45 protein-coding genes, 4 tRNA genes and 1 pseudogene (1 of these 50 cut by a window edge) are annotated in these 41,615 nt (G+C 65.7%); 27 read left to right on the top strand and 23 right to left on the bottom strand.

Annotation, left to right across the window (positions count from 1 at the left end):
* Positions 1-405 (bottom strand): annotated as a pseudogene (locus BH95_RS29550) (hypothetical protein); the annotation flags it as partial.
* Between the two features lie 115 nt (positions 406-520).
* Here BH95_RS29550 and BH95_RS14000 point away from each other — a divergent pair.
* The gene (locus tag BH95_RS14000; RefSeq protein WP_037182767.1) at positions 521-1,297 is read left to right on the top strand and encodes a class I SAM-dependent DNA methyltransferase; all 777 of its coding nucleotides are present in this window, start codon (positions 521-523) and stop codon (positions 1,295-1,297) included.
* Here BH95_RS14000 and pepN read toward each other — a convergent pair.
* Entirely contained in the window at positions 1,287-3,737 is a 2,451-nt protein-coding gene (pepN, locus tag BH95_RS13995) for an aminopeptidase N (protein WP_037182764.1), read from the bottom strand. The genes BH95_RS14000 and pepN overlap by 11 nt on opposite strands.
* Before the next feature lie 75 nt (positions 3,738-3,812).
* Between pepN and BH95_RS13990 the strand changes: the two genes are divergently transcribed.
* Genes BH95_RS13990 through BH95_RS13980 form a run of 3 tightly spaced genes read left to right on the top strand, consistent with a single transcriptional unit; the run spans position 3,813 to position 5,008 of the window.
* Entirely contained in the window at positions 3,813-4,022 is a 210-nt protein-coding gene (locus BH95_RS13990; RefSeq protein WP_019666470.1) for a hypothetical protein, read from the top strand.
* Positions 4,023-4,047: 25 nt separating this feature from the next.
* Positions 4,048-4,578, top strand: coding sequence for a Clp protease N-terminal domain-containing protein (locus BH95_RS13985; protein ID WP_037182761.1), 531 nt, complete (start codon positions 4,048-4,050; stop codon positions 4,576-4,578).
* Between the two features lie 49 nt (positions 4,579-4,627).
* Positions 4,628-5,008: a phage holin family protein gene (locus BH95_RS13980; protein ID WP_037185144.1), complete on the top strand. Its 381-nt coding sequence runs from the start codon at positions 4,628-4,630 to the stop codon at positions 5,006-5,008.
* Positions 5,009-5,047: 39 nt separating this feature from the next.
* Here BH95_RS13980 and BH95_RS13975 read toward each other — a convergent pair whose 3' ends face one another.
* Together BH95_RS13975 and BH95_RS13970 are read right to left on the bottom strand one after the other, a co-directional pair.
* Positions 5,048-5,917, bottom strand: a complete 870-nt coding sequence (locus tag BH95_RS13975) for a 1,4-dihydroxy-2-naphthoate polyprenyltransferase (RefSeq protein WP_020112502.1) — start codon at positions 5,915-5,917, stop codon at positions 5,048-5,050.
* A 58-nt stretch (positions 5,918-5,975) separates the two neighbouring features.
* Complete coding sequence (locus BH95_RS13970; RefSeq protein ID WP_037144873.1) at positions 5,976-7,313, bottom strand: hypothetical protein; 1,338 nt, start codon at positions 7,311-7,313, stop codon at positions 5,976-5,978.
* A 142-nt stretch (positions 7,314-7,455) separates the two neighbouring features.
* Between BH95_RS13970 and BH95_RS13965 the strand changes: the two genes are divergently transcribed.
* A complete protein-coding gene (locus BH95_RS13965) occupies positions 7,456-10,716 on the top strand; it encodes an ATP-binding protein (protein WP_033188730.1) in 3,261 nt (1,086 codons plus the stop codon).
* A gap of 3 nt (positions 10,717-10,719) precedes the next feature.
* Here the strand turns inward: BH95_RS13965 and BH95_RS13960 are convergent, their stop codons facing one another.
* From BH95_RS13960 to BH95_RS13925, 8 genes are all read right to left on the bottom strand, one after another.
* Entirely contained in the window at positions 10,720-11,544 is an 825-nt protein-coding gene (locus BH95_RS13960) for an ABC transporter permease (RefSeq protein ID WP_019666464.1), read from the bottom strand.
* A complete protein-coding gene (locus BH95_RS13955) occupies positions 11,541-12,488 on the bottom strand; it encodes a daunorubicin resistance protein DrrA family ABC transporter ATP-binding protein (RefSeq protein WP_019666463.1) in 948 nt (315 codons plus the stop codon). Before BH95_RS13955 ends, BH95_RS13960 begins: the two co-directional genes overlap by 4 nt.
* A gap of 63 nt (positions 12,489-12,551) precedes the next feature.
* On the bottom strand, positions 12,552-13,325 hold the full coding sequence (locus tag BH95_RS13950; protein WP_037182758.1) for a PIG-L family deacetylase: 774 nt from the start codon (positions 13,323-13,325) through the stop codon (positions 12,552-12,554).
* A 40-nt stretch (positions 13,326-13,365) separates the two neighbouring features.
* A complete protein-coding gene (menE, locus tag BH95_RS13945; RefSeq protein WP_037182756.1) occupies positions 13,366-14,517 on the bottom strand; it encodes an o-succinylbenzoate--CoA ligase in 1,152 nt (383 codons plus the stop codon).
* Between the two features lie 10 nt (positions 14,518-14,527).
* Entirely contained in the window at positions 14,528-14,830 is a 303-nt protein-coding gene (locus tag BH95_RS13940) for a DUF3349 domain-containing protein (protein ID WP_019666460.1), read from the bottom strand.
* Positions 14,831-14,846: 16 nt separating this feature from the next.
* Positions 14,847-15,179 carry a DUF3349 domain-containing protein gene (locus tag BH95_RS13935; protein WP_026348033.1) on the bottom strand — a complete coding sequence of 111 codons (333 nt, stop codon included), beginning with the start codon at positions 15,177-15,179 and terminating at the stop codon, positions 14,847-14,849.
* Positions 15,180-15,190: 11 nt separating this feature from the next.
* The gene (locus tag BH95_RS13930; RefSeq protein ID WP_019666458.1) at positions 15,191-15,463 is read right to left on the bottom strand and encodes a hypothetical protein; all 273 of its coding nucleotides are present in this window, start codon (positions 15,461-15,463) and stop codon (positions 15,191-15,193) included.
* A 7-nt stretch (positions 15,464-15,470) separates the two neighbouring features.
* The gene (locus tag BH95_RS13925; RefSeq protein WP_019666457.1) at positions 15,471-16,637 is read right to left on the bottom strand and encodes an inorganic phosphate transporter; all 1,167 of its coding nucleotides are present in this window, start codon (positions 16,635-16,637) and stop codon (positions 15,471-15,473) included.
* 191 nt (positions 16,638-16,828) lie between these two features.
* On the opposite strand from BH95_RS13925, the gene BH95_RS13920 reads away from it, so the two are divergent.
* Together BH95_RS13920 and BH95_RS13915 are read left to right on the top strand one after the other, a co-directional pair.
* Positions 16,829-18,118 (top strand): hypothetical protein, encoded by a 1,290-nt coding sequence (locus BH95_RS13920; protein ID WP_244164963.1) that lies wholly within the window; start codon positions 16,829-16,831, stop codon positions 18,116-18,118.
* A 108-nt stretch (positions 18,119-18,226) separates the two neighbouring features.
* On the top strand, positions 18,227-19,507 hold the full coding sequence (locus BH95_RS13915) for a sensor domain-containing phosphodiesterase (RefSeq protein WP_019666455.1): 1,281 nt from the start codon (positions 18,227-18,229) through the stop codon (positions 19,505-19,507).
* A 21-nt stretch (positions 19,508-19,528) separates the two neighbouring features.
* Here BH95_RS13915 and BH95_RS13910 read toward each other — a convergent pair whose 3' ends face one another.
* From BH95_RS13910 to BH95_RS13895, 4 genes are all read right to left on the bottom strand, one after another.
* On the bottom strand, positions 19,529-19,912 hold the full coding sequence (locus BH95_RS13910) for a VOC family protein (RefSeq protein WP_019666454.1): 384 nt from the start codon (positions 19,910-19,912) through the stop codon (positions 19,529-19,531).
* A gap of 56 nt (positions 19,913-19,968) precedes the next feature.
* A complete protein-coding gene (locus BH95_RS13905) occupies positions 19,969-20,406 on the bottom strand; it encodes a hypothetical protein (RefSeq protein ID WP_019666453.1) in 438 nt (145 codons plus the stop codon).
* 75 nt (positions 20,407-20,481) lie between these two features.
* Entirely contained in the window at positions 20,482-21,618 is a 1,137-nt protein-coding gene (locus BH95_RS13900) for a GGDEF domain-containing protein (protein WP_244164961.1), read from the bottom strand.
* Positions 21,619-21,625: 7 nt separating this feature from the next.
* Positions 21,626-22,519 (bottom strand): 1,4-dihydroxy-2-naphthoyl-CoA synthase, encoded by an 894-nt coding sequence (locus tag BH95_RS13895; protein WP_027498938.1) that lies wholly within the window; start codon positions 22,517-22,519, stop codon positions 21,626-21,628.
* A gap of 49 nt (positions 22,520-22,568) precedes the next feature.
* On the opposite strand from BH95_RS13895, the gene BH95_RS13890 reads away from it, so the two are divergent.
* Genes BH95_RS13890 through BH95_RS13880 form a run of 3 tightly spaced genes read left to right on the top strand, consistent with a single transcriptional unit; the run spans position 22,569 to position 24,676 of the window.
* Positions 22,569-23,198 carry a PaaI family thioesterase gene (locus BH95_RS13890; protein ID WP_037185140.1) on the top strand — a complete coding sequence of 210 codons (630 nt, stop codon included), beginning with the start codon at positions 22,569-22,571 and terminating at the stop codon, positions 23,196-23,198.
* Positions 23,195-24,181 carry an o-succinylbenzoate synthase gene (locus tag BH95_RS13885; RefSeq protein WP_037182748.1) on the top strand — a complete coding sequence of 329 codons (987 nt, stop codon included), beginning with the start codon at positions 23,195-23,197 and terminating at the stop codon, positions 24,179-24,181. The genes BH95_RS13890 and BH95_RS13885 overlap by 4 nt, the downstream gene beginning before the upstream one ends.
* Before the next feature lie 48 nt (positions 24,182-24,229).
* A complete protein-coding gene (locus BH95_RS13880; protein WP_019666448.1) occupies positions 24,230-24,676 on the top strand; it encodes a DUF6918 family protein in 447 nt (148 codons plus the stop codon).
* 107 nt (positions 24,677-24,783) lie between these two features.
* On the opposite strand, the gene BH95_RS13875 is transcribed toward BH95_RS13880, so the two are convergent.
* A complete protein-coding gene (locus BH95_RS13875; protein ID WP_051104947.1) occupies positions 24,784-26,199 on the bottom strand; it encodes a DUF2252 domain-containing protein in 1,416 nt (471 codons plus the stop codon).
* 24 nt (positions 26,200-26,223) lie between these two features.
* Entirely contained in the window at positions 26,224-26,829 is a 606-nt protein-coding gene (locus BH95_RS13870) for a flavin reductase family protein (protein ID WP_020112493.1), read from the bottom strand.
* Positions 26,830-26,902: 73 nt separating this feature from the next.
* Between BH95_RS13870 and menD the strand changes: the two genes are divergently transcribed.
* Positions 26,903-28,546 carry a 2-succinyl-5-enolpyruvyl-6-hydroxy-3-cyclohexene-1-carboxylic-acid synthase gene (menD, locus tag BH95_RS13865; protein WP_037185137.1) on the top strand — a complete coding sequence of 548 codons (1,644 nt, stop codon included), beginning with the start codon at positions 26,903-26,905 and terminating at the stop codon, positions 28,544-28,546.
* Positions 28,547-28,554: 8 nt separating this feature from the next.
* Here the strand turns inward: menD and BH95_RS13860 are convergent, their stop codons facing one another.
* Positions 28,555-29,061 (bottom strand): DUF2505 domain-containing protein, encoded by a 507-nt coding sequence (locus tag BH95_RS13860; protein WP_019666444.1) that lies wholly within the window; start codon positions 29,059-29,061, stop codon positions 28,555-28,557.
* Positions 29,062-29,118: 57 nt separating this feature from the next.
* Here BH95_RS13860 and BH95_RS13855 point away from each other — a divergent pair, with 57 nt between their 5' ends.
* From BH95_RS13855 to BH95_RS13845, 3 genes are all read left to right on the top strand, one after another.
* Entirely contained in the window at positions 29,119-29,541 is a 423-nt protein-coding gene (locus tag BH95_RS13855; RefSeq protein WP_019666443.1) for a DUF3592 domain-containing protein, read from the top strand.
* 247 nt (positions 29,542-29,788) lie between these two features.
* The gene (locus BH95_RS13850; protein WP_026348029.1) at positions 29,789-30,925 is read left to right on the top strand and encodes a glycosyltransferase family 4 protein; all 1,137 of its coding nucleotides are present in this window, start codon (positions 29,789-29,791) and stop codon (positions 30,923-30,925) included.
* 26 nt (positions 30,926-30,951) lie between these two features.
* Positions 30,952-31,644 carry a demethylmenaquinone methyltransferase gene (locus BH95_RS13845; protein WP_026348028.1) on the top strand — a complete coding sequence of 231 codons (693 nt, stop codon included), beginning with the start codon at positions 30,952-30,954 and terminating at the stop codon, positions 31,642-31,644.
* A gap of 3 nt (positions 31,645-31,647) precedes the next feature.
* Here BH95_RS13845 and BH95_RS13840 read toward each other — a convergent pair whose 3' ends face one another.
* Positions 31,648-32,946 carry a geranylgeranyl reductase family protein gene (locus BH95_RS13840; RefSeq protein WP_141215427.1) on the bottom strand — a complete coding sequence of 433 codons (1,299 nt, stop codon included), beginning with the start codon at positions 32,944-32,946 and terminating at the stop codon, positions 31,648-31,650.
* Between the two features lie 77 nt (positions 32,947-33,023).
* Between BH95_RS13840 and BH95_RS13835 the strand changes: the two genes are divergently transcribed.
* Together BH95_RS13835 and htpX are read left to right on the top strand one after the other, a co-directional pair.
* Positions 33,024-34,043 carry a polyprenyl synthetase family protein gene (locus tag BH95_RS13835; protein ID WP_019666439.1) on the top strand — a complete coding sequence of 340 codons (1,020 nt, stop codon included), beginning with the start codon at positions 33,024-33,026 and terminating at the stop codon, positions 34,041-34,043.
* Positions 34,044-34,143: 100 nt separating this feature from the next.
* Positions 34,144-35,004 (top strand): zinc metalloprotease HtpX, encoded by an 861-nt coding sequence (gene htpX / locus BH95_RS13830; RefSeq protein ID WP_019666438.1) that lies wholly within the window; start codon positions 34,144-34,146, stop codon positions 35,002-35,004.
* Between the two features lie 2 nt (positions 35,005-35,006).
* Here the strand turns inward: htpX and BH95_RS13825 are convergent, their stop codons facing one another.
* Entirely contained in the window at positions 35,007-35,507 is a 501-nt protein-coding gene (locus BH95_RS13825; RefSeq protein WP_019666437.1) for a YajQ family cyclic di-GMP-binding protein, read from the bottom strand.
* Positions 35,508-35,685: 178 nt separating this feature from the next.
* Here BH95_RS13825 and BH95_RS13820 point away from each other — a divergent pair.
* The 11 genes from BH95_RS13820 to rplA all read left to right on the top strand — a co-directional run bounded on the left by BH95_RS13820 (position 35,686) and on the right by rplA (position 40,393).
* Positions 35,686-35,768 (top strand) — tRNA-Tyr (locus BH95_RS13820).
* Positions 35,769-35,921: 153 nt separating this feature from the next.
* Positions 35,922-35,994, top strand: a tRNA-Thr gene (locus BH95_RS13815).
* 64 nt (positions 35,995-36,058) lie between these two features.
* A tRNA-Met gene (locus BH95_RS13810) sits at positions 36,059-36,131 on the top strand.
* A 60-nt stretch (positions 36,132-36,191) separates the two neighbouring features.
* A complete protein-coding gene (gene rpmG / locus BH95_RS13805) occupies positions 36,192-36,359 on the top strand; it encodes a 50S ribosomal protein L33 (protein WP_019666436.1) in 168 nt (55 codons plus the stop codon).
* Positions 36,360-36,529: 170 nt separating this feature from the next.
* The gene (gene hadA / locus BH95_RS13800; protein ID WP_196248810.1) at positions 36,530-37,015 is read left to right on the top strand and encodes a (3R)-hydroxyacyl-ACP dehydratase subunit HadA; all 486 of its coding nucleotides are present in this window, start codon (positions 36,530-36,532) and stop codon (positions 37,013-37,015) included.
* A complete protein-coding gene (hadB, locus tag BH95_RS13795; protein WP_026348024.1) occupies positions 37,002-37,427 on the top strand; it encodes a (3R)-hydroxyacyl-ACP dehydratase subunit HadB in 426 nt (141 codons plus the stop codon). The genes hadA and hadB overlap by 14 nt, the downstream gene beginning before the upstream one ends.
* A gap of 157 nt (positions 37,428-37,584) precedes the next feature.
* A tRNA-Trp gene (locus BH95_RS13790) sits at positions 37,585-37,657 on the top strand.
* A gap of 69 nt (positions 37,658-37,726) precedes the next feature.
* Entirely contained in the window at positions 37,727-38,188 is a 462-nt protein-coding gene (gene secE, locus BH95_RS13785) for a preprotein translocase subunit SecE (RefSeq protein ID WP_019666433.1), read from the top strand.
* A gap of 67 nt (positions 38,189-38,255) precedes the next feature.
* Positions 38,256-39,074, top strand: a complete 819-nt coding sequence (gene nusG / locus BH95_RS13780; RefSeq protein ID WP_037144885.1) for a transcription termination/antitermination protein NusG — start codon at positions 38,256-38,258, stop codon at positions 39,072-39,074.
* A 78-nt stretch (positions 39,075-39,152) separates the two neighbouring features.
* Positions 39,153-39,587 carry a 50S ribosomal protein L11 gene (gene rplK, locus BH95_RS13775; protein ID WP_019666431.1) on the top strand — a complete coding sequence of 145 codons (435 nt, stop codon included), beginning with the start codon at positions 39,153-39,155 and terminating at the stop codon, positions 39,585-39,587.
* Between the two features lie 86 nt (positions 39,588-39,673).
* Positions 39,674-40,393 (top strand): 50S ribosomal protein L1, encoded by a 720-nt coding sequence (rplA, locus tag BH95_RS13770; RefSeq protein WP_019666430.1) that lies wholly within the window; start codon positions 39,674-39,676, stop codon positions 40,391-40,393.
* A gap of 76 nt (positions 40,394-40,469) precedes the next feature.
* Here the strand turns inward: rplA and BH95_RS13765 are convergent, their stop codons facing one another.
* Positions 40,470-41,372, bottom strand: coding sequence for an alpha/beta fold hydrolase (locus BH95_RS13765; RefSeq protein WP_037163708.1), 903 nt, complete (start codon positions 41,370-41,372; stop codon positions 40,470-40,472).
* A gap of 10 nt (positions 41,373-41,382) precedes the next feature.
* Positions 41,383-41,615, bottom strand: the 3' portion of a protein-coding gene (locus BH95_RS13760) for a CocE/NonD family hydrolase (protein ID WP_037144887.1). It continues 1,735 nt past the right edge of the window; 233 of the gene's 1,968 nt are visible here — the last part of the coding sequence; its start codon lies beyond the right edge, outside the window — the gene reads right to left on this strand; its stop codon occupies positions 41,383-41,385.

Below are 41,615 nucleotides of genomic sequence, written 5' to 3'. Positions count from 1 at the left end.
TGCAGCGACGGCCTCGTGTTCGAGGGCTGCGATGGTGGCATCGGATGCTTTGCCCAGCACGGCGGTCAGTACCTGGATCCGCGGCCAGTCGATTCCGCCGAGGACGAACCGCAGTGCTGTGAGCGGCATCCGCGACAGCTCTTGTCCGACGGTCAGCAACGGTCGCGTGGCGCTCTGCGACAGGCCCAGCGTCACCGCCACCTCGGTGACCACCTGCGCCAGAACGGTCAACGGATCACCACCAGTGGTGTCGGCGTCGGTGAGGCGGATGTCGGCGATTTCGCACACCGCTTCCACCGTTCTGGCGCGGGCGATGTTCTCCTGTACCCGGCATACCGCGGCGTAGCCTGCCAAGCCGGCCACGCATGCCGTACTCGATCCCGCCGAAACCCCCGTATCGAACATACTTTCGAATATACCGAGAGGGTCCGACACGAACCGCAGAAAGCCGGTTCGACCTGCGGTTTCCCTCGAAAAGCGCTGGAAGTGCACCGCGCCACGGGTGTAGCGTCCGGCCACTATGACAGTGAACAACGATTCCACCGACGATCCGATGGACGGGTGGTTTCCGGAAAGCGTGGCCGCGCGATACGACGATCCAGGAGGCGAGAACGATTCTGCGGCAATCGATCCGGCGGTGGAACTGCTGGCGCGGTTGGCGGATGGACCGGTCCTGGAGTTCGCCGTGGGGACCGGACGGATCGCTGCACCGCTGGCGTTGCGCGGGCTACGGGTGAGCGGCATCGAGCTGAGCGGTGCCATGGCGTCGAGAATTGCAGCCAAACCTGGTGGAGAGTCGGTCGAGGTGCATATCGGAGACATGACCTCGACACAGGTCGACGGTGAGTTCGACCTGGTGTGTCTGGTGTTCAACACGATCGGAAATGTGACCACTCAGGACGGGCAGGTGGCCGTGTTCGAGAACGCCGCATCCCACCTACGTCCGGGTGGACGATTCCTAGTCGAAGTCGGGGTGCCGGACGTGCGCCGGCTACCGCCCGGTCAAGACACGGTCCCGTTCGCGGTGAACGATGCGGGCGACGGCGGTGGGTATGTCGGGTTCGATCGGTACGACGTCGCCACGCAACAGTTCACCTCGACTCATGTGACGGTCTCCGGTGACGGCTCAGGGTCTTTCCGCCGCATTCCCTTTCGTTACGTCTGGCCCGCCGAGCTCGACCTCATGGCCCGGATAGCCGGGATGAGGCTCGAGAGTCGGTGGGCCGGTTGGGATCGGTCGAATTTCACATCGGACAGCGTCAAGCACGTGTCGGTCTGGCGGAAACCTACCGGTTGAACGCCCGACGCACGCGAATACTCCGGGCCAAGTGATCACGCTGCTCGACGACGAGCCTGCGCAACGCGGCCGGTGCCCACTCGTGGGCCGTGAGCCACGCGTCGGCGGCGTCGGTCGAATCCTGCTGCGGGAACAGGCCTACGACGAGCCGGCGGGCGATCTCGATGCTGCGGGTCGACCACAGGTCGGCTATGACGTCGAAGTAGCGATCGTCGAACGAGGACAACAGCTCACGGCCGCCGGCACGGAAACCGGCAAGTGTGGCGTCGACGGCGTCGTTGGACAGTTCGTCGGAGTCGATCACGTCGGCCCAGGCCCGTGCCTTCGCCTCGGGCGTCGGTTGCGCGGCGACGGCGGCACGGTAGGAGTTTCGGCCGGAGGACGTCGCGTCCGTGTCCAGCTCGGCATCGAGGCGCGCCACGGTGGTACGGCCGAGGGCGCTGAGCGAACGCAGCAACAGCCATCGCTGCTCGGAATCGAGATCGATTCCCTCGATCGGCAAGGTGCCGCCGACGACGCGCTCGATCTGCCCGGCCCGAACATCCGACCTCTGCGACGCCGACGCCACCGCTCGGAACCAGACGATCTGTGCGTCACTGCCCGGGTCCGCGGTTTCGAGCCTGCTCCAGCACGTTGCGAGCCAATCCGCCGCCGCCGAGCCGGTTTCGGGCAGATAATGATCGACTGCGTACTGGCTGTTCGCCACCACCGCGCCCGCGATGCCTACCTTCGGCTCCGATCCCGCGAATCTCGACGCGATGTCGAGGTAGATCGCGGGGTCCAGCTCGGCGTCGCGCGTCGCATTCCACAGTGCCGACCACACCAACCCGCGCGCCAGGGGATCGATCAGACGCCCGAGCGATGTTCTGATCGTCTCCAGCGAGCGGTCGTCGAAGCGGATCTTCGCGTAGGTGAGATCGTCGTCGTTCAGCAAAGTCAGTGCAGCGCTGGGTAGATCGACGGGTGTGGTTGCATCGGTGATGTCGATCTCGTGACGGCCGGTCCGCACGAGGTGTCCGTCGGAGTCCTCGTCGTACAGTCCTATGGCGAGGCGGTGCGGACGTGGATCGGTCTGTTCGACGGCGGATCCGGTGTAGGACAGCGTCGACACGCCCGTCGTTCGGAGCCAGGCCGACGCCCATTCGTCGAGGTTTCGTCCCGACGCCGCCGAAGCGTGGGTCAAAAGATCCGCGAGCGTGGTGTTCCCGTAGGCGAATTCCGCGAAGTAACGCCGCGAGGCCTCGAAGAACGCGTCTTCGCCGACGTATGCGGCAAGTTGTTTGAGGACGCTGGCCCCCTTGGCGTAGGTGATGCCGTCGAAATTGAGCTTCGCTGCTTCGAGGTCCGGAATGTCGGCGACGACGGGGTGCGTCGTCGGCAGTTGGTCCTGAAGGTAGGCCCAGGCTTTCCGACGGTTGGCGAAGCTCACCCACGCGTCGGAGAATCGCGTTGCGCGAGCCGAGGTGAACGCGCCCATGAAGTCGGCGAACGATTCCTTCAACCACAGATCGTCCCACCACTCCATGGTCACCAGGTCGCCGAACCACATGTGCGCCATCTCGTGCAGGATGGTGTTGGCGCGTTGTTCGTACTGCGCTTCCGTTGCCGCGGAACGGAACACGTAGGACTCGGTGAACGTGACGAGGCCAGGATTCTCCATTGCGCCCAGGTTGTACTCCGGGACGAAGATCTGGTCGTACTTCCCGAACGGATACGGGAAGTCGAACGCATCGTGATAGAAGTCGAGGCCCTGCTTGGTGATCTCGAAGATGTCGTCCGGGTCGAAGTGTTCGGCAAGGGATGCGCGGCACAGCGCAGCCAACGGTACGGTGAGTTCTCCTCGCTGCCAGGAAGAGTCGACGCGGTGGTACGGCCCGGCGGCGACGGCCGTGATGTACGTGGAGATCGGCAACGTGGGTTCGAACGTGACGGTGGAGCCGGATCTGGTGCCGGTGCGGTTCGACAGCACTTGCCACTTCTCGGGCGCCTGTACCTCGAATACGAACGGCGCCTTGATGTCCGGCTGCTCGAAGTTCGCGAAGACTCGTCTGGCGTCGGCGGGCTCGTACTGCGTGTAGAGGTAGACCTCGTTGTCGGCGGGATCCACGAACCGGTGCAACCCCTCGCCGGATCGGCTGTACCGACCCACTGCGTCGACGACGACTACATGGTGGCCACCGAGGCCGATGAGTCCGATGCGCGAACCGTCGTGGTCGACGGGGACGGGTGTGCCGTCGACGGTCACGGAACGGACCTCGGGACCGATGAAGTCCAACCATGTCGCTTCGGTGGTGGCGTCGAACTCGAGGGTCGTGCGGGTGCCGAAGGTGGTCGCCCCGGCTTCGGATGCTTCCCGCAGGTCCAGCTCGACCCGATACGACACGCCGGTGATGTGGCGGGCGCGGCGTCTGGTCTCGGTTCGGGTCAGGTTCGCGGTCATGGGTTCCACCCTAAGGGAGTGGCATTGTCGTCAACCAGGGTTGACAACAGGGCAATGTCAACTTAAGTTGACGACATGACGGAAGCAACGACTCTGGCGGCTGCGGCAGGTAGCCCCGATCCGAAGGAAGGGCTCCGGGCGGTACTGGCCCTACGGCGACTCCTCGAGCGGCTCGAAGCGATTCAGGTCACGAACGCACGCAGGCAAGGCTGGTCGTGGCAGGCGATCGCCGACTCGCTCGACGTGAGCAAACAAGCAGTGCACAAGAAGCACAACAACATCTGACGCACGACACGTAGGGAGGACGGCGATGTTCGAGAAATTCACCGACGAGGCGCGGATGGCAGTCCTCGCCGCGCAGACGGAGGCCCGAGAACTGCACGCGACGCGGATCGAACCCGTGCACGTGTTCCTGGGCGTGCTTTCCTCTGCCGACCGCGACCTGAAGGCCGTACTCGAAGACGAGGGATACACCCGCGATTCGGTGCGTACGTCGTTACCCGACGGCGGCGCCCTCGGCGCGAGCGATGCCGAAGCGCTCGGTTCGATCGGGATCGATCTCGATGCAGTGCGGGCAAGCCTGGAAGCGTCGTTCGGTGCAGGGGCACTCGATCGACCACGGAGCGAGAAACGAGGATGGCTCGGGCGCAGGACGGGGCACCTCGCGTTCGCGTCGGCATCGAGGAAGGCACTGAAACTGTCGTTGGTGGAGGCACTTGCCGCCAAGGACTCCGAAATTCGCTGCAAGCACGTCCTGCTCGGGTTGATCAGAGCCGGAGATCTCGAGCGGAACGGAGTTCTCGACGACCCGGACGGATTGCGCGCGCGTCTCGCGTCGTGACCGGATTCGAGTCCTGGGGCGAGGATGTGTGCTCGCATAGGGTGTGGGCATGACATTCCTGGTACGGCTCGTCATCAATGCAATTGCGATCTGGCTCGCGGCGCAGTGGGTCGACGGCATCGACCTGGCCAGCTCCGGGCGCGGCACCGGATGGGACCTGGTGGTCCTCGCGGGCATCGCCGCGGTGTTCACGATCGTGAACGCATTCATCAAGCCAGTGGTCAAGCTGCTGTCGCTACCGCTTCTGATTCTGACGCTCGGGTTGTTCACCCTGGTCATCAATGCCCTCATGCTGATGCTCAGCGCGTGGATCTCCACCGCCACCGATTACGGTCTGCTCATCAGCGGATTCGGCGCAGCGTTCTGGGGCGCGTTGATCATCTCGATCGTCAACTTCCTGCTCGGTGCGTTCGTTCCCGAGGAGCGCTGAGCCCCAGCAGGCTGGGCGACAGACAGACAGAGAGGCAGGCTAGGCGACGGCGAGTGCGATGCCGGTCGTGAGTCCCCACACCAGCATCGCGAGCCCGGAGTCACGTAGGGCGGGGATCAGCGCGAGGCCCGTTGCTCCGGACCGGACCGGCTTGTTCGCCCGAGCGGCGAGCGGCAGTGCGATCAGAGCGATCAGGGCCCACGGTGTGCGCGCGACGAGCGCTACGGTGACCGCGAACGGAGCGACGACCAACGCCAGGTGCACGAGGCGAGTCCGGGTGTCTCCCAACCGGACCGCGAGTGTGTTCTTGCCGGAATCCGGGTCGGTGTCGATGTCCCTCAGATTGTTGGCCACCAGAACTGCGCTCGAGAACGAGCCGACGGCCACCGCCGAGACAACACCGGCCCAGTCGATCCGGCCGGCCTGAACGAACTGAGTTCCCAGCACCGCCACCAGACCGAAGAACACGAACACTGCGATCTCGCCGAACCCGCTGTAGCCGTAGGGTTTGCTGCCGCCGGTGTAGAACCATGCGCCTGCGATGCAGACGACGCCGATGACCACGAGCCACCACGCGGATGTCGCCGCGAGGACGAGCCCGGCGACGGCGCCGACGGCGAAGCATCCGATGGCAGCGGACTTGACTGCCCTCGGCGACGCGACACCGGAGCCCACGAGACGCAACGGCCCGACTCGCTCGTCGTCGGTCCCACGGATGCCGTCGGAATAGTCGTTGGCGAAGTTGACGCCGATGATCAACGCGAGAGATACGACGAGCGCCAACACTGCTTTCCACCACACGGCCCCATCGATCGACGCCGCCGCGCCGGTGCCGACGAGAACCGGTGCAATGGCGTTCGGGAGGGTCCGCGGGCGTGCGCCCTCGATCCAATGTGCTGTGGTGGCCATGGCTCGATCCTTGCCTATCGACTCCGAGCGCGTGTCGGTGAGGTACCGAGCACGCCGATCACGGGAACGGTAGGCGCGGAATCGGGGGTAGTTGGATCTGAGGCAGCTCGATACGCGGAAGCCCGAACGGGGCAGGCGGTGGCGGGGGAGGCGGCGGAGGAGCCACGTAACCGCCGCCGTAGCTACCGCCACCGTAACTACCGCCACCGTAGCTACCACCGCCGTAACTACCGCCACCGTTGCCGGAGTGCGGCGCAGGTGCTTCGGGGTCCGGTTGCGGCGCCGCGGTGGTCGTTGCCGTGACAGTCGGCGCGACCGGCGGTGCGGACTTGTCGGCTGCAGACGCCGTCGGCTCGTCGGACGCGGTCACCTTCGTCGTCGACGCGGTGTCGGCGATGGTGGTCACCGGGGTACCCGCCACAGTGCGGTCGGTGCCGTCGTCGGGCCACACCATCCAGGACAGAAAGCCGATGGCGACGATAGACGGCAGGCCGAACCTGAGCAACGGCGTCAACAACGTGCGAGCACTGCGTTTCGCGACCGTCGGCGCGGGCGGTCTGGCACCGTCCACCCTCGTCGCGTACAGCGCAGCACCCTCGGCGGCCATGAGCTCCGGGGCGTCGGGCACCACGACGGGAATGCGAAGGTAGCGACTCAGGACGTCCCGGATGAGCGGAATTCGTGCGCCGCCGCCGATGGCGACGACGACCTCGGGTGGTATCTCCGACATCTCGGCCAGATCGCGCAGCGCGATGGCCGTGCGCTCGGCGGGGCGGATGATCTGGAGGTCGAACATGCGCCGATCCATCAATCGGAACTGACCGTCGGAGGTCTGCGTCGCCTCGTGGGTGGTGAGGGCTTCCTTGATCTCCCGGCTGAAATCCAGCAGTGAGGCTTCTTCCTCGTGGTTGCGAGGTTCCGCGAGGATGTCGAGCGTCAGCAGGTGTTCACGAACGGTCCAGTCGATGGACGAGCCACTGAGCTCGTTGGATCGGGTGGCCGCGTAGATCGTCCCGCTGTCGATGTCCGCGATGGTCATTTCCAAGCCGGTGGCGCCCAGGTCGTACAACGCGACCGTGCGATATCGGAACTCCGGATCGGCCCGCAGCTTCTCGATGGTGCCGGAGATCTCCGAGATGATGTGCACCTCGGAGACGTACTCCTCGACCAGCGCGGTCTTGAGGGCGGAACTGTAATCCGGGTCCGGGAAGGCGACACCGAGCGACGTCGGTGCATCCGGCCGATCGACGATGGCGCGAATTGCGTGCGCGACGTCCTCGGCGTCCGGGACGGACCGCGCCGACGGGAAAGTCTCGACGGTGAACGAATGCCCGTCCGACGTCCGGACCGCGCGGATGCCGCTCGCACCCATGGACATGCCGACTGACGAACCCATCGTTGCTCGTGGCCTCCCGTCCAGTGAGCGTTCCGATCCCCGACCCGTCACACCATACCGTCAATCGGTCTGTTTTCCGACTCATAACCGACTGAAAGGTGAAAATGCAGGTGATGTCGACCGTTGACTACGATTGCCCGCAGTGCACACGCAACCCGTCGACCAGCGCGCGGCCGACATCAGGCCGACCCCACGTCCCGACGTCGAGGTGGGGTTGCTCGGTGCTGTCGTGACACGGATCGACGGTGTGCTCGTGTCGGTGCCGGGCGCTCGGGCGAGGGCTCTGCTGGTGGCGCTGGCTCTCGATCCCGGTCGCCGACGGTCCGTTGCTGCGCTGGTCGACGACGTCTGGCCGGGTGAGCCGCCCCGCTCACCGAAGAACGCCCTGCAGACCCAGATCTCGCGGCTTCGGTCACTGCTTCCCTCCGGGGCGCTCGATGTGGGCCCGAGCGGCTATGCGCTCGTTCTCGGCGTCGACAGCGTCGACCTGACGCAGGCGACGTCGCTGTTGTCGGCTGCCCGACGCCACGTCGAACGCGGTGACCACACGGAGGCGCTGACATCCGTCGCCGACGCCCGCGAACTGTGGCGCGGTGAGCCGGGCGCCGACCTCGGTGATCTCCCGATCGTCGAGGATCTCCGCCGTCGGTCCGACGCTCTTTCCGTGGACCTCACCTCGGTCGAGATCGCGGCCCACCTCGGGAGAGGTGACCACCGGGCCGCATTGCCGTTGCTGACCGCGTCGCACGAGAACGATCCACTGGACGAGGGGGTCGCTGCGGAGTTGATGCGCTGCCTTCGCGCGCTCGATCGGACCAACGAGGCCCTGGCCGTGTTCGCCCGTGTTCGACGCCTCCTCGTGGACACCCTGGGTGCGGATCCGTCGCCTGCGCTGGTGGAGTTGAACGTAGAGCTCCTGCAGGCTCCTGCTCCTGCGCCGAGGACCCAAGCCGCGGTCGGGCTCAGAGCATCGCCGAACGCCCTGATCGGCCGCGGTGCGGACATCGATGCCATCGAAGCGACGATGCGAGAGGCGCGCGTGACGACCATCGTCGGGCCCGGCGGCGCGGGTAAGACGCGCATCGCACACGAACTGGGTCGGCGTGCCGCCGCGAGCATGCCGGTCGCCTTCGTCGAACTGGCGTCCCTGAGGCGAGGGGAGGACGTCGCGTCGGCGATCACCGGAACCCTCGGCCTGAGCGAATCCGACCTCAAGATGACCGGTTTTCCGATCACGCGGGTGCAGACCGCGGGTGAACGTCTGCGTGACGCGCTGTCCGTCGCGCCCGGCCTGTTGGTCCTGGACAACTGTGAGCACGTCGTCGACGACGTCGCGCAGGTCGTCGACGAGTTGGTCGCCGCCAGTGAGTACGTCACGGTCCTGACGACGTCGCGATCACCGTTGGCGATCACCGCGGAGGCGACGTACCAACTGCCTGCACTCGAGACGGACGGGAACGACTCGGCCGCGACGCAGTTGTTCGTCGCGCGTGCTCGGGCCGTGCGTCCCGGCGTGACGTTCGACCGGGGTGACGTCGCGAGCCTGTGCCGGTCGCTCGACGGGTTGCCGCTCGCGATCGAACTTGCCGCGGCTCGGGTCCGCACCATGAGTGTCGCGGACATCGGCGCCGGTCTGGAGCACCGATTCTCGTTGCTGCGCAGCAGTGATCGGACGAGGCCCGAGCGGCATCGCACATTGCGCGCGGTGATCGACTGGAGTTGGGACCTCCTGCTCCCCGCGCATCGTGCGGTGCTCAGCCGGTTGTGCCGTTTCCCGGCGGGCTTCACCGCCGACGCTGCGGCTCGCGTGGCCGGGTTCGGCGACATCGACATCGCCGATGTCGCCGACGCGGTGGACGGGCTCGTCGGACAATCGTTGCTGACGGTCGAGGACCGGGACGGTCGAGTTCGGTACCACATGCTCGAGACCGTGCGGGAGTTCGGCGAGGAGCATCTCTCGGCCGCCGATTCGGCGCTGGTGACCGACCGGCTGATCGAGTGGGGTGTGCACGTTGCCGGTGTCGCCGAGGTCGACTTCCGGGCGTCGAGGCAGATGGTGGCGACCGCCTCCATCGAGGCGGAGCACGACAACATCGTCGACGTGCTGCGCAGTGCGTTGCAGGAGAAGCGTTGGGCCGCAGCGTACTCGGTCTTCGCGATACTGGCCTGCTCGTGGTCCATGCGCGGCGCGCACACCGAGGTGTTGAACTGGGCGCCGCGGATGACGGAGGCCCCGTTCGACGGTGACGGCGTGCGCGATGTCGACGACAATTCGATGGTGCTCGCCCACCTGGTGTTGCTTGCGCACGTCGGGTACAACGCCGACGTTAGGTCATCGGCTCGAATGCGTGTGCGGCTGCGTCGAATTGTCGGGTCCAGGAACGGCATCGACGCGAGCCTGAGGTTCGTCGCCGCGGCGCTGCTCGGACGATCCGACGGACGTGGGCTCGCTCGGATGCTCGCGCACGGCACGCGGTCGGCGGATCCGGCAGTGCGCAACGCAGCCTTCATGATCAGAGCGTCGCTGCACGAGAACTACGGCCACCTCCACGAGGCGGCATCCGACGCCGAGGCAGCCAAACTACTGGCTGCCGAACGCGGAGACCTGTGGAGTGTCGCGTCGTCGGCGCAGGCTCTCGGCAGCATCCACGGCCAGGCGGGAGCGGCGGACGACGCAATCGAGAACTACACTCTCGCCGCGGATCTGCTGTGGGACATGCACGCCTACGACGAATCGGTGCAGACCCGAGGATTCGCCGGTGCGTCGATGATCGCGGCCGGACGTGTAGACGAGGGGCGGGCCGTGCTCGATCGAATCACCGAGTTGGGCTCCGGATCCGGCTCGGCGTTGTCCTCGGATGCCGAGTACGCGGATCAGCGGGCAGTATCCCTCGGCGCGACGCGGGCGGAAGCCGATCTGGCAGAAGGGAAGATCGCCAGCGGGCTACTGCTGTACCGGCGGGCGATCGACGGTGCACGGTTCGAGGAGGAACGACGCGGCGACCCGTACATCACGATGCTCGCCAGCGCGTCCGTCGCCGCCCACGCCCTGCACGGCGCCACCGGTGAGATCGACTCGCAGGCAGCCGATCTGGGCGCCGCGGCCTCGCTGCGGTTGGGGCCGGTGGGTTTTCAGGATCTGCCGCAACTGGGTGCGGTGGCGTGTGCGCTCGGCTCGTACCTGGTGCAATCCGGGCGCGACGCCGGTGGCGGTGTCTCGCTGATCGCGCTGTCCCGCAAGCTTCGAGCGAGGCAGGACTACCCGTCCATGCGGATCGATCGGCACCTGGACGCAGCCCGAGCCATGCTCGGCGCGGACGTCGTCGATGCCGAACTGACACGAACCGAGTCGACGAGCCGAGCCGGAGCGCTCGCGGAAGTGTGCGAACTGCTCCGGCTCTGAGGCTCACGCCTTGCGCATGTAGGCCTTGACCGTCAGCGGGGCGACGATCACGACGACAGCCGCCGCGCCGACGAGCGACCACACCAGGTCCATGCCGACGGTGCCGTTGTTCGCCAGGTCACGCACCGCGGTGACCAGGTGCGAGACAGGGTTGACCTTGACGAATGCCTGCAGCCAGCCCGGCATCGTGTCCACGGGAACGAATGCGTTGGACAGAAATGTCAGCGGGAACAGGATGAGCATCGAGATGCCCTGCACCGACGACGCCTTGTTCATCAGGACACCCATCAGGGCGAAGATCCAGCTGATGGCCCAGGCGCAGAAGATCACGAGAGCCCCCGCGGCGACGAGGCCCAGTGCACCGCCTTCCGGTCGGTAGCCCATCGCGAAACCCGTCGCGAACGTGATGACGGTGGCGATGAAGTACCGCACCACATCGGCGGTCAACGCACCGGCCAACGGTGAGATGCGCGCGATGGGAAGCGATTTGAAACGGTCGAACACGCCCTTGTCCATGTCTTCTCGCAACTGCGTACCGGTGACTACGGATGTGGTGATGACCGTTTGCGCGAGGATGCCGGGAATGATCAACGGGAGGTAGCTCGACACGTCGCCGCTGATCGCGCCGCCGAAGATGTAGCTGAACATCAACGTGAAGATGACGGGTTGGAACACCACGTCGAACAGTTGCTCCGGGTTGTGCTTGAACTTGAGCAGTCCTCGGTACGCCATCGTGAACGAATTGGCGAAGGACTGGCGTAGCGAGATGTGGCGCGTCGGATTCAGGTCCGGTTGTACCGCGGCTGGTCGGTCGATTGTCGTGGTCATGCTGCCTCGTTCTCGTCGCGGCCGGTGATGGTCATGAAGACCTCGTCCAGGCTGGGTTTGGTGACGGTGATCTCGTCGACATCGATACCGTTGTCGCGCAGACGAATCAGAATGTCCGGTGTCTGCGACGCATCGGTCATGGGTGCGGTCAGACGACCCGATTCCGGGGTGATCTGAACTTCGACTCCCAACTGCTGGGCGACGATGGACCGCGCCTCGGCGAACCGTGTCGGCTCACGCAACGTCAACTGCAACGACGACGATCCGACGGAGGACTTCAATTCGTCCGCCGTGCCGTCGGCGATGACCTTGCCGTGGTCGATGACCGCGATGCGGTCGCACAACTGATCGGCCTCGTCGAGGTACTGCGTGGTGAGCAGGACCGTCGATCCCTGGGCGACGAGGCGTCGGATCGTGTCCCACATCTGGGCGCGGGTGCGGGGATCGAGCCCGGTGGTCGGTTCGTCGAGAAACAGCAGTGGAGGGGAGGAGATGAGGCTCGCCGCCAAGTCCAGGCGTCGACGCATACCGCCGGAGAAGTTCTTCAGCGGCTTGGTCGCGGCCTCGGTCAGACCGAATTCCTCGAGCAGCTCGGCTGCCTTCAGTCGGCTGTCCCTCCGGCTACGACCGAGCAGCCTCGCGAAGACGATCAGATTCTCCGTCGCCGAAAGATCCTCGTCGACGGACGCATACTGCCCGGTCACACCGACGAGGGACCGGACAGCCGTCGACTCGCGGGTGACGTCGTGGCCGAAGATGCGCGCCGAACCTGCGTCGGGACGCAGGAGAGTCGCGAGCATTCGGACGGTGGTGGTCTTGCCTGCTCCGTTGGGGCCGAGGACTCCGTACACGGAGCCGGTGGGGACGGTGAGGGACACACCGTCGACGGCGCGGTGTGCGCCGAACGATTTGACGAGGCCGTCTGCCTCGATGGCTGGGTTCATGACGACCAGCGTGAACCCAGCCGCTTGCACGGTGCATGCACGACGCTTGCACCGTGCGCGCGGTCAGAGCGGTAGCACCGTCTCCGTCAGCCCCGGGCCACCGCCGACGCGTCGGAACCACTCGCGTCCGAACACACTCGCCAGTATTTCCGGTGGCATCTGCAGGAACGGGCCGAAATCGCCGACCTGGGTCTCGTGCGCTTCCATTGCTCGTCGCTTCGCATCCATCACCGAGCTGACGTCGACGACGGTCGTGATCTCCGACTCCGGCAGACCGAAGCTCTCCACGTCCGGCGGGGTGCTGTCGTCCGACCAATTGGGGTTGGCCTCCATCAGCCGCTTCATGTGATCGCGGTTGGTGGTCGTTTCGTAGATGTGCGTCGTGCCGGCCAGCTCGCCCGCCCGGAGCCCGACGACGTGCACCTTGATGTGGTCCGGGTGCCCGTAACCACCGTGAGGGTCGTAGATGGTCAACACATCCGCCCGCTCCTCCTCCAACACGGCCGCGAGCTGGCCTGCCGCCTCGTCGACGTCGGCGTTGCAGAACGCCGTGCCCAGATCGTTCTGCGGAGTGCCCGCCATGCCGGAATCCGCGTAGTGCAGCAGCATGATTCGGCTGACACCGAGAGCGTCGGCCGACTTCTGCAACTCGGTCCTCCTGCGTTCCGCGAGCGACTCGCCGTCGGACAGAATGCCGTCCGGGAACTCGCCCAGTGCTCCGTCCGTCGCCGTCACCAGTACGACGCGGTGGCCGGCGTTCGCCGCGAGACGCATGACGCCACCGGTCGTGAAGACCTCGTCGTCGGGATGGGCGTGAAAGCAAACCAATGTGCTCATGACCGGAAATGCTTGCACACCGTGCGCCGGGCGGTCGACTTCACCGGCTCGGGCTCGACGCGGTCAGTATCTCGCGCAGGCGGGCACGATCGAGCTTGCCCGGTCCGCGGGTGGGGAGGGCGTCCACGAGATACAGCTCCCGCGGTGCGGCTGTGGCATCCAGGGTCGGGGCAACGTGCGTACGCAGATCGTGGAGTGTCAGTGGCCCATCGGCTACCACTGCCACCACGACCTTCTGGCCGAGTCGCTCGTCCGGCAATCCGAGAACTGCGCACTCGCGTACCAGCGGATGCGTCGCGAGAGCCGCCTCGACCACCTGAGGTACGACGGTGAGCCCACCGGTGGAGATCGCCTCGTCGAGACGCCCGGAAATGGACAGCACGCCGCCGGAGACCGCCCCGGCGTCGTCGGTTCGGAACCAACCGGGCTCGGCGAACGCAGGGTGATCCGGCATGCCTCGATACCCCAGTGCGATCGTGCTCCCACCCAGCACCACTCGTCCCGAGTCGATACGAAGCAGAGTGCCGTCCAACGGAACTCCGTCGTAGACGCATCCGCCTGCGGTCTCGCTCATCCCGTACGTTCGGATCAGCCGAATACCCGCGGCAACAGCGCGCTCGCGCAACGGAATCGGTGTCGCCGCACCGCCGAGCAGTACTGCGTCGAGAGAGGCGACCGCCTCGGTCGCCGCCGCATCGTCGAGAACCTTGACCAACTGCGTCGGCACCAGTGAGGTGTATCGAGGACCGCGCATCCGCCCGATCGCGTCGGGCAGCAACGACGTGTCGAACCCGCCTGTGACATCCACGATCTCCGGATCGGTGCCCGCCAACACACTGCGCATCAGGACCTGGAGCCCAGCGATGTGATGCGCAGGCAGCGCCAGAAGCCACGATCCGTGACCACCGAGCCGAACCGCCGTGGCCTCACCGCTCGCGCGCAGCGCCGACGCCGACAGCATCGCTCCCTTCGGCGTGCCCGTCGTACCCGAAGTGGCGACGACGAGCGCTGCGCCGTCCTCGATCTCGGTTCCCGGGGCCAGAGCGTCGCGCAGCCTCTGCGTCTCGCGTGGATCCGAAGCGGGAACCGGGAGCACCGCGGGCGACGAGCCATCCAGAACGTCGACAAGCCGCGGCAGGATAGCTGCCGCGGCGTCGCCGGTGGGGATCTTCAGTTCTTCGAGCACGCTCACAGGCGAAATTCTAGATCGTGAACGGATCCGCCAATGGCCAACCACCCGCAGCCAGCTTCGATCGAACTCGCGAGATGTCCTCCTCGCGAGGCATCTCGTTGGTGACCTTCGTGATGACGACGGCGATACCCGCTTTGTCGGCGGGCAACTGACCTCCCGCGATGAGCGCATCCACGACGGCCTGGATCTCGTCCTCGGTCAACCGTCGAGTCAGAAGAGCCAGTAGCGGAACGTAATCCGCATCCGGCACACCTTCCGGATACCCCGCTCGAAGCCACTCCAGAATCGACTGGAGAAACGAGGGCACAGCCATCACACCCCACCGTCCGTCACTCTGGGGTGAACCCGGGGCGTTCCGCGAGAGGCCAACCGCCCGACGCCAACTTCGCCGAGACGCGGGCGATGTCGTCTGCCGTCGGCTCGTGGTCGACGAGTTCGCGGATGTAGTCGGTGATCTCGGAGTTGGTGATGGCACCGTCCTCGAGCGCGCCGCCGTTGGGTGCGACGAGGCCGAGCACGACTTCGTGGACCTGAGCATCGGTCAGTGCCGCCTTGCGAAGCAGCGCCACCAGAGGAAAACGATCCTTCGGTGGAACGCCCTCCGGGTAGCCCGCGCGCAGCCACTGAAGCACCGACGCCGGGAAGGTTGCTGTCTCGGTCATGGTCATGCCTCTCAGAAGACGGAGATGCCGAAGGTGCTGTCCAGGAAGTTCTTCATGATGAAGAGGATTCCCGCGACGATGGCGACGACGACGACGGCGAAGCACAGGATGCCGGCTGCGGTGGCCGCGGCCGGGCGAGCGCGGACGGTGCCGTCCTCGGCGATGTCGCCGGTGGAGAGTGCTCTGAGCCCCAGAGCGAAGATGGCGGGCAGTCCTGCACCGAGCAGCAGTCCGACGAGTACTACCTGCCAGAGCGAATCGAGGGTGTGGGTGAGGGTTTCCATGTCAGTCCTAAACCTTGCTCGGGGTGTTCTCGTCGGCCGGGATCAGGCCGCCGTCCCACTCGGCGTTGACGTTGTCGGGGTCGACGGGCTGGCGGCGCGAGCGGATGTACATCAGCGCCGACAGTGCGACGAGGATGGCGAACACCAGCAGAATTCCGGGCAGGCCGCCGACGATGTGAGCGAGGAACCAGCAGACGGCTCCGACGATGCCCGCTGAAGGAAGGGTGATGACCCAGGCGACGGCCATGCGGCCGGCGACACCCCAGCGGACCTGAGCTCCCGGCTTGCCGATGCCGGATCCGAGAATCGATCCGGTCGCGACCTGCGTCGTCGACAGAGGAAGTCCGAGGTGGCTGGAGGTCAGGATGATTGCTGCCGAGGACGACTCCGCCGCCATGCCCTGCGGTGACGCGATCTCGACGAGTCCCTTGCCGAGCGTGCGAATGACACGCCAGCCGCCCAGATAAGTACCGAGCGCGATGGCGAGTGCGCAGGTGACCTTGACCCACAGGGGCATCTCCGAGTCCGGCGTCACGGTTCCGTAGGCGACGAGCGCCAGGAAGATGACCCCCATGGTCTTCTGTGCGTCGTTGGTTCCGTGGGCCAGCGACACGAGTGAGGCGGAACCGATCTGGCCCCAACGGAATCCACGTTCCTTGTTCTTCTCCGGGATGGCGTTCGTGATGCGGTAGACACCCCAGGTTCCGACGGCGGCGACGAGGCCTGCGACGACCGGCGCGAGGACGGCCGGAAGGACGATCTTGCTCCAGACTCCGTCCCACACGACACCGGAGGTGCCGAGGCCGGCGATGGTGGCGCCGATGAGGCCGCCGAACAGAGCGTGGGAACTGCTCGAGGGGATTCCGAGGAGCCACGTCGCGAGGTTCCACAGGATGCCGCCGACGAGGCCGGCGAAGATGATGGTCAGGAGGGATTGTCCGCCGGTGTCGCCGAGGTTGACGATGCCCTTGGCCACGGTGGCGGCCACCTCGACGGACAGGAAGGCGCCGACGAGATTGAGGACGGCGGACAACGTGACGGCAACCTTGGGCTTGAGTGCCCCGGTCGCGATGGACGTCGCCATGGCGTTGGCGGTGTCGTGGAAACCGTTGGTGAAGTCGAAGGCCAGTGCCGTTACGACCACCACGAGAAGTACGAGGAATTCTGCGCTCACGTCTTGAAAGTGTGGGGTACCGAGTGCCCGTTCGGATAATTTTGCTCAGAGTGTTCTTCTCGGGTTCTTCGACGACGCCTCTGGTTCATCTTCCGTTCACCTTTTTGCACTAATTGCCCGATTTGTGAGAGGCGTGCGTCACTCGGCTCCGAAGGCGGGTCGGACCGCACGATTGTGGGACAGTGGACGGCATGCAGATCGACGACGCAGTGGCCGCAGCCCTGTCGTATCTGGACTCCGTCGACCCTGCGTCGGCAGCGGATGCGGCGCTGGGATGGGAGGGGCTGCGTGCGGTCTCGCCACCCGGCGGTCCGACGCAGATCTCGGTGCAGACGTTTCTGTGGTCCTACCTCGGCGAATCGGTGGGGGACCCGGATCGTGCGTGGGACATCGCGGAAGCGCTCGCAGAACTTCTCGATCGGCTCGGGCACGCCCGGTACGCCGACATCGCGCGCAGCGAACGGACGCGCGAGCTACTGACGACCACCGACGAAGGCAGTCGGCAGGAACGCGTCGAACGCGCCGTGAACGCCTCGGGTGTCGCACCCGAGGACAGCGACCTGATCACCTGGCAGGACGTTCCGGAAGGGGCCGAACGCGCCATGGTCGACCTCATCGGAGAAACCCTCGAAGTCGCTTCCGTCGCAGGAGAATTCCAGTCCTCCGGTATCGACGGCAAGCCTCTGCGGGACTCGGCGGTCGCCGCGAAACGTCGACGGATCACCGACTCGGTCCTCCGATCCGAGCGTGCCGGTGGTGTTCTGCTCGAGCAACTGCTCGACCATCGGATCGCACTCTGGACGAGGTACAGCCCGCCGCGCGTCGAGCTCTACCGAGACCTGAACACCGCGCTGCACGACGCGATCGCCCCGGCCTACGGCTGCGTCCAGCGACTCGAAGGCATGCTCGCCATCGTCGGCGACGGAATCACGTTGACCGACAAGGGGTATCTCCCCGCTCCGGTCGTCGAACAGGCACTCGGGACACTGTGGACACCGCGGGAATGGCCGTTTCCCGTCGGCGACGAACGAGGAACCGAGCCCGTCCTCCGTGTCCGACGACTCCTGCTCCGGTTGGGTCTGGTCCGGAAACGCCACGGTCGCCTGCTGCCGACGGCACGCGCCAAGGAGATGAGCGCGGATCGGTTGTGGTCGACGCTCGTCGAACGGCTCGTCGGCGCCGAGTACCACCCGGAGTCCATCGCGGCCGAGGTCGTGTTGGCGGACGTCGCTCGAGGCAGTTGCTCGGACGATCCGTCTCCTCTGGTGACCGAGCTGTTGGCCGCCGAGGGGTGGTCGCACGTCGGCGGCCCCGACGCTGCCGACAAGGATCTACCCCTCGGCGACGACGTTCTGCAGGATCTGGCGGCGCTCGGCCTCCTCGTCTACGGCGACGATCCCGCTCCCACGCCCGACGGGATGCGTCTCGCGGCCGCTGTTCTGCGGCGGAGACTGCTTCACACCCGAATTCCGTCGGTGTGATCGGCAGGGTTCGGGCGGTGTGACCGGAATCCGACGCTAAGCTGACGTGCGGCCGGATTTCGAGAAGGCTCGAACAGCAGGGCCGGGACTGCGGGACAGGAGACGACGATGGAGCACGATCCGTCCTCGGCTGCCCGTCGGCCGCAGGCTCGCAGGCAGAGCGATTCCGCCCGCCGGTATCTCGATCTCGAGGCGACCACCCCGGCGTTGCGGTCGACGGTGGAGCTCGCGGCACGCAGTGTCGGCTTCGCCATCGCCCAGCTCAACGTCCTCGACGAGACAACCCAGTACACGCTCGTCAACATCGGCGGGCCGCCGGTGTCGACGGTCGAACGCTCGGACACCCTGTGCGATGACGTCGTCCGCAGTGAGAAGGCCGCCGTGTTCACCCGCAATCGCGTCGACGCCACGGTGCGGCAACGCAACATTCTCGACCAGAACGGGGTCGCGTCCTACGCGTCGGTTCCGCTGCGCGGGCGTGAAGGATTGGTCATCGGCACCTTGTGTCTGCTCGACAGGATGCCCCGCGAGCTCAGCGACAGTCAGCTGCAGGAGCTCGAGCAGTACGGGTCCGTCCTGGAAGAACAGCTGGATCTGCATCGCAGAGTCGGGTCGACGGCCGCGAAGCTCGACAACGACCACGACCTTGCGGGTGCGCTGTATGCGGGCCAGATCGTGCCGTGGTTTCAGTCCGTCGTGGATCTGCGCACCGGGGAGATCATCGGGTTCGAGGCACTGGCACGCTGGCACCACCCGCGGAAAGGCCTCGTCTCGCCCGCCGACTTCGTGCCGTTCGCGGAGTCGAGTGAACTGATCATCGACATCGATCTCGAAGTACTGCGCCTCGCGGTGAAAGAAGCGGAAGCCTGGCATACGACACGACCGGACCTGAGGTTGAGCGTCAACCTGTCCGGTCGCCACCTCGCGCACCCCGACGCCGTCGCTCAGTTGCAGAGCGCCGTCGCCATGTCTTCCGTCGCGCCGAGCTCGATCTCGCTGGAACTGACCGAGACGTCGTCCGTCAGCGACGGACCGCTCATCCGCAGACACATCGACGATGTGCACGCGCTCGGATTCCGGGTGCTGCTCGACGATTTCGGCTCCGGCTGGTCTTCGTTGGAACGCCTCGTCACGTTCGAGCCCGACGGTATCAAGATCGACGGACACCTGACGAAGTACATCGACACCCCCCGCGGGCGGGCACTGCTGCGTGCCCTGTCCACCGTCGCCCTCGACCTCGGTCTGGTCATGATCATCGAAGGCATCGAGACGCGAGCTCAGGCAGACGTCGCACTGGAGCTGGGTTGCACTCTGGCACAGGGGTTTCTGTGGTCGCGGCCCCAGTCGGCAGCAGCCGTGCGCAGGGTCGTCGCCGCGACACGGTCGTGAGAACCGGCGATCTTCCCGGCGTCAGCCCCGCGTGTCCCGCCTGAGCGGATGGTCTGCAGGAATTTCCACCAGAACGATCGGCACCCCGTCCGGATCACGAAGCCACATCTCGATCAGGCCCCACGACTCCTGCTTCGCGTCACGCTCGATCGGGACGCCCCGACCACGAAGCTCGTCGGCAGCGGCCTCCGCGTCGCGGACCTGCAGCCACAGCGCCCCGTCGAACACCTGCGCCGAGCCCGAACTACCGTGAGCCGCGATCTCGATCAGCGACTGCCCGGCGAAGAACACCGTCCCCGCCCCGTACTCGCGATGCACGGCGAGCCCGAGGCCGTCTCGGTAGAACGCGAGAGTCTTCTCGTAGTCGACTGGACGCAGGATCGTTCGGCCGCTGAGTATCTCCACGCCTCATCGATACCACAGCCTCATCGATACCACAGCCTGCACGACGTGTGTGAGCATCAGGGCGTTGCTTCGTGGCCCGATTTTTCGTGTGTGCGCCGCGACTCCTTCATTTCCGCCTCGAAGACGTGTCGCTTCCCTTCCTGCAGTTCGTCCCTCGTCTGCTTCTCGTGCTGCCGGAACGCCGACCAGTAGAGATCGTCGAACTCCTCCACGATCTGGAACGACCACCTGCCGTCGATCGCGTTGCGACCGATCATCTCCTCCGACAGTCGGTCGGCTGCCGACGTGTTGCCGGCATCTCGCAGCGCATCGACGGCCTCGCCGAGCTGCAGGTCCGCGTGTCCCATCAGCTGGTGGAACGAGTACAGGTGACCGCGGGCGCGTTCGATCGTCTCGAGTGCCTCGGAGACCTTGCCGACGGCAGCGACGGTGTCGTCGGACAGTCCGTCCGGTCGTCGGTGTTCGGGAGACGGGGTCTGGCGGTCGGTCGTCATGATCGGTGTATTGCCGCTTCGTCAGGTTTCAATCAGGCACGGTGTCAATCAAGCACGGTGTCGATCGGCACACGGTCAGATGAGGGTGGTGACCACTCGGTTGCCCCCGGACGCTTTGGCCTCGTACATCATCGAGTCGGCCACTCTCGACGCAGTGTTCACCGTGTCCGTGCTCGTCGTCCACAGCGGGGACTCGGCGTACAGAATCGCGGCGCCGACGCTGACGGTGACCGGAACGGAATCGCCCTCACCGTGCAGGGCACGCCTGATTCCGTGGATAAGCGCGTCGATGTGCAGTCTCGACGTCACCACCGCAGCCAGATACTCCTCACCGCCCGTGCGTCCCAGCGCTCCGTACCGCGACACATGCATGGTGAGGCGCTCGGCGACGCGGCAGATCACCGCGTCACCCTCGTCGTGGCCGTGGATGTCGTTGACCGACTTGAAGTTGTCGATGTCGACGACGATCACCGCAGCGCACTGACCTTCGCGGCGTCCCCGCGGCCACAGGTCCTCGAGGGCGGCGTCGAGACCCCGACGGTTGAGCAGGCCCGTCAGTGGGTCGAGCTTGGAACTCCGCGCGTCGGCGGACAGCGTCGTCAGGAAGATGTGCGAGGTGACGGGCACACTCATGATGCCGAGCAGCACCACGTCGGTCTGGACGAGCAGGGTGATCGTGTCCATGTCGCCGCGCACGTAGATCGCGACTGCGAAGCCGATCGCGATTCCGGAGGCGAAGATCAGGTGCGACACCACCCAGCGCGGGCTGAGGAAGAACGTCACGAACGCACCGATCACTGCGTACAGGACACAGCCGAGCAGCGCGTTACGGAGATCGAGGACCGACAGCGCGGCGGCGACGCCCAGGTCGGAGTAGATCGCGAACGACACCACGCCGAGACGCCCGGGGAACGGCCGCAGTACCCACAGTGCAGCGATGATCAGGTTGACGGTGCACAGCGTCAACGTCAGCGCAGTCGCCGCGGTACCCGTCGGGCCGCCGATCGCGAACAGCGACGTGAACGACATCGCACTGATGTTGATCATCGACAGGGCGACGATGATCCGAACGATCTTTCCCGACGGCCGCGAGTTCTGGAACTCGCGCATCCACTCGTAGTCGTGCTTCTGCAGAAACCACGACGTCACCGACGACCACGCACTGTCCGGTGCGCGGCGTCGATGCGTGAGGGGATTTCGAGAAACGGACATGAAACCTTTAGAAGTAGCGGGGGAACGGCGACCAGTCCGGATCCCTCTTCTGAAGGAACGAATCGCGGCCCTCGACGGCTTCGTCGGTCATGTACGCCAGACGCGTCGCCTCACCGGCGAAGAGCTGCTGGCCGACCAGGCCGTCGTCCTGAAGGTTGAACGCGTACTTCAACATCCGCTGCGCCTGCGGAGACTTGGCGTTGATCTTCGCGGCCCACTCGATGGCCACGTTCTCGAGTTCGTCGTGATCGACGACGCGGTTGACTGCGCCCATTCGATGCATCTCCTCGGCCGTGTACGTGTCGCCGAGGAAGAATATCTCGCGAGCGAACTTCTGTCCCACCATCTTCGCGAGGTACGCACTGCCGTAACCTCCGTCGAAACTGCCGACGTCGGCGTCGGTCTGCTTGAACCGCGCGTGCTCGCGGCTCGCGAGCGTCAGGTCGCAGACGACGTGCAGGCTGTGGCCTCCGCCCGCAGCCCAGCCGTTGACCAGACAGATGACGACCTTGGGCATGAACCGGATCAGGCGCTGCACCTCGAGGATGTGCAACCGTCCGGCCCGGGCCTTGTCGACGGTGTCCGCCGTGTCTCCCTCGGCGTACTGGTAGCCGCTGCGTCCACGGATGCGCTGATCTCCGCCCGAGCAGAACGCCCAGCCACCGTCCTTCGGGCTCGGTCCGTTGCCGGTGAGGAGCACCGTGCCGACGTCCGAGCTGACGCGCGCGTGTTCCAACGTGCGATACAGCTCGTCGACGGTGTGGGGCCGGAACGCGTTTCGGACCTCGGGACGGTCGAACGCGATCCGCACGGTGTCGTCGGTGACGTGGCGGTGATAGGTGATGTCGGTGAGGTCGTCGAACCCGGGAACCGGCTGCCAGAGCGAAGGAGTAAAGGTCACCTGGGCCACGATAGAGCCAGTGCTTCGGACCGCACGATACGGTGCAGAGATGAGTGAAGACGCACGCCAGGACGAGTACTCCCACCACGGCGGATTCCCGAAGTTCACCCCCGCGAACGTCGGCCCCGAGTGGGGACGCCTCGTCGAGGCGCTGCGGACACTGCAGGACCTCGCCGTCAGTACCGCTCCCACTCCGGAACTGACCGAGAAGCTCGCCGAGCAGGTCGAGGCGATGAACGCCGAACTTGCCCCGTTCCAAGTTCCCGAAGGCGAATCTCCGGCCGGGCGGGCCATCCGTCTGCCGGGCCGCGGATCACTGCTGATGCTGCCGTGGCGCATCGAGAAATTCGACGCGGAAGGCGTGCGCAGCCGAGGCGTGTTCCGCCGCTATCACCTGGGTGGGAACGGCGCCGCGCACGGAGGAACACTCCCGCTGCTGTTCGACGAGATGTTCGGGCTGATCCAGCACGCGTACGGACGCCCGATCAGCCGAACCGCATACCTGCACATCAACTACCGCAAGATCACCCCACTGAACACCGAACTCGTGGTCGAGGGCAGCGTCGACCGAGTGGAGGGCCGCAAGACGTTCATCAGTGCCGTCCTGCGTGACCTCGACGGAAACGTACTCGCGGACTCCGACGCCCTGATGGTGCAACTTCTCAAGGGCCAGCCGTGACACCGCCTCTCGAGGAGCTTCTCGCGTCCTCACACGTGCTGTCCCTGCCGATGCGCACGAAGTTCCGCGGCATCACGACACGCGAAGTGGTGGTGTTCCACGGGCCCGCCGGCTGGGGCGAGTTCGGACCCTTCGTCGAATACGACGACGCCGAATCGTCGAACTGGCTGCGCTCGGCCGTCGAAGCAGCGTGGGACGGACCTCCCCAGCCGTATCGCGAACGCGTCCGCGTCAACGGAACAGTCCCCGCCGTCACCCCCGACGAGGTTCCCGGCATCCTGGCCCGGTACCCCGGCGTCGACACCGCCAAGGTCAAGGTCGCCGAGAAAGGCCAGGTCGGTTTCGAGACGAGCGTCTCAGGCGACGTCGCACGGGTTCGAGCCGTCCGCGCGCTCGTTCCACACGTCCGAGTGGACGCCAACGGCGGGTGGACCGTCCCGCAGGCGGTGACTGCCATCTCGGCGCTGCTGGAGGACGGCGACCTCGAGTACGTGGAACAGCCCTGCGCGACGGTCGCCGAGCTCGTCGAACTACGACGCCTTCTTCCCGGAGTGCGCATCGCGGCCGACGAGAGCATCCGACGCGCCGAGGACCCGCTGCGGGTGGTCCGCGCAGGCGGAGCGGACGTCGCCGTCGTCAAGGTCGCGCCGCTCGGTGGCATGCGGGCGCTCCTCGAGCTCGCCGGTGAACTCGAGGAGTACGGGGTGCCCGTCGTGGTGTCGAGTGCACTCGACTCCGCGGTGGGGATGGCGTCGGGTCTCGCCGCTGCGGCCGCGATCCCCAGGCTGGAGTTCGCGTGTGGCCTCGGGACCGGAAGCCTGTTCACCGGTGACGTCGCGGACGGGCACGACATCGTGGACGGAACCATCGCGGCCGTGCCCGTCGAACCCGATCCGGACAGGTTGACGGCACTCGCCGCCGCACCCGAGCGGGTGCAGTGGTGGCACGAGCGAGTTCGGCGAACATACACCTACCTGCGGTAGTCTTCCCCGGTTCGAAGGAAGAAACTGAACCTCCGGGAGGAATTCGAAGTGGTTGCTGCACTCAGGGAATCGTTGCTCGACGAGTCGAAGCGCGATGTTCTGCTGCCCGACGTCCTGGCGCTGATCGACGCCGAGGTGTCGGACAAGAAGGGCGCCAGTGGCCTGGCGGTCAAGGGCGGCTACGGAGCCGTCAAGAAGGTCGGACCGTCGTACATCGAAAAGGCCGTCGAGACACTGTGGCCCGATTTCGTCGATCAGCTCGAGCCGTTCTGGCAGTCCTACAACGCCGCGCCCACCGGGACGTTCTCCGACTACCTCGTCGCGAACTCGGACCAGGTGTCGAACGCGCTGCTGTCGGTGACGGACTCGCGCATCGAGGACACCGACAAGAGCGTCGTGAAGAAGTTCTACGGCAGCCTGCGCGGTTCTGCGCAGAAGAACGTTGCCGAGGCACTCCCGCGTCTGGGCGCGCTGGTCACCAAGTACGCCGCCTGAGCCTCACGTGAGTGGAGCGGAACCGGCGGGTCACTCCGCAGGCTCCGCTCCCACTAGGCCAGGGCCTACAGTTCCGCTCACAACAGTTCCGCTCACAACAGTTCCACTCACAACGCGAAGCGGCCCCGGCGAACGGCGTCGACGAGCAACGCGTGATCGGCCTCGGTCTGATCGGCGTACAGCCGGGCGAACCTGCACAGAGCGACATCGAGCGTGTCGGACGTGCCCACGTAACCGGCGATCATCGACGCACCACTGGTACGCGCATGGCCCTTGGCCAGCAGCCGACCGACCACTCCCGCGTAGTCCACGAGGGCCGGAGCATCGATCGAACCCAGGTCGATCGTGCCCTTCATGTTCCGGAACTGCCGCACGTAGTACTGCCTGCCGTCGATGGTCGTCCACCCCAGCAGCGGATCGCTCACCGTCTGCAGATCCTGCTGGTACTCCACCACCCGCTGCCCCTGATGCGCGTGCCACGCATCCTTGCCGTGCACGTACGGCGCCAACACCGAACGCCTCGCCTGCTTGAGCTGCAGGAACACCACGTCGTCCGGGCTCGATCCCTCGAGCAGCGCCACGTACGCCCGCAGCCCGACGCTTCCGACGCCGACGACTCGATGCGCGACGTCGATGAGCGTGTACCCACCGAGCACCCGACGCCAGTGCGGGGAGAGCGTCGTCAGATACTCGTCCAGCCCCTCGGCCAGGAGATCCTCGTCGCGGGCCGAGATGCGGGTGGTGATCGGGGGCTCCTCGACCAGCCTGCGGGTGCCCTCGTGTTCCTCGGTGAACCGGGGAAGGACGCGGTCGCTGGTGCGCCGGCGAGCCTTCTTCGTGGCCCGCTTGATCTCCTTGCGCAGCGAACCCTCGGTGGCGTCGGCCTGCAGTTTCTCCGCAGTGAGCCGCTGGAACGACCGCGACATCAGCGGCTCGTCGGCCAGGCGTGACACCTCGACACGGTACGCCCGCACACATGCCGCGACGGCTTCCTCGCACTGGGCCTCGGTGCGCCCGTTCTGGCGGCCCGCCACCCAGATGCTCGCGACGAGGCGTCGGAGATCCCATTCCCAGCCGCCGGGGTGCGCCTCGTCGAAATCGTTGAGGTCGATCACCAGATCACGCTCGGGAGATGCGTAGAAACCGAAGTTGCCGAGATGTGAGTCTCCGCTGATCACCGGATTGATGCCGGTCGACGGCAGCAGCGCCACGTCTCGGGCCATGACGATGGCGGTGCCGCGCAGGAACCCGTACGGCGACTCCACCATCCGTTCGGCCCGCACCGGGATCAGCCAGTCGATTCGACCGTCGTGGGAGAACTCGATCTGGCGGATCGGGTCGTAGCGATCCGCCGGCGGAGTCCAGTCGCCCATCGACTCGCGGGAGACCTTGTCACGCAACTGCCTGCCGAGTTCGTAGCGTTCGGCACGTGGCGTAGGCCGTGATCGGAGCGAGGCGTAGGCCTGACGACCCATCTCGCCGATCTCGGGAAGCACTGCATGACCTTTTCGAGCATCGGGCATGACTAGAACTGTATGACCTGTGCCTCAGTCCGTGGTCGCGGGACGCCCGGGTCGATCGAGCAGACGAACCTCGGGAGGAAGACCCCATTCGTTGCGGCCGAGTCGACTGGCCGGGGCGACGGCGGCGAACGACGGCAGCCCGTCGTCGGCGAGGGCATCGGTCCGGACGGCGAGGGCGACGACGCGGCCCATGACGACGAAGGAGTCCCCGACCTCGACGATTCGGTGCAGCGTCGCCTCGATCGCGATGGGTGAGTCCGCGACGCGGGGCGGGGCCACCTTCTCGCTGTGTTCGCTCGCGATACCGAGCTCCTCGAGCTCGCTGACGCCGTGCTCGTAGCCGGCCGAGGACGCGTTGATCTGCTCCACCATCGCGTCGGTGGCCACGTTGATCACGAACTCGCCCGTCGCCTCGATGTTCCGCAGGCTGTCCTTGCGGCCCACGGACGTGAACTGCACGACGGGCGGGTTGGACGAGGACACCGAGAAGAAGCTGTACGGCGCGAGATTGGCCACACCGTCGGCGGACACCGTGGAGACCCAGGCGATCGGACGCGGCACCACGGACGCTGTGAGCAGGGGATAGAAGCCGCCGGGCGGCATCTCGGACGGATCGAAGACAGTTCTCACTGCTCCATGGTGTCAAACAGGACACATGCGGGCCGACTAGGGCGCCGACGCGAGAATCTGACAATCTGAAGTGGTGAACCCGTCCAGTGCTCAGGCCACAGCTGTCGTCGACGAACTCGTCCGCGGTGGTGTTCGAGACGTCGTGCTCTGCCCGGGCTCGCGGAACGCGCCGCTCGCGTTCGCTCTGCAGCAAGCCGACGCCGACGGACGGCTTCGCTTGCACATGCGCATCGACGAACGGACTGCAGGGTTCCTCGCGATCGGCCTGATTCTCGGCAGCGGTGCCCCGGTACCGGTGGTGATGACGTCGGGCACCGCCGTCGCCAACCTCGGCCCCGCGGTACTCGAAGCCAACTACGCCCGCCTACCGCTGATCGTGCTCAGCGCGAACCGCCCGTACGAAATGCTCGGGACCGGCGCCAACCAGACCGTCGAACAACTCGGGCTGTTCGGCAGTCAGGTGCGCGCGACCATCAGCCTCGGGCTCGCCGAGACCGATTCGCAGAACAGTCAGTGGCGCAGCGCCGTGTGCCGTGTCCTTGCCGCGTCCCGCGGAACCAGGTCGGGAAACGCCGGCCCCGTCCACTTCGACATCCCACTGCGCGAGCCCCTCGTGCCCGATCTCGCCGACGCCACCGCCGCACCCGCGGGCCGTGTGGACGGGTCCGCCTGGACGACGACCCAGCAGGCGACGCTCGACGTACCCGTCGACATCGATCTGTCGATCGACACCGTCGTCGTCTCCGGGCACGGCGCTGCCCTGCGGCCGGAGTTGGCGGGATTGCCGACCGTCGCCGAACCCACAGCTCCGCTGCACGGGCTGCCGCTGCATCCGCTCGCGCTGGCACAACTGCGGCCGAAGCAGGCGATCATCACCGGCCGCCCGACGCTTCATCGCCCGGTCTCCGCCCTCCTCGCCAACCCCGATGTCGACGTCTTCGCGATCACGACGGGTCCGCGGTGGCCCGACGTCTCCGGCAACGTTCTGGCCACCGGAACGCGGGCTGTGGTGACGGGAAGCCCGAGCGAGGGATGGCTCGCACGCTGCGGCGAACTGTCCGCGCGCGCCGACATCGCCGTGCGGGACCAGCTGGCGGCGCACCCGAAACCCACCGGCCTCCACGTCGCCGCAACGGTCATGTCCTCGTTGCGGGACGGTGACCAACTGCTGCTCGGAGCATCCAACCCGGTGCGCGACGCCGCACTCGTGGCGTATCCGACGCCGGGAGTCCGGGTCCGGTCCAACCGTGGCGTCGCCGGAATCGACGGCACCGTGTCGACGGCGGTCGGTGCGGCACTGACGAGCCCCGGACGCACCATCGCGTTGCTCGGTGACCTGACGTTCCTGCACGACGCGTCGGGCCTGCTCATCGGTACCGGTGAGCCGAGGCCGGAGGACTTGACGATCGTCGTCGCCAATGACGACGGCGGCGGCATCTTCGAACTGCTCGAACAGGGCGATCCGCAGTACGCCGGTGCATTCGAGCGTGTCTTCGGAACCCCGCACGGCATGGATCTCGCTGCCCTCTGCGCGGCCTACCGAATTCCGCACTCCCGCGTCGACGTGACCGAACTGGCCGACGCTCTCGCCGGCTCCACTCCTGCTCCCCATGGTCGTTCCGCAGGCTCCACTCCTGCCGGCATCCGGGTACTCGAAGTGACGACCGAACGCTCCGGCCTACGTGAACTGCACGCCGGGATTCGCGCTCGGCTGTAGGAGTTCGGTCAGTCGGTGTCTCTCGCTTCGGCCCACTCGACGGTCTCGCGGGTTTCCTGGTCGACCATGTCCTTGATCATGTCGTTGATGAGCGACTCGATCTTGCCGCCGATCAGAGGGATCTTGACGGTTGAGCGGCCGCGCACCGTCAGGATCGACCCGTCACCGTCGGGTCGAAGCGCCAACGTGCCCTCGACCTTCGCAGGCAACGACGACGAGCCGCCCGCGAGGGTGCCGTCGGCTGCATCGCCGTCGAGTGGCCCCCAATGGTCGGTGCGGGTGATCAGCAACTTGCCCTTGATGACCTTCTTGACGAACCCCGGCAGCTCGGACGTGCCGACCTCCTCGGAGATGTCGACGGTGAAGGCGCCGTCCTCGTGGCGGATCATTTCGTATCCGTCGGTCTTCTTGGCCTTCTCGAACCGTGCCAGCCACTGATCTTCACTGGTCAGTGCTTCGTGGACGTCGGCGGGAGGGTACTCGGAGACGATCGTGAACTCGAAGTCGCGAGACATGCCAGCAGACGCTACCTAAAGAGGCGAGCCGGTGGGCGCACAGTAACGTTTATCGGCGTGAGCACCCCGAAAGTCACGCATCGAGCGCGGATCTCCGTCCTGATCGTCGCTACCGGGATTTCCGTTCTGGCGTTCCTGTTGGTGGTCGCGGCGTGGCAGAACGATCGCACCATCACCTCGGACGAGGGACGCGCGACGGCGGAAGTGCTGTCGGCGGGAAAGTTGCGTTCCGCAGTCAGCTTCGTGACCCCGGACGGTGTCACCCACAATCCCCAACTGGGTGTGCTGTACCCAACCAATCTCATTGCAGGACAACGCATCGACGTGGAGTACGCGCGCGAGGATCCCGATCTCGTCCGCGTGGCCGGCCGTGACGCAAGCGTCGCGCTCGTTCCCGCCGGCTCGGTCATCGGCGGGACCTGGATCGTCGCGGGTGGAGTGTTGTTCCTTCTCCGGCGGCGGGAGACGTCGGCTTCCTGATCGGCCGAGCGGGACGCATTGCCCGATACTCCGCGCATCGACGGGAGTGCAGCAATCGAAAAAAGCATCGGGCAATTCATCGCACCATGGGCGATCGTGGGTCAGGCGGTGGACGACGGCTCTCGCGGATCCATCGTCGTCTCGCGCCGGGACTCTTGCGTGACGCCGCGCAGCATTAGCGCGAACTTCGCCCGCTCGTAACGTCGGCGCTGCCGGATGGTCCGAGTGCGACTCCACACTGAGGATCGTGCGAGTAGCCATCGTTGCGGAATCGTTCCTACCCAACATGAACGGCGTCACGAATTCGGTGCTTCGAGTTCTCGAACATCTCCAGCGCACCGGCCACGACGCCATGGTCGTCGCTCCGGACAATCCAGCGGGCAAACCGCGAGCCTCGATCGAGCACGATCGCGTACCGGTCCATCGAGTACCGGCCGTCATGGTCCCCAGGATCAGCTCGCTTCCTGTCGGCGTGCCCGGCCCGGGCCTGACGGCGACGATCCGTGAATTCGCTCCGGACGTCGTTCATCTCGCGTCTCCGTTCCTGCTCGGTGCGGGCGGACTCGCAGCGGCCGGCCGCCTCGGTGTGCCCGCGGTGGCGGTCTACCAGACCGACGTCGCAGGGTTCGCCGAAAGCTACGGCCTCGGTCTGACATCCCGTGCGGCGTGGCGGTGGACACGTCGAGTTCACCGCGGAGCGGCACGGACGTTGGCCCCGTCGAGCTCGGCCGTCGAGGCACTCGAACTGCACGGTGTTCCGCGGGTCCACCGTTGGGCCCGAGGTGTCGACGCCGTCCGTTTCGCGCCGTCGTCGCGCCGGGAGGCGCTGCGTACGCAGTGGTCGCCCGACGGCAGGCTGATCGTCGGGTTCGTCGGGCGGCTCGCGCCGGAGAAGCACGTCGAACGACTCGCCGCGCTGCCCGACGACGTGCAGGTGGTGATCGTCGGCGACGGTCCGGACAGGGGCGCTCTCGAGAAGCTGATGCCGACGGCGATCTTCACCGGCCAGCTCGGCGGCGACGAGTTGGCGCAGGCGTACGCAAGCTTCGACGTCTTCGTTCACCCCGGCGAGCACGAGACGTTCTGCCAAGCCGTCCAGGAAGCACTCGCCAGCGGGGTCCCGGTGATCGGTCCCGACGCCGGAGGCCCACGCGACCTGGTGGCGCACTGCCGCAACGGCTACCTGTTGCCCGTCGACAGATTCTGCGAGTTGCTGCCGAGCGCCGTGGCGGCATTGGCCTCGCCTGTCATGCGTGCCCGGTTCGGTGAGGCCGCGCGCACGTCGGTGCTGCACCGCACCTGGCCCGCGATCTGCGACGAGTTGCTCGGCCACTACGGCGACGTCCTCGGGTGGCAGCGCGAGCGGTCGCTGAGAACGGCCTGATCCCGGCGGCGGCTAAACTCGATCGTGTGCCTACAAGTTCACGTGCCACCCTCGAGAAGGAACCGCACGAGGTCGCCTCGATGTTCGACGGCGTCGCCCGTCGGTACGACATCACCAACACCGTTCTGTCGTTCGGTCAGGATCGCAGTTGGCGGAAGCTGACCCGCGCTGCGTTGAACCTGAAGCCGGGGGAGAAGGTCCTGGACCTCGCGGCTGGAACCGGGGTCTCCACGGTCGAACTGGCGCGTAGCGGCGCGTGGTGCGTCGCAACCGATTTCTCGAAGGGGATGCTGCAGGCCGGCGCTGCCCGGCCGGTGCCGATGGTGGCCGGCGACGCCATGCACCTGCCGTACGCCGATGCCAGTTTCGACGCCGCGACCATCTCCTTCGGGCTGCGGAACGTCTCCGACTTTCAGGCGGGTCTGAAGGAAATCGCGCGTGTCACCAAGCCCGGCGGTCGCCTCGTGATCTGTGAATTCTCGACGCCGACGTTCACCCCGTTCCGCACGGTGTACATGGAATATCTGATGAAGATGCTCCCTGCCGTGGCGCGGGCCGTCTCGTCGAATCCGGACGCCTACGTATACCTGGCGGAATCGATCCGCGCCTGGCCGACGCAGGAGCAGTTGGCCACCACCATCGCCGAGTCGGGCTGGTCCGGAGTGCAGTGGCGCAATCTCACCGGCGGAATCGTCGCGCTGCACCGCGCCGTGCGCTGATCGTCAGGTGAAGGGCGGCCGGCTGTCGACCTTCAGTGACGCGGTGCCCGACGCTCTCCATGCCCTGGCGACGAGGTCCGAATCTGCCTCCGTCACCAGGTTTCCCATGACGCGCACCGCGACGGTCATCAACGCACGCGAGCGCATACCGATCGGTCCCGTCGCGGGCAGGAAGCGAGGGACGGTCAGGAGCCCGGCGAGGCGTCGGGCGATGGAGAAGGCCTGTCCGTAGTGCTCACGCAGCAGCGTCGGCCATGCCAGTGTGAGGTCGTTCTCGCTCAGCATGTCGGCGACGAACCGGCCGCCTTCGAGGCTGTAGTCGATTCCTTCGCCGTTGAGCGGGTTCACGCACGCGGCGGCGTCGCCGATGATCGCCCAGTTGACTCCGGCCACGTTCGAGACCGCGCCGCCCATGGGAAGCAGAGCCGACGCCACTGCGCGAAGGTCACCCGTCAACGACCAGTCCTGTCGACGCTGCGAGGTGTACAGATCCAGCAGTGGCCGCAACGCTCCGGGGCCGGGGCGCTTGGCTGTCGCCAATGTACCGACGCCGATGTTCACCTGACCGGTGCCGAGCGGGAAGATCCAGCCGTAGCCGGGCTGTACGGTGCCCGCGGCGTCACGCAGTTCCAGGTGGGAACTGATCCACGGATCGTCCGACCTGTCGGAGTCGATGTACGCGCGGGCAGCGACCCCGAACGTGGTGTCGCGATGCCACTGTCGACCGAGTTTCTTACCGAGTGTGGAACGCACACCGTCGGCGACGATCAGCTTCTCGCAGCGGATCTCCTCACCGTTCGCGAACGTCACCGAGGTGACTTTCGCGCCGTCTCCGGTTGCGTCGACGGCCTTCGCGCCCTCGATCATCGTGGCACCGGAATCGACCGCCGCAACACGGATTCGGTCGTCGAGTTCGGTTCGCGGGACTGCGCTCCCGACCGTCGGCAAGGACCCGCCCGGCCATTCCAGCTGAAGTTCCTGACCGAAACCGGACAGCCGCAGGCCGCGATTCTCCGCTCGTCCGCGAACCCAGTCGCCGAGTCCCAGACGATTCAGCTCGGCGATCGCGCGCGGTGTCAGTCCGTCGCCGCACGTCTTGTCACGCGGAAAGGTCGCCGCGTCCGCGAGGACGACATCCCGGCCTGCTCTTGCGGCCCACGCCGCGGCGGACGACCCGGCAGGGCCCGCGCCGATGACGAGGACGTCGGTGCTTCGCACAGCGCTCACCCGTCCAGTAAAGCAGTGGCGCCGACGGGCCTGCTCCCGCGGGGTTTCGGCCCCCTCTCGCGTGGTGTGTGGCACCTTCCGGCGCTCGCCCGCGCCAGGTTCACTACGGTAGAGACGAAACGACGCCCCCGACGAGGACAGGACGAACAATCGTGAGCACTTTCGACGCGGCCGGATCGACGGTCGTTGCCGGGGTCGACCTCGTCGATCCGCAGCTTGCAGACACCGTCGCCGCGGGGCTGGAACGCGTCGAGAAGCTGATGATCGCCGAATTGTCCGACGGCGAGGATTTTCTCACCGAGGCCGCGCTGCACTTGGCGAAAGCGGGCGGTAAGCGATTCCGTCCGCTGTTCACCGTGCTGACGGCTCAGCTCGGACCCAACCCGACGGACGAGTCGATCGTCACCGCAGCGACCGTCGTCGAACTGGTGCACCTGGCGACGCTGTACCACGACGACGTGATGGACGAGGCGACGATGCGGCGCGGCGCCGAGTCGGCGAACTCGCGCTGGGGCAACAGCATCGCCATTCTCGCCGGCGACTACCTGTTCGCCCATGCGTCGCGGTTGGTGTCGACGCTCGGTCCCGAGGCCGTCCGCATCATCGCCGAGACGTTCGCGGAGTTGGTCACCGGCCAGATGCGCGAGACCATCGGCGTCAAGAAGGACGAGGATCCCGTCGCACACTATCTCCGCGTCGTCTGGGAGAAGACCGGTTCGTTGATCGCGGCGTGTGGACGTTTCGGCGGTACGTTCTCCGGCGGAGACGCTGATCACGTCGCGTCGCTGGAACGTCTCGGCGACGCTGTCGGTACGGCGTTCCAGATCTCCGACGACATCATCGACATCTCGTCGGCGACGGAGCAATCGGGCAAGACGCCGGGCACCGACCTTCGTGAAGGTGTGCACACACTGCCTGTTCTGTTCGCGCTTCGGGAGGACGGCGCCGACGGCGATCGATTGCGGGTACTGCTCGACGGCCCCGTGACCGACGATGCGTCGGTCACCGAGGCGCTCGAACTGTTGGGGCGCTCACCGGGAATGGTTCGGGCCAAGGAGACACTCGGAGAGTTCGCCGCGAAAGCACACGCCGAGCTCGAGAAGCTCCCGCAGGGTGCAGCCAACGATGCGCTGGGTCGACTGGTGGACTACACCGTCGAGCGGGTCGGCTAGATCCCGCTCGTCTCCGGCGCGCTACCCATGGGGAACTTCGTGGGGTGCGCTGATCGTTCTTCCCGTGGGTAACGAGAGAACTTCGGGAAGAGGCGCTGCAATGGGTTTCGCGAACAACGCAAAGACGTTCGGCCTGTTGGTCGGTATGTCCGCGCTCATCGTCTTCGTGGGGGCGTTGTTCAACAGTCCGACGATCTTGTTCGTATCGATCGCGCTTGCCGTCGGGATGAACGGCTACGCCTATTTCAACAGCGCGAAGCTCGCACTGCGAGCGATGCACGCCCAGCCGGTCACCGAGGTGGAACAGCCGGCGATGTTTCGCATCGTGCGCGAGTTGGCGACGACGGCGCACCAGCCGATGCCCGCGCTGTACATCAGCCCGACGAACAACCCGAATGCGTTCGCCACCGGCCGCAATCCGCGCAACGCTGCGGTGTGCTGCACCACCGGCATTCTTCAGATCCTGGACGAGCGTGAGTTGCGGGCCGTTCTCGGCCACGAACTGTCGCACGTCTACAACCGCGACATTCTGATCTCGTCGGTGGCGGGCGCGATGGCCGCGGTGATCTCCGGGCTCGCGAACTTCGCGATGTTCGCATCCATGTTCGGCGGCCGCGGCAACGGCGGCGCCAATCCCTTTGCACTGCTGCTCGTCTCGCTGCTGGGGCCCATCGCGGCCACCGTCGTCAAGCTGGCGGTGTCGCGTTCTCGCGAGTATCAGGCGGACCGGTCGGGAGCCGAGCTGACGGGCGATCCGCTTGCTCTGGCGTCGGCGCTGCGCAAACTGGAGCGAGGCGTTCAGGCGGCACCGCTGCCGCCTGAACCGCGCCTCGCCGCCGAGTCCCACCTGATGATCGCCAGCCCGTTCCGGGCCGGAGACAAGGTCGGCAAACTGTTCTCCACGCACCCGCCGATGGCGGACCGCATCGACCGCCTCGAACGAATGGCCAGGGGAGAGTAGAGCTAGCGGTAGTTGACGAACTGAAGCGCGAGGCCGAAGTCCTCGGACTTGAGCAGCTGCTGCACAGCCTGCAGGTCGTCCCGCTTCTTGCTGCTGATGCGTAGCTCGTCGCCCTGGATCTGCGCCTTGACGCCCTTGGGGCCGTCGTCGCGGATCTTCTTGGTCAGCTTCTTCGCGTTCTCGCTCGAGATGCCCTGAACGAGCTTCCCGGTCACCTTGTAGACCTTGCCCGACGCTGCCGGCTCGTTGGTCTCGAACGCTTTCAGCGACACATCGCGGCGAATCAGTTTTTCCTTGAAGACGTCGAGGGCGGCTTTCACCTTCTCTTCGCTCTCGGAGGTGATCACGATCACCTCGTTGTCGCCGCTGCCCGACCACTCGATCACGGTGCCGGAACCGCGGAAGTCGAACCGCGTCGCGAGCTCCTTCGCAGCCTGTCCCAGAGCGTTGTCGACCTCTTGACGGTCGACCTTGCTCACTACGTCGAAGGAAGAATCAGCCACGTGCAACTCCTGTACTCGAATCGGTTTCGATCGGCTTCTGTGAGCCGATCCGTGAGGCTCGTCCTGACGACGTTAGCTCGTTCGCACCCGCGCTATCCACCCGGTTTGCGTTTCCGGGGGACGTTCGTTGTATTCTTCTCTCCGCGTCGAAGAGAGCGAAAGTTCTCGTCGAGCACCCGGCAGATTGCCCGAGCGGCCAATGGGAGCGGACTGTAAATCCGTCGGCTTATGCCTACGTAGGTTCGAATCCTACATCTGCCACACAGATGCCCCGGCGAGAGAAATTCTCGCTGGGGTTTCTACTGTAAGAGGATCCGCAGAAGGCGCGGCGAGCACGCAATTTGGTACTCGACGCTCGGACTGTGTAACCTCTTGAAGGCTTCGACGCACGGCTTGCCGCGCAGAGAAGCGAACGCCCCCTTAGCTCAGTCGGTAGAGCGTTTCCATGGTAAGGAAAAGGTCAACGGTTCGATTCCGTTAGGGGGCTCGCTGGATTGGATGGTTCGCGTCCACACCCTTGTTAGTGAGATGGTGTAGGGGTGAGCACCTGAGGCGGTGTAGCTCAGTTGGTAGAGCAAACGACTCATAATCGTTGCGTCGCCGGTTCAAGTCCGGTCACCGCTACACAAGAAGAATGCACAGTCCTGATTAACCGGATCAGATTTACCCGAAAGTAGGCATCCAGTGGCCTCCTCCACCGATGTGCGGCCCAAGATCACCTTGGCCTGCGAGGTTTGCAAGCACCGTAACTACATCACGAAGAAGAACCGCCGCAACGATCCCGACCGCCTCGAGCTGAAGAAGTTCTGCTCGAACTGCGGCACGCATCGCGCGCACCGCGAGTCTCGCTAGTCGCGAGCCTCATCGGCTGCTGGTTCTCGTTCGGAGTCGACGCCACGCGTTAGGCTTACTTTTCGTGCCCTAACCGCATCTGCGTCCTGGGTAGAAAAGGTTCTTTCAGCGTGACCGAGTCAGTGCAGGACCCAGAGCTGGTGCAAGATCCAGCTCTGCATGCGGCGGCGATGGTGGGCCACCACTACAAGGTGGACCACGCCTACGAGGTCGGTCGTGAGAAGGTGCGTGAGTACGCCCGTGCCGTCCAGGACTGGCACCCCGCCCACCACGACGAGGATGCAGCCAAAGGCCTCGGATACGACGGCCTGCTTGCCCCGCTGACGTTCATCTCGTTGGTCGGCATCATCGCGCAGTCGCGGATGTTCAAGGAATTCATCACCGGGTACGACCCGAGTCAGATTCTGCAGACCGATCAGAGGCTGCAATTCCACAAGGCCATTCAGGTCGGTGACGAGTTGTCCTGCGAGGTCTACCTCGAATCGTTCCGCCAGATGAGCGGCAGTGACATCATCACCACCAAGAACATCGTGACCGATCAGAACGGCGAGCTGGTCCAGACGACCTGGACGACGCTGGTCGCCCGAACCGGCGGCGAAGTCGACGAGAACATCGCCCACGCAGTCAAGGAAGTGATCATGCATGGCGCTTCGTAGTTTTGCGGATGTGGCGGTCGGCGACGAGCTGCCCGAGCGCGTGGTCAAGCTGACCCGCGGAGATCTGGTCAACTACGCCGGCGTGTCCGGTGATCCCAATCCGATCCACTGGAGCGACGAGGTCGTCAAGCTCGCGGGATTGGACAACGTCATCGCCCACGGCATGTTGACGATGGGTCTCGGCGCTGGATTCGTGACGTCGTGGCTCGGCGACCCGGGTGCGGTCACCGAGTACAACGTCCGCTTCACCAGCTCCGTGTACGTGCCCGCGGATTCGGCCGCGTCGGTCGAGTACACCGGCAAGGTGAAGTCGGTCGACCCCGAATCCAAGTCCGCGGTCATCGCGATCACAGCGAAGTCCGAGGGCAAGAAGATCTTCGGTAGGGCGACGGCAACCGTCCGTCTGGCCTGACCTGCCTGATTTCAAACTTCCATAGCCTGTGCAGTACACTGAGATTTCTGGGGTTGTTCAGCGCTGCGCGCTGCCAAGACTCTCTTTCGAGGGTGTGAGGTAGCGCGTACGTTGTGTGTGACTCCAGAACGGTCCGACTCCAATCGGGTTGGACCGAAGGGGCGTAGCTCAATTGGTAGAGCAACGGTCTCCAAAACCGTAGGTTGCAGGTTCAAGTCCTGTCGCCCCTGCCCATGTGGCTCCCTCACCGCATTTCCGGTGAGGAGAGCGACGGTGTCAGCTACTGAGAGGAACGACGGGTGAGCGAGGAGCGCGGCAAGCGCGAAGACGAGTCCGGGGATTCGTCAACGCCCGATTCGTCGACGCCGGATGCCTCTGTATCCCAGAACGACACTTCCTCCGCCGCTGTCGCCAAGCCTTCCGGCAAGCGCACTGCGCGACGTTCACGGACCGCAGGCGCTGCGTCCGAGCCCGTGTCGATCTCCAAGTCGTCGGACGGCAAGTCCACCGCGCCGGCAGGCAAGGCATCCGTTGCCACCCGCACGCCGAAGTCCCGCGAGGCGAAGCGCCCGAACATCTTCAAGCGTCTGATCCAGTTCCTGCGCGAGGTCGTCGCAGAGCTGCGCAAGGTCATCTGGCCGAACCGCAAGCAAATGGTCACCTACACCAGCGTCGTGCTCGTGTTCGTGGCGTTCATGGTCGCGTACATCAGCGGTCTGGACCTGGCATTCACGCAAGGCGTCGAGTGGCTGTTCGGTTGACACCGATCCGCTGGCCGAGTCCGATGAGTAGTACGACATGCATGAAACGACAGAAAGGGTGCCTGCTGTGAGCACGCCGCACAACGACGCCACCGAAGTGGCCGCATTCGACGCCGATGTCGAGGCGACCAAACAGGGCCTCGAAGCGGAGCAGGCCGCTCTGGACCGCGAGACCGACGAGGCCATCGCTGCCGACGTCGCCGCTGCCGCCGGTGACGACGCGGTAGCCGACGAGACGGCAGAGGCCGAGCCCGCCGAGGTCGAGGATCCGGTCGCCGAGTTCAAGGCAGCTCTCCGACGCGCACCCGGTGACTGGTACGTCATCCACTCGTACGCAGGCTACGAGAACAAGGTCAAGACCAACCTCGAGACTCGTGTGCAGAACCTCGACGTCGGCGACTACATCTTCCAGGTCGAGGTCCCGATCGAAGAGGTCACCGAGATCAAGAACGGCCAGCGCAAGCAGGTCAACCGCAAGGTTCTGCCCGGCTACATCCTGGTCCGGATGGAACTCAACGACGAGTCGTGGGGCGCGGTGCGCAACACCCCCGGTGTCACCGGATTCGTCGGCGCCACGTCGCGTCCGTCGCCGCTGACCATCAACGAGGTCGTCAAGTTCCTCATGCCGCAGGACGGGCAGAAGAAGGACGCGAAGGCCTCGGCTGCTGCAGCCGAGGGCGCTACCACCGAGACCACGTCGAAGCCGGCCATCGAGGTCGACTTCGAGGTCGGCGAGTCCGTCACCGTCATGGACGGCCCGTTCGCGACACTCCCGGCCAGCATCAGCGAAGTCAACGCCGAGCAGCAGAAGCTCAAGGTGCTGGTATCCATCTTCGGCCGTGAGACTCCGGTCGAACTGGGCTTCACGCAGGTCGCCAAGATCTAGTCGGCGCCGCGTGGGCGAGCCCACACAGAACTTGCAGTAGTTACCGCAAGAAACCCGAGCGAATACAAGGAAAAAGAAATGCCCCCGAAGAAGAAGAAGCTAGCCGGGATCATCAAGCTTCAGATCCAGGCAGGACAGGCCAACCCTGCTCCTCCCGTCGGCCCCGCGCTGGGTCAGCACGGCGTCAACATCATGGAGTTCTGCAAGGCGTACAACGCAGCGACCGAGTCGCAGCGCGGAAACGTCGTGCCGGTCGAGATCTCGGTCTACGAAGACCGTACGTTCGACTTCAAGCTCAAGACTCCTCCCGCCGCCAAGCTGCTGCTCAAGGCTGCAGGCGTCGCCAAGGGTTCGGGCGAGCCGCACAAGACCAAGGTCGCCAAGGTGACCATGGACCAGGTGCGCGAAATCGCCAAGACCAAGGCAGAAGACCTCAACGCCAACGACATCGACCAGGCCGCGAAGATCATCGCCGGTACTGCTCGTTCGATGGGCATCACGGTCGAAGGCTGACCTAGGCCTCGTCACACACGAAGCGTCACGTGGGAGGGCCTGCCAGGCCTGTCAACCACACTGAACTCATGATTGGACAGTAAGAAATGGCAAAGCGCAGCAAGGCCTACCTCGAGCAGGCCGCAAAGGTGAATGCAGACAACCTGTACTCGCCGCTTCAGGCAGCACAGTTGGCCAAGGACACCGCGTCGAGCAAGTTCGACGCGACCGTCGAGGTCGCCGTTCGTCTCGGCGTCGACCCTCGTAAGGCCGACCAGATGGTGCGCGGCACCGTCAACCTTCCCCACGGCACCGGCAAGACCGCTCGGGTCATCGTTTTCGCCGCTGGTGAGAAGGCTGCAGAAGCAGAGGCAGCAGGAGCCGACGTCGTCGGCGCAGAGGATCTGATCGAGCGCATCCAGGGCGGTTTCCTGGACTTCGACGCCGCGATCGCCACCCCGGACCAGATGGCCAAGGTCGGCCGCATCGCCCGCGTCCTCGGACCGCGTGGCCTCATGCCGAACCCGAAGACGGGCACCGTCACCAACGACGTGACCAAGGCCGTCAACGACATCAAGGGCGGAAAGATCAACTTCCGCGTCGACAAGCAGGCCAACCTGCACTTCGTCATCGGCAAGGCATCGTTCGACAACGCCAAGCTGGTGGAGAACTACGGTGCGGCACTCGACGAGATCCTCCGTGCGAAGCCGTCCTCCGCCAAGGGCCGCTACGTCAAGAAGATCACCGTCTCGACGACGACCGGACCGGGAATCCCCGTGGACCCGAACCGCACGCGTAACCTCCTCGAGGACGACGCAGAAGCGTAAGCAGTAGTACCGAAAGAGGGCCGACCCCACCGGGGGTCGGCCCTCTTTCGTATTTCGTGCGTCTCGCGGGAACCGATCAGGCTCGCGCGAAGTTGGACGACAGTTCGCCGAGGATTTCGTCCCACAGTGGACGGGGGAGGTCGTGGCCCATTCCGCCGATGAGGTGGAGTGAGGATCCGGGGACTGCTCGGGCGACGGCTTTGCCACCGGAGGGGCGCATGAGTCGGTCGGCGCGGCCGTGGACGACGACGGTGGGTGCGGCGATCTGCGCGGCGATCCGGCGGAGACTGCCTGTTCCGGTCACTGCGGCCATCTGGCGGAGTGCGCCGGCGGGGTTGTAGTTGCGGTCGTACATTTCGCCTGCGGTGACGAGGAGTTCTTCCATGGGCGTGGGGTACGCGGGGCTGCCGATGATTCGTCGGGTGTTGGCGGAGTGGGCGACGATCTGTTCGCGGGTGGCACCCGGGCCAGGGCCTTTCATGAGGGGGAGGAGTGCGCGCGGGTCGGGAGGCGGCAGGAAGGCCTCGTTGGTACTGGAGAAGATGATCGCGGTGCTGAGTACGCGATTCGGGTACAGCCCGGCGAAGACCTGCGCGATCATTCCGCCCATGGATGCGCCGACGACGTGTACCTGTTCGATGTCGAGGTGGTCGAGTAGGCCTTTGGTGTCGAGTGCCATGTCCTTCAGGGTGTACGGGACGGTGCTCGACGCGCCGAGGCCCGTGCGGATCAGCCGGAGCAAGGCGGAGCCTTCGATGCGGAGCCCGTCCATCTTGGTGGACAGTCCGATGTCGCGGTTGTCGAATCGGATGACCCGGAATCCCAGGTCGACGATTCGCTCGCAGAATTCCCTGGGCCACAGCGTCATCTGGGCACTGAGCCCCATGATCATCAGGACTACCGGGTCGTCGGGGTTGCCCATGTCCTCGTAGGCGAGTTCGATACCGTTCGACGGCGCGAAGCCGGTGCGGGTCTGCATTGGTTCTCCTTCACCAGCCTGGGTCGTCGAGCATGGGCACGACGAGGAAGCTGGGGTTCTCGGGATCGATGACGATGTCCTGGCTGCGGGCTCGGGTTCGAAGCAGGTCGGGGAGGATGGGCATGAATCGGGGCGGGTCGGCGGCGAATACGTCGACTCTCAGGCGGTGTCCGACGGAGATCGCGGCTTCGGTGGTGAGCAAGTCGATGTCGAGGGTCAACGGTTCACCGACGGGTACCGGAA

This window comes from Rhodococcoides fascians A44A, from assembly GCF_000760735.1.
Taxonomy (GTDB): Bacteria; Actinomycetota; Actinomycetes; order Mycobacteriales; family Mycobacteriaceae; genus Rhodococcoides; species Rhodococcoides fascians_E.
The sequence above is the reverse complement of the archived record's forward strand: the minus strand, read 5'-3'. Positions and strand labels throughout refer to the sequence as shown.

What these genes read in the sequence shown, in the direction of transcription:
- BH95_RS14000 (WP_037182767.1), top strand. Translation starts at nt 521, where the DNA reads ATGACAGTGAACAACGATTCCACCGACGATCCGATGGACGGGTGGTTT.
- pepN (WP_037182764.1), bottom strand. Translation starts at nt 3,737, where the DNA reads ATGACCGCGAACCTGACCCGAACCGAGACCAGACGCCGCGCCCGCCAC.
- BH95_RS13990 (WP_019666470.1), top strand. Translation starts at nt 3,813, where the DNA reads ATGACGGAAGCAACGACTCTGGCGGCTGCGGCAGGTAGCCCCGATCCG.
- BH95_RS13985 (WP_037182761.1), top strand. Translation starts at nt 4,048, where the DNA reads ATGTTCGAGAAATTCACCGACGAGGCGCGGATGGCAGTCCTCGCCGCG.
- BH95_RS13980 (WP_037185144.1), top strand. Translation starts at nt 4,628, where the DNA reads ATGACATTCCTGGTACGGCTCGTCATCAATGCAATTGCGATCTGGCTC.
- BH95_RS13975 (WP_020112502.1), bottom strand. Translation starts at nt 5,917, where the DNA reads ATGGCCACCACAGCACATTGGATCGAGGGCGCACGCCCGCGGACCCTC.
- BH95_RS13970 (WP_037144873.1), bottom strand. Translation starts at nt 7,313, where the DNA reads ATGGGTTCGTCAGTCGGCATGTCCATGGGTGCGAGCGGCATCCGCGCG.
- BH95_RS13960 (WP_019666464.1), bottom strand. Translation starts at nt 11,544, where the DNA reads ATGACCACGACAATCGACCGACCAGCCGCGGTACAACCGGACCTGAAT.
- BH95_RS13955 (WP_019666463.1), bottom strand. Translation starts at nt 12,488, where the DNA reads ATGAACCCAGCCATCGAGGCAGACGGCCTCGTCAAATCGTTCGGCGCA.
- BH95_RS13950 (WP_037182758.1), bottom strand. Translation starts at nt 13,325, where the DNA reads ATGAGCACATTGGTTTGCTTTCACGCCCATCCCGACGACGAGGTCTTC.
- BH95_RS13940 (WP_019666460.1), bottom strand. Translation starts at nt 14,830, where the DNA reads ATGGCTGTGCCCTCGTTTCTCCAGTCGATTCTGGAGTGGCTTCGAGCG.
- BH95_RS13935 (WP_026348033.1), bottom strand. Translation starts at nt 15,179, where the DNA reads ATGACCGAGACAGCAACCTTCCCGGCGTCGGTGCTTCAGTGGCTGCGC.
- BH95_RS13930 (WP_019666458.1), bottom strand. Translation starts at nt 15,463, where the DNA reads ATGGAAACCCTCACCCACACCCTCGATTCGCTCTGGCAGGTAGTACTC.
- BH95_RS13920 (WP_244164963.1), top strand. Translation starts at nt 16,829, where the DNA reads ATGCAGATCGACGACGCAGTGGCCGCAGCCCTGTCGTATCTGGACTCC.
- BH95_RS13915 (WP_019666455.1), top strand. Translation starts at nt 18,227, where the DNA reads ATGGAGCACGATCCGTCCTCGGCTGCCCGTCGGCCGCAGGCTCGCAGG.
- BH95_RS13905 (WP_019666453.1), bottom strand. Translation starts at nt 20,406, where the DNA reads ATGACGACCGACCGCCAGACCCCGTCTCCCGAACACCGACGACCGGAC.
- BH95_RS13900 (WP_244164961.1), bottom strand. Translation starts at nt 21,618, where the DNA reads ATGTCCGTTTCTCGAAATCCCCTCACGCATCGACGCCGCGCACCGGAC.
- BH95_RS13890 (WP_037185140.1), top strand. Translation starts at nt 22,569, where the DNA reads ATGAGTGAAGACGCACGCCAGGACGAGTACTCCCACCACGGCGGATTC.
- BH95_RS13875 (WP_051104947.1), bottom strand. Translation starts at nt 26,199, where the DNA reads ATGCCCGATGCTCGAAAAGGTCATGCAGTGCTTCCCGAGATCGGCGAG.
- BH95_RS13860 (WP_019666444.1), bottom strand. Translation starts at nt 29,061, where the DNA reads ATGTCTCGCGACTTCGAGTTCACGATCGTCTCCGAGTACCCTCCCGCC.
- htpX (WP_019666438.1), top strand. Translation starts at nt 34,144, where the DNA reads ATGGGTTTCGCGAACAACGCAAAGACGTTCGGCCTGTTGGTCGGTATG.
- hadA (WP_196248810.1), top strand. Translation starts at nt 36,530, where the DNA reads ATGGTGGGCCACCACTACAAGGTGGACCACGCCTACGAGGTCGGTCGT.
- hadB (WP_026348024.1), top strand. Translation starts at nt 37,002, where the DNA reads ATGGCGCTTCGTAGTTTTGCGGATGTGGCGGTCGGCGACGAGCTGCCC.
- rplK (WP_019666431.1), top strand. Translation starts at nt 39,153, where the DNA reads ATGCCCCCGAAGAAGAAGAAGCTAGCCGGGATCATCAAGCTTCAGATC.
- rplA (WP_019666430.1), top strand. Translation starts at nt 39,674, where the DNA reads ATGGCAAAGCGCAGCAAGGCCTACCTCGAGCAGGCCGCAAAGGTGAAT.
- BH95_RS13765 (WP_037163708.1), bottom strand. Translation starts at nt 41,372, where the DNA reads ATGCAGACCCGCACCGGCTTCGCGCCGTCGAACGGTATCGAACTCGCC.